Here is a 54,106-nt window from a genome sequence, read left to right as displayed (position 1 = left end):
AAGAGACGGTCAGGAATTCTGCAAAAAACAATCAGTACAAAATTCCAGAGCGTGGCCGCGAAATGAAGATTGATCTCTTCGAAGATCAAAAGGTGTTCTATAACCTAATTGGTGCTCTAAAGCGCACGCTTCTTGCCGATCCCGTGGGTAAAGGTAAAACCTTTTCAGGTCTTTCAGTACTTTCATATGAAGACACCCTACGATGTCTGATTGTGTGTCCTTCGAACATCACTCCCCAATGGGAAGAGAATGTTAAACTCGCATTTCCCGATCTGCGAACACATATCATCCGTGGTTACAAAAACTACGATTTACCTTGGGATACCACAGATGTATTCATAATCTCTTACAACTGCCTCCCATATTGGCAAGATGCTCTCGTTGATATTAACGATCCTCGCTTTAAGTATTTGCTGATAGACGAAGTTCATGAGCTAAGAAACGCAAGCTCATCTAAAAGTCAGGCGTGCCGTGCGATTTCAGAAACAGTTAACTACTGCGTTGGAATGTCAGCGACTCCCATCATGAACTATGGTTCCGAAGTGTGGGATGTAATTGATGCGATTTACCCTACTGCACTTGGAACGAGAAGTAATTTCGTCAGTGAGTGGTGCCAAGGTGGAAAAGAGATTAAGAAGCCTGAAGCCCTCAATGAATTCTTGATTTCAAGTGGCCTTATGATTCGCAGGGAAGGAAAGTCTAGCAATAAAATTTCGACTCAAGTCATCAGCATCCCGCCAGACCTCGGGAAGGTGAATGATGAAAAAGCTATTGCTGCCAAGCTAGCCATATCGCTACTGACTGGTGGTATTAGTGATGAAGGTCACCGCTCATCCACTTTTAACCTAACACTTCGGAAACTTACTGGAGTAGCTAAGGCCCGCCCAGCTATTGAGTTCGTAAAGAATTTGGTGGATCAGGGAGAAAAGGTGGTCCTGGTCGGATGGCACCGTGAAGTCTACGACATTTGGGAAAAGTATCTTAAGCAAAATGGCATTCGATATGTCATGTGCACCGGAAGTGAAGATCCGAAAGAAAAAGAGCGTTCTAAAAAGGAATTCCTTGAAACAAATGCTTCTGTCTTTATCTTGAGTCTTCGCGGCGGAGCGGGCGTTGATGGTTTACAGCATGTCTGCTCAACTATGGTAATTGCTGAGCTTGATTGGTCTCCAAATATGCTTGAGCAGATTGTTGGGCGAATCGACCGTATCGGCCAGTTGAAATATGGAAATGCTTATATCCTCGTAACAAACTATGGCCTTGATCCATTCATGATGAATGTTCTTGGAATTAAGAAAAGCCAACATTTAGGCGTTATTGAAGGCAACGTCAATAAAGCGAAGGTATTTGAAGGTAATTCGCAGTCGCAAACAACGGAAAGAATGAAAGAGGCCGCCAGAGCATTCTTAAAAGAAAATGGATTTGAACTACCTGAGGAAGTGGTAACTAAAGGTGTCACTCGTGCCGTTGCGGAGTTACTAGACAACATGTCAGTACCAACAACCACCGAAACCTCTATGCAGGTTGCAACTCACAATGTGTTTAAAGAGCACCTTTCTCACCTTACGGTGCATCGCGAATATATCCTCGATAAGCGCAATAGGCTCGATTTCTTGGTTGAAGATCCTAACAGTGATGATCGCGTCGTTGTTGAGCTTAAGAAAACTTCCGACAACAAGAAAGGCGTCTATAACCAGGTTCGAAGATATATCGAGGCCTTTAAGGATAAAGGCGGCATTTCTGGCGTTATTTTGTTTGCTCCATGGTCGGGAATTAATTCATTCAATATTGATGGAATTCCAGTGGTTATCATCGACACAAATCGCGGAGCTCTAAAGGTTTAATCATTTTTGACATGGTCCCTATTTACCTGTTCGGCGGGAACAGTATGCAGAGAGCAAAATGGTTTGAGTTAGTAGAACAGCAGACAACACATTGGGACAGGAAGAAAGGCGACACTCTGATTCTCTTTTTCAATGGATGGGAGCCTGCCGAATTCCACGAGGCAATGAGTAATCTTACTAAAGCTGGCGCTCGATATGTGGATCACGGCTTTGATAAGACGAGTGGAAAAACACATCTTCTAATTAGAGAGCCGGAGCTGACGGAGTAGGGGGCATCGTGGATAGAATCGAAAAAGTTACGTCACAGTTTGGTGGATGGGATAGAGTTAAAGGACCATACGGCTTGAAATATGAAATATGTATTTTGAATTCAGCATTCCAGAATTAGGAGGGAAGTAAGAATGGAAAACTTGAAGAAGATGACTGTTATTTTATCGGCATATTTTAAGAACGACGAACAGCTTCAGAATTCGAATGATGTGTCTTTCCTACTTGAAAACCATCGCGTTTGTATCGAAGAACTTCGTGATGTTATCGATAAGCTCGACAAGATTGATAAACCAGACAATCTAGACAGAGCTGCAAGGCTAATTCAAAAATATAATCCATCAAGAGCTGAACTGAAAGAGGCTTATCACAAACTGGCTCGAAAGGAGCTAAAGAAGCTAGCGATGAATCTTGGTTTCGAAAAGATTGAAGTATCTTCTAATCAGGCAGGGATTGCATCAATCGGTGAAACTACCTTAATGGCGATGAATTCAAAGGGGCAGGGTTTCTCCATCGTTTTGGGAGGAACATGGTCTTATGCTCGCGCCATTAAGCATCTCAAGGATCACACTGGTGGAAGAAACCACTCACTTCCTTTTGATTGCTATCGTGTCGAGGACATCACGAAGGTTGTCAATAGAATCATTGAAAACTACACAGAGGAGTTCAGGTAATGAATGGCGTGATAATGAACAAAGCCACGAATTGCAATGTCACGGGCAGAAAAAGCGAGAAGCGCGAAATACTTCTCGCTCGGCTCAATGATTTAAAGAGAGGTGCTGATCACGACTCACCTCTCGCTCTGTCGCCTTGGGAGAGAGATTTTATCAATCAACTTTCTAAAAAGGTTAAAGAACAACCAAAGTGGACACCCAGCACTGTTCAGATCGAGAAAATCAATGAGTTATGGGATCTTCATTTCGAATAAAGGGGAAATTATGAAAAATGACGAAAGAAACCAAGATTTCGATACCAATGGCGAAAAGAATGATGAATTAGTTGATGAACTTATTAGTAATGTCAAGATTGCAGTTCAGAGCTTTAAATTTGATGAATTAATTGAGCGAATAACTGAAGAATCATTACAAAAATCCGGATTGAAAAAGGATGAATTCCTCAGAAGAAGTTTTGATGGAAATAGTGAAGTTTCTTGGTTAGTTCGGAAAATGATTGGCGAGTTTCTTTCCGAAGGAAAGATTAAAAGATAGATGGATTCACTAAGGAATCCTGCATCAACCTGATTGCACTGAGAAATTTTCTTCGGTGCATTTTTTAAGTACCCGGAAACGAACTTAGTTAGGAGTCACAGTGCAAAAGCAACGTCTTATCGATATTGGTCTTAGTCATCACGGATTTCTTGTGTCACGCAATTATAACAGTTCAACCGATCTTGAGGCCCTTGGCCTTGTAAGTTCAGAAACTTCTGAAGCAATTATTGCGTTGATCGAAAACGAAGGTGAAGAGCGCTTTCATGAAGAAATTTCTGACATTGGTCTTAGGGCTATTGGCATCATTTTCCGGTACAAAGCGATTCTGGTAAATCCAATGTGGATTGAAGATGCTGTCGCGCGGGTTAGGTCCAACGAATCTTGGATGTCATATATCACCCCTAAAGATGCTGTGACACATACGCTTTTTCCAATTGCTAAAGCAATGAATGAGGCTAGAAAAATGAAAGTTACCCAGCATTACTGCGAATGCTTGTGTGACATTCTAGCAATGGTTCTCATAGTTGCTTCTGATCTTGGAGTTGACGTTTATCGACATATGGAGATGAAGATCGCAAAGAACCTGGAGAAGCCTCCAAGTGATCGTATTAAATAGGGGGATAAACTCCCCTTTACCTTTTCAAATTGATTGCGTGATACCTCTCTACGTCTGAGATTATCGAATCGAATCTAGAATTCTTTAAGAGATCTTCAAGATACCCGTAAATGCCAGCCAGGCGTACTTCGAGTGAGTTTAGGTTTACGACTCCTTGGTGTCCAATAAGGAAGGCAATATTTCTCATAAAAATATCATCAATTAGCTCATGGATGTAATGAGCAATGAAGGCTCTCTTGCGATCTGGATATTCATGCGTAGATACTTTAGTGGCAGCCTTGGTGGCACAAATTGCAAAATGACTCATGAGCCCTTTTAATGCCAGCATTTTTGTAGCCCTCGTGTAAATCGGGATGTTATGGCTTTTCACGGGAATTGATAAAAGTAGGTTCATGACCTCAATGACGCCAGCGTCGAACACATGAATCATGAAACTGCGTCCGTATAGCGTTCGGTAATATATTTCTACCGCCTTAATTGTGTCCTCCGGAGATACTCGCTTCTTCAGAACTGTCAGAAGTGTTTTTTCCGCTTTCGTCATGACTCCTCCACAGACATTAAATGGGGACGGGCTCAAAATGAGAATCTTTGGAGATGTTAAAAGTGACGGGATTTGTTTTTGTGCCATATTGGTGCGTAATTCTTTCAGTCTACCACCTTCAGTTGTCATTATCTTGGTTAACATGGTAAATATGGTATAAGCAAAGGCGGAGGATAAATGATTAAGCTCGGATCGGCCAAAGCAATTCCTTGGAAGAATCTGTCTCCGGACGGGGAATCTGTAATCCTTCGTCGTCTGCAAGATCCATTATTTGAACCCCCAGCCTACTACAATAAAGAGTGGTTGGATTCAAATGCAGAATCTGTTGCTGAAGCTCTTATTCTCGACTGTGAAACGACCGGAACTGATGCTTTCTATTGCGAGATTATTGAATTGGCAGCAAAAAGAGTTCTTTATAACAAAAAGACTGGTGAATTTCTTGCAATCACTGGTTCATATCAAGCGTTCCAGGAACCAAAGAGTGGTCATATCTCTGAAGAGATTACGGAGTTGACCGGGATTACCATTGACCAAGTTAAAGGTAAGTCTATCGACTGGGGGGCGTTTGAGACGCTTTTGTCTCCTTGTGGAGTAGTAATTGCTCACAATGCGCCATTTGACCGATCATTTGTCGATGTGAAGTCTACGATGTCGAGAGAGAAAGTTTGGGCCTGCTCTATTGATTGTATCAAATGGAAAGCTCAGGGTATGCCAAGTGCAAAGCTTGAGTTATTGTCCGTTTACCACGGCGTATTCTCGAACGCTCACCGCGCAATGGCGGATGTGGATGTTCTGGTTCATATTTTAGCAAAATCTCGTAAAGGTGATCATTCAGAGTTCGAGACAAACTTCCACGAGCTCCTTGAGCGTGCACGAATGCCTAAAGTCCGTGTTATCGCAAAAAACTCCCCGTTTGATATGAAGAACCTTCTAAAGGTGAAGGGATACCTGTGGAATGCGGAGTACAAGTATTGGTTCAAAAATCTTCCGGAGGCCGAGCTCGAAGCAGAGAAGGCTTTCTTGAAAGATCGAATTTACAACGGTGCTGATTTGTCCGTTGTTCAAAGAATTCCAAGAGTTGATGTTTACAAAACCAACATGTCACTTGCTGGTTAAAATAGGGGACAATGATGCGCTATCTTCACGTTTTACTGTTCGTATTCGCGGTGTTGATTACTACTATGGGTTGTTCTTCTGGGGGAGGGGCTGACGATCACACAAATCCCCCTACGACGATTCCGGCAGAAAATCCTGGCGTTCTGCCAGAACAGCCCGTGCTTGTGCCTGAGGCTCCAGGAAATAGCAACCCATCAGTGCCTGGAAGTGGAGAGACGCAAGAGCCAGGTTCTGGAGAAGGTGAGGGTGGAGATGAGATTACTCCAGAGACGCCAGAAAATCCTAATGGGTCGTCTGACGATCCCGAGTCGCTTACAGTCGTCCAATATGTCCCAGAGGGACGTTCACACAGCTATCAGATTCGGGTAACAGTTAAGAATGTATCGAAGGACAATATTACTTACTGGATGGTTTCATTCATCCCTCCAGTCGCAACAGAACACATTACTTGTTGGAGTTCCACGTCTTCAACAATGAATGAGGATGAGGGTGTTTTGACTTGGATTCCCAATACCCTTCAGTTTAGAAGAATGGCTTCAGATGAATCTCGCGATATGCACTGCCAAATCAACCTTAAGTACCGTCACGAGGGATATTCCGAGGAGGAAAAGGTACTCAGAGGACTTTATGCATCTAAGGTTCTTTAGCTTTTAGAAAGCAGAATTTGTTCGATTTTTTACACACAAAAAATGCACCTTGATGGCTAAGAGCTCAGAACAATCAACCCACAGGGGAAGAAAATGTCTGAGAATTTTGCGCTAAAAAGAGTTGAACGAACATCAATTGGAAACGATAAAGTGTCCTTTGCTGGAGTCAAAGTTAAGACTCTAATTTTGTTGGCAATAATGGTGTGTGCTATGTTGCTTTTTCCGTACATGGCACTTGGAAATATCGCTTTGATCGGTATCGCTCTTACCGGGTTTGTAATTGGGCTTGTTGTAATCTTTAAGCAGAGCACGGCCCCATATCTCTCACCAGTTTATGCAGCCCTTCAAGGATTAGTAATCTCATTCATCTCTTCAATGGCTGAACAACAGTATCAAGGAATTGCCGTATCGGCAGCTGTGGTGACTATCATTTTGTTCACAGTGGTTTTGACTCTCTATAAAAAGCGCATTCTTAAAACGAATGAGAATACAGTACTTTATATCTGCGGCGCTCTGCTAAGCATTCTCGTCCTTCGGCTTGTTGATCTTGCTATGGGAGGAGCTTTAATTCCCGCGAGTGGTTTTTTTGGCATCGGAATTCAAGCCGTAGTCGTTGGCGTTGCAACTTACTCTTTTATTCTCGACTTCAAAGAAGTTGAGAAGGCTGTCGAAGAAGGTCTTGAAAAGCGACATGAATGGTATCTCGCATTTGGTCTTCTTGTTGGTATTATCTGGCTGTATCTCGAAGTTTTGCGACTTCTTCGCACGATTAAAGAAAAAGTGTAAAGAAGCTCGCTATCTTAAATCTAAGAAATTGATTGCGCCGCTTCTGCGGCCTTCATTAAATATTCTAGAGAAATTCCGTTCAGCTTGTTATTAAGGATTTTGGAGACAAACATTCTGTTTGCTCCTGTTATCTTTTCGATAGACGAGTTTGAGTGATTCACCTTTAATGATTTAACTTGCGAAGCGTAGTGTGCTTTCAAAGCTTCTATGCCGAATCTAGAGCGGGCCCATGCTTCGTCTTTAATGTCTTTTGGGATGCCTTTATTAAAAGGAAGGTGAGCCTCTACCAAGTTATGGTTGAGGAGTTCTGGAATGGCCTCATGAAGCGTTCTGGTCGCCATCTTCGAGCCAATAGGAATGACTCCTACATATAGGAACTGGGGGGCAGGATCTTTAATTCCAGTGATCGCCTCTTTCATCCATCTAGTAAACTGAACCGCAGCTTGCCCAGATTCAGGTCCACAGTATGAGAGCACGAGAATTGCGGCAGCTTTTATCATAAATGGAAATTGAGATGCCTTCGCTTTTCTATTGAGAAGTTTTGGATCGAGAATGTACCAGAAGTCTCTTATGAATTCTACGCAGACCTCCATCAAGCGGGGATCTAAGCGAGACTCATCAAGGTACGCAACAAGGTCGGACTCACCAATTGAGAAAGGTGAATTCTGAATGAAGCTGTATGTTTCAGCCTTGCTTGCGCTCTTCATTATTACTCCTCAGTTTTGTCGTAAAAAAGTTCCAACGCTCTTGTCGCTTCCTTTGGGAAGATTGCTTCGAGTTCTATTAATCTTTTCTCTATGCTTTCAAGAGAGATTTGCTTCCTTCTAAGAAGGAAGTTGATGTGACTCATGTCTTTTGGTCGTCCGGCCATGAATTTCATGATCAATATGTCTTCTGCGCCGAGTGAGTACGCTGCTATTACTTTGCCAGTAAAAACTTTTTCATAACGATCTTTTGCATCTTCATCCAGGTACAGAGTGAATGATTGAAAGTGTGGATTGAACCAATCTTCGTCAATATTCAATTCCTTTGCTACTTCTGCGATGAATGGCTTCACGGTTTCGAAATCTATTCCAAGTGGAATTGCGTCGATATCGCGGGTTTGGCCGTCATAACCGTGGCAAATCATCATAGAGCCGCCCCCACCAATAATGACCTTGATTTGACTCATGCCCGCAGCGGCGAGCTTTTCATCCAAAAGAGAAAGAGCCTTCATTCCTAAATTTCTGTTTAATTCTTGTCTCATAAGTAAATTATAGGCTTAAATGCCTACAATTTCAATAAAACTTTACTTTTTAGTATTTTAAACGAATTTATGAGGCAATGGGAAGTTTTTCAAAGGGAAATATGACAAAAATCAACGTATACGGGCCCCGCTTTCCAGGGTATCGGGCGAGCCTCGGGGGTGTCCCGCTCTGAGAATTTGACTGCCCAAACTCATCAATCTATCATCGTCTGATGAATCCACTCCTAGATACAACACTTTTAAAACAAATCAGAAAACTCAAAGAGAGAATTTCTGAATGCGAATTACAGAAAGGTGTACGGGATAGTTTTGTTAGGTCTGTTTCTGAGATCGAAGAAGCTGTACTTACAAATGATTCAGACAAAGTTTCTCAGTTGTGGAAGGATTTTCTTATCAGATCTAAAGGAACTGGATTCACAGAATTTCTCAAGCAAGAAAGGGAAGCTTGGATTCAGCTTTCAAAAATAGCAAATTTTGACCATGGATTTGAAGTTAAGCCAATCATTCCAGTCGAATGTCGGCCAGCGCGACCTGAAGAATTCTTTGCTTCATTAAGAACTAAAGTAAACTCGTCATCCCTAAGTTCGGAAAATAAGTCTATGGCTAGAGTCTGTTTGAGTTATCTGATCGTCGAGTGCGAGCGTGTTAGGTACAGAAGAGAATCTCGGACAATGAGAGAAGCGTGGGATATATGCAAGACGTTTCTAGATTTGGCTAAAATCTCTTATGCTTCCGATGATTTTGTTTTAAAGTGTCGTATTGATGATTTGTTTAAGGGTTAATGTCAGTCGCATTGTGTTATCGTTCTTTTTGTTCAATAAATAGGTTTTTGTCTATCAGCACTCGATGCTACTATTTTGTAAACCAAAATGAGAGCTTTTGATGAGTAAAGGTTTCGTTCAAATTGAATCTACCATATGTTTTTCGCAGACAGTAGGGACTGAGCAATTGCCACTTTCACTGGGCCCAGGCAATCCTATTGAGCCGGGTCAGATCCTGAAAAGTGATCGAAGTTTGATTGTTCGTTGGATGACGAGCGCTAACGACAAAGAGCTTCACGGAATTATTCAAACAGCTATGCACCAACATTCTTTAACAAGGATATTGGCCAGTTTTAAAGAATACTCACCGCAGTTAATAACAAAATGCAAAGATCTCGGTGCGGAAAAGATGACTGCTAGATTACTTTACTATCCAGAAGGCGAAGGTACTGAAGAGGTCGTTGAGTTGATAACGTGGACAAAACATTCATACTTCGCGAGGGCTAAGAAGGCTTTTAAGGCAGAGTTCTTTAAATCGGTGTTGCCGTCTTTTTTGATAATTTTGATTGTGGTTGGTTTTGCCGTAGAGGGAGATTTTTTATCGAAAGCTAAATATGCTCTTCTTACGTCATTTCTGGTAACAGTGTCTCTGACGTATATTGCGCCATTATTTGAAAACAACAAGGAGTTCGTCCGTGACTAAGGTTGAAATTCCTACTTATAAGTTAATTGCTGGACTCATCAAAAATATTGCAGCTGATGATTTCCAAGTTTCTTCGCAATTTTTGGGGCAATCTTTAGATCCCAAATGGAAAAGTACTGAAGTGATAATTTCTTATCAACCAAATTATGAAAACGAAGGACTGCTTTCTGTTGTTGTAATCGGATCTGGAAATACAACAACCGATCTAAATATTTGCAAAATGATTGCAAGGAAGAATAGAAATATAGGTTGTAGAGTTATCTTATTGTCGGACTTGCCAGTTGTTCACTCGGAGTATATTCGAGGTTTAGACGGGGAGGATCGCATCATTGCGATAGGTTCAGAGGCGTATCCTCGAGACTCAGCTGAAACTATTATCTGTCTGGCAAAGAAAGAAAATTTTGATCGACAATCGCGTGAAGAGGTATACAGAGAAAGACTTATGCAAATGGGTATTCGAATTGATCCTCGAACGGCAATACTGGCACAAACGTCTCCGTTTCATGATACTGAAAGAAGAGTAGTTTCATTAATCAATGCCTTGGGAGTTCAAGAACCAATGCGTGGTCAGAACATGTAAACGCCGTTAAGTGGCTCGCCATCTTCATCAACGCCGGAGTTATCAGTTTTCTTTGGCACTTGAGGAGGAGGTGTATTCGGAGAAAGGTCGGATTTTACCTCTTCCTTGCATGTTGAACAGTAGTGATATGAAAATGTTCGGAACTCCTTGAGCTCGGTTTCTTTGCCACATTTGCACTTCATAAAACACACCTCTTTTTCATGTTAATCATGATTACCATGTTTTTCCACGTATCGCGGTTTTTGTCTCAATCAAATACACATTGATGAATAGAATGGTCATAGCTAGAGTTGATGAATGTGCAGTGAATACGAAATTACAGTCACGAAAAAGATTTTGGAGGAGAATCTGTCGCACCCTATCGTTTCAGGAAATGACTTATGGAATCTACGGGTAAAAATGAGCATGAAGGCTCCCGTCATTGTCGCAAAGGGAGATAGTCTTCAGGTCGTCGAAAAGACTTTTCCTGTTATGCCATTCCCAAACGCGAGATTGTCTGGCGCTCAATTCCTGCCTAATGGCGAGGCTGTAGTAAGGAGAATTTCAGATTTGCCGACGTGGAGGGATGGATTTCAATCAAATCCCTGTGTCGTACCAATGACCGCCTTTTTTGAGCCAGCCTATTGGGGAAAAGAAAAGGGGAACATAGTAAGATTTTCGGACGATGAAATAATGTTCGTAGCCGGAATTCTTCTTTCGCCGAAAAGGCCACCCGGTCCGAATTTAAGTGCGTTTGCCTTGATTACTGATTTAGCGACCGAGTTCATGCTTGGCTATCATCATCGCCAAGTAAAGGTACTTGGGCGCGAGTCTGTTTTGCCGTATTTAAAGGCCCAGGATGCCCGCCAGCGGTTCGAAATTCTCTCTGGTAGTCCAAACCCTTCTGAATTTATCGTTGGGCGTGAGAGGTCAATGGCGAAAGGGTGGGAGCGTCGCGTTGCCGAGCAGGAAGCAAAACTTCAACAAGAGATTGCTTTCAGAAAAATGATGATTTAGAATTTAGTAATAATATCAAATAGTTAACGTAACATAAGGTCACTTATCGGAATAATTCATGTCAGGAATTTTTCATGTATTCTGCAAGAAATTCTGATTCCAATCTTATTAAATGCGGCTTCTATTGGGAGGTTGATTATTGCTTTCGCTTATGTGGAGAAATTAATATTAAAAACGAGCTTAACTGAGGATATGCAATGACTAACAAATTCAATTCTATTTCACAATTAGCTACTGATGATGCCATTCACTCTGAGGCTGGAAAAATGTATCTTGAGCTAAATGAAATATGGGCAAAGATTAATTCCTTTGAATCGAAGGGCTTATTGGTAGAACCAAACGACCTACTTCAACTTAAAATGTCCAAAGATATAATTTCAAATCTACAGAGCAAAGTCTTAGACTTAATGGCCGTGACACTTGACGTAGATCGGATGGATACCGGAAAGTAAGTTAAGGAGTTTTCGCAATCCAATCAGAAAGTTCGGCTCTGATCGGATTTTCTTCTTTCAAAGTATTGAGATCTATTCCTTTTGAAATTAGTGACTGGATTTCCTTTGAATCTTTCTTGATTTCCTCGTGCAGAGCTTTGCACTTTTCGTAAACTTCAGTGCTTAGGCTTTTAGGATCTTCTTTGAACAAATTCATTCTTTTTGTGAATCTAGCGAATTCTTCATCAGTCCATTCATCTCGTGACATTTTTCACCTCTTAATAGCTGAATTCTACTCAGTATCATCTTCTGGTCAATACTTCTGGTAAAGTCGCGGTCCAGAAGATCTGTTGTTGCGTAAAATGTATCCAAGATTCTGTTATATTTCCAGAATGATAAATGTTCCCGCAAAACCACTTTTAACAGCAAAAAGCCCGCCCAGCGGCTCGGAATGGATCCATGAGCTAAAGTATGATGGATATCGAATGCGTGCGTACAAGGTTGGCAAATGTGTTTATTTGATCAGTCGAGAAGGTCTTGATTGGTCAAAAAAATTTCCCGCAATAGTAAAAGAACTATCGTCAATTAAGGAAAGCTTCTTCGTTGATGGAGAAATAGTTGTTTTTGACCGTGAAGGAAAGCCAGATTTTGAATCTCTTCAAGCGAATGCAAGGTCTGGAAAAGCTGATGCACACTTTATGGTCTTTGATTTACTCAAGTTGAGAAGGAGGTCGTTTCTATCCACTCCCCTTCTACAGAGAAAAAATCACCTGAAACAGTTTCTTTCCGAATGTAATCTAAAAAGAGTTAAGTACGTCGAACATTTTGACGGAGACGATGGGGAGGCTTTATTGAAACTTGCATCTAAGTATAATTTAGAAGGCATTGTTTCCAAGAAAGTCGATTCATTTTATGACTCAGTAAGAAACAACAAATGGCTGAAGATCAAATTACGATCCAGGGCGAAGGCTTTCATATCAGGAGTTAAAGTCGACTCAGACGGAAAAATTGAACACGCCATTGTCGCTCTTGATGGAAGAGTCATTGCAAGAGCTGAATTTGGATTGTCTTCTGAAGTAAGAAAGAAGCTTTATAGAAGAATTCCACGAAATAATTCATCTCAAAAGAATGGCGAAGTGATACTCTTCAGGGAACTTGTTACGGCTGAAATATCATTTCTTGAAATAACTAAGAGCGGAATGCTTCGCGAAGCCGCAGTTATATCAGTCGAAGGCTAATGGCAACTATTGCCCCTTGCTCCAAATCCCATAAATATCGGCACTTGGTGAGTTTAGTGACGATGATTTTGAGTGTCCAGAGTAGTTAGTTGAGATAAACTTTTCTGCTTCATCTTTGTGATCAAAATCAGAGATGATCACTAGCGACTTTGGTTCGATGTACTTGCCCACGTATATTTCACCAACCACAAAAGCTTTCTTCCCTATGTCACTACCCTTCGCTAGCACTATCAGATTTTCACTTTTCATATTCTTCCTGTTTTGCATCAGAACGTGCAAACTTTATCGATTTTGCATACATCCATGCAACTTAAATCAGGCGCCTATTTAAAAAGTAAGCATATTATGAGAAGGAGGTTACTAATGATAAAACTGATACTGGTATTAATTGTGCTTTTGACGCCGATTGATTCCATAGCATCGAATGGGCGTGACAATAACGGCCCAATAAAAATTGGAGTGATCATTGGATTGGCTATAGTTCTGGGAGAAATTGGAAGGAGATGATAACCACCATCTCCTAAAGGGAACTATGAAAATGCGCTATCGAGCTTACGATCAAGTGAATTGACGAAGTCTTTGATCGCTGCCTCTCTGAAGTCACTTTTTAATGAACGGTATGGAATTGTGTAGATTTCAGCTAGCTTTTTAAGAGCATTAATTGGAGGGTGAGAAACTCCCCTTTCCCAATTTGAAATGAACTGCGGCGTCGAGTATCCCATTTTTTCAGCAACATCAGCTTGGGATAGACCTGCGGCTATGCGTTTTTGCTTTAGAAATTCACCGATTACGTTCTTGTTTTTCTTTGCCATACCTTTTAATAACCTCTTCACTTCATATAAACAAGATATGGAATACTGAAACAACAAAATGGACGCATCTTCGTAATAAACTCGACCTTGATCTGGCGTAAACTGAACAAATCTCAAAATAAAGGGGCTTGTTTGCCCCTTTATGTTTTTATTGAACTTGTGTGGCCGAATTAAGACCGTATCCGAACGTAGATCCTGTCGCCATCTGTCCGCTATTATTACCACCACCCCAGCATTTTACAGAAGTATGGGTGTCATTATTTGGACTATAAACTGAGCAGGCAATATTGCCACTTGGAGCAATAACAACCTTTCGCGCATTTGACAAATTTTGAACACGAGCATTCATGAAAAGATACGAGTCGGCTCCGCTTGGAATTCCTAATCCGTTCTGATTGTTGTAACCGTAAGCAACAACCTCACCACTTCCTTGAAGAATCGCGAAGTTTCTATTGTAGCCGCCTTTAAACAAAGCTGCGGCATTGGTAAGCTCAGGAATCAATGAAAGAGCAAACCATCCCGAGTGATCCCAGTCGAGACCTAAGTCTCCAGAGTCGTTCGTGCCGACACAGTAATACTGTGTATCGCTCGAAACAGTTTTAGACACGCAAGTTGAACCCGCGCCAACGTACACCTTATCAGCCCCATCAAACATTGGAATAGACGTTGGATTTTGATATGTGGTTTCCGTAGAGCTATCGTTTCGCATTTTACCCCAACACTTAACGCTTAAATCATTCATCTTCGCGCAGAACGATGATCCTCCACCGAAGATCGCAGTGGCGCCGTTTGTGCCAGCAACAATAGCAGGCGTACCAATGTTTGTTGTATTCCCTTGGCCAGTGAGATAATTTTCGCCAGCTCCCCAACATTTAACAACGTCAGTTCCGGCATTATCAGCAATTGCACAGAAAGTTTTTCCAGATACAGCAAGATCTTTCACTGCATTTAATCCAGCAACAAAGTTGTTGTTGGAAATGGTTTGTTTATTGTTTTCTGGATGAGAACTATAAATGTCACCTACAGTACCAACTCCTACTTCACCACTGCCGTTGTAACCCATACACTTAATCTTAACGACACCTGAATCGAGTACCTTAAAGCAAACTGTTCCGCTGTTCGTTCCGAGCATTCCGGTTACAGTGCCGATATCCACAAATGGAGTTGCAACTGAAACGATTGACGGTTGTGTGGCGCCGTTTGTGCCGTCAAATTGGTTGTATCCAGCATAATCCACCTTTCCATTTGGTTTAAGGAAGAATGTACCACCAGGTACAAGTGCTACGTCAGTGTATTCATTGATGCAGCTTCCGCCATTTGCGATATATCCAGATTTACAAGAGACGATATCATACGAGCATGAGTATTGATCCCCTGCTCCGCCTGGAGAAGTGAATAAAACTTGATCTATCTTCGGATTGTTCACTTCACACGAAGCGATTAAAGAAGGATTGCCATATGGATCCGGATTGTACATCCCTATTGGATTTTGATCGCAAACCATGCCATTTTGATAGTAACCCCAGTCACACATATCTACTGAAACATTCTCGCTGGTGATTTCTGGAGCTCCACCATTACAAGTGATATGAGCCGAAGCTTCTCTTATGTATCCGTTCTGAAAGTTGTTAAGGTCTCCACTAACTCCGTTTGATGCTTGGTCAACAGTGATATCAGTTGATTGTCCGTCTAATAGTGAACTAACCGTATATCCTACACTTGAGTCGTCGCTGTAAAAAGTGCCATCGCAAGATGCCACACATGTTAAAGAATTGGAGTTGGCATAACCGGATCCGCACGTCACTGAATCGTATGAACAATTATCAGCGCCATTACCGGAACTTGTGAAGTTCGCGGAAGATGCTCCAATAGTATTAACAGAGCAAGCAAATCGTTGCGATGGATTGCTCGTTCCAGCTGGGCGATAGAATCCGTTACCAACTGCGATACATGCATTTGTTCCATCATTGTAGAAGTCTGTCTCGCATGAAAACACTGAAACAATTGGATTTGTCAAAACTACGGTGCCGCTCATACAGGTAGCGTCAGATACAGTAATTTGTCTACCATTTGAGATTTCACCGATTTTGGATACGGTGATAGTGTTTCCCTCAATTAGTCCGATCACCATATAACCTTCCTTAACGGTCATAGAACATTCAGAACTTGTTGTACCTGGAAGTAGTGGAGCATCAATCCATTTTTGTTCTGAGGCGCTCCAAACGACAGTTTGGCCGTCATTTGCACCATCCGGGAGAAGGGTTACACCTTTGTTGCTTAGATCAATATCGTGGTAAGTGCCAGTGCGGCACTGTTTGAGTTGAATAACGTCTTTTACGAAGAAAATGTAGTTCTCAGTGGAACTACTGCATGAGGGGAGATTGTTTTCTGTAGCAACAATTGATGCCAGAATAATTTCCGGAGCTGGGGATTTTGCTTCGCCTGAACCCCCGCCCCCTCCGCCTCCGCAGCCTGAAAAAAATAGGCACGTCACAATCGAAACGAACCAGTGTGAAAGTTTAAGCATTTAAAATCCTCCTTGGTTAAGTCGGAACTCCTGTGGTCCCTACTTTCTAAATGGAGGAAGTTAAAAAATGATAAAAATAATCTGAGAATAAAAAGAATTTTATTGATATTTGTTCGATAGTGAATGGGGCAGATTGTCGACTCTGCCCCATAAAAAGTATCATTTTTTGAATTAAGGGATGAGACCTTGAACCGTTGTCGCCGGGGTCAGTCTTTGAGTTGATGATCCATCACCCAGCTGACCTTTATCATTGAGGCCCCAACAGGATACGGTTTTTTCGTCCGTTCGAAGGCCGCAAGAGTGATATCCTCCTGCCACGACTTGGGTATACAATGCTCCACCTTGAACCAATTGTGGTGTAGGCGTGTGAAGCCCAGTAGTTGTGTTATTACCCAACTGTCCAGACTCATTTGCTCCCCAGCACTTTACTTGATTGTTGGACTGAACTGCACATGTATGTTGGAAGCCTGCGTGAATGGAATTTACAGGAGGCACCAAAGCAGTATTGACCGTCGTCGGAGAGCTACGATTGGTTGTTGTAGTATCGCCGAGCTGCCCCATAGTATTCAATCCCCAACATTTTGCCACATTTGAGTTATCAATACCGCATGAATGGCTGGCTCCCAATGCTACGAATTTCGCGTTTGTCATTGCGACAACTGGCGTCGAGCTGGTTGTTGTGGTTCCATTTCCCAGCTGACCGTAGGTGTTCCATCCCCAACATTTAATTGTCGTACCATCAAGAGCGCAGGTATGGTTTTGACCAAGTGAAATCATTGTAGCGTTAGTGATACCAGTCACATAAGTAGATGCCATTGGGTGAGTTTTATCTACCGTGGTGCCGTCTCCAAGTTGACCGTTACTATTTCTTCCCCAGCACTTTACTTTACCTGAATTAATCGCGCATGTGTGTGACCAACCAGCCACGATCTTCATTGTTTCAGTTTGTTCGGTATTAGGTACATAAGTCGTTCTGTTGGTCGTTGATGAATCGCCAAGCTTACCAAAGTTATTTGCTCCGATACAGAAAACTGCTCCTTCGGAAAGGCCACACGAATACCCAGAGCCCGACGAAAACTGACTGAAATTAAAATCAGGCGAAGTGAGTTTCGAAGTAAAGCTGTGAGCTGTTGTCCCATCGCCGATTTGTGAGTTGGTATTGTCGCCCCAACATTTAACCTTGCCTCCACTAAGCCTTGCGCAAGTATGTTGCATAGTCAAAGTGAGTTGTTCGACCTTCATTTCACAATTTTGGCCATTAAGAACGTACCCTGAATCACACGTTCTTGAAACTTCTGATTTTGTCGTGGATCCAGCAAGGCAGTGATATGTAGCGGAACCGTTAGGTATTGGTTCAGTTACATCACCCTCAGGTGAAGAACTTGTTGTTGTACCTCGCTCGGGCAAACTCTCACAATACGAATTTGCTACAGGCTCACTTTGCGTAGAGTAGTGCATTTCGCAAGAATCTACAGTACGAGGGTTATCTTCAGTGCCGGAACAAGAAATAGTTGTTATGTCTGGATTGAAGAAGTCGCTATATTGACCAACATATGATACTGGATGACATGAATAGTTGTGATCTTTATATCCCGAGGTACAAGTTATCGAAGCATAAGAACAAGAGTTAGTGGAAACTCCATACTCCATGGGATCATAGGTTACAGTATCTGAGTTCGCTGGCTTATTATCGCACGATTTGCAAGATGAGGCGTCAGTAATATCAGAATATGTGCCACTTAAACATGCATTTCGATTATTGTCTAGATTGCCAGAATAGTGTCCAAGTCCAACAGGATCAAATTGCGTATCAGTGACTTTATAATAGCCGGATACTGCAAGACAATCTCCGATCAAGGATGATGTCGTCGACGATGTCGAAGAGTTGGTTGGACATTGAAGGCGCTGAGTTCTTGTAATTAGAGTGTCAGAATAATATCCAACACCAACTTCAGAACATGTCGATCCAGTTAGGTAGTGCCCATCTTGGCAAGTTCTTGCAACGCATGTCTCGTATGTCGAAGTTCCGGAATTCCACGTTCTATCGCCAGTGAGAGCTTTAATTGCATCACTTTCTAATCCTGTACAAGCGATAATATCAGAATCGCATGAAAGACCATTAACGTGGTTTCCTGGCAAACAAACAACTGAACTTGGTACAGCCGCAAAAGTAGTTTGACCCTCTTGGCATTCTTCATACGCCGTACCATCTGAATTTGTGATATTCAGAGGACGAGTTCCATATGGGGATTTGTAAGTGACGTTGTCAGTGGTTGTTTTCGTAGGACACTTAGAACCGTCGACAACCACATTGTCATGATCTCTTCTACAATAGTCATAAACTCGATTCAGCGTTTCTGTTCCTGAACAAACTGCCGTTTTACTGTTTACCGGGTCTCTGAAGACAGAAGAGTATGTGTCATTCAAACATGAAAGGCCAGACTTATGCTGATCTGGAAGAGTGCAGGTAACATCAACAACAGTACCAGCCGCTTTTTCTTGACCTGCAATACATTGGACTGTCTGAGTTCCTTCAGCAACATTGAAGATTCTCAATCCAGCAGGAGATTTGTACTCCTGAGTAGGATTTGGATCTGTTTGTCCTGCACAAAGAGTATCGTCAACTTGTTCCAAGGTAATATTGTTCCGACAAGTTTGATAAGTTCTTGTTAAAAGTTCTGTCCCATCACAGGCGAGTATTTTTGTAGGAGAAGAATACGCTGAATATACCGATTCATATCCTGGAATTTTACACGTCACTCCAACAGCCGTGTACCCATTTGAAAAGTCACAAACGATGAACTCCGGCTTAAGGATCCAAACTGCACTTCCAGCTTCGACATATTCGCGAGCTGATGTAGCGCCATCAACGACAACATCTCGGAAGCCAGAAGGTGACTGCTGAGTCGAAGTTGGCTTGTTATCGGTTGGCATTGGACAATGTGATAGATCAACTTCTTGACCGCTTGAAGTATCGACGCACTTAAGAACACCGATTGCCTCAACAACTCTTTCGCCATCTCCGGGCTGCATATCGTTTGCGGGGAATTGATATTCAGCAGAATATGTAGGTACGGTTGGTGTAGAGCTACCTCCACCGCCTCCACCGGAGCATCCGGCGAACAATAATGCTGTTAGTAGAACAATAAAGAGTTTCATTTTACCTCCATAAAAACAGTTCTTTAAACTTTCAAATCTAAGGGGCTCTGATGGCCCCTTTTGCTGATCTATCTTGGACAAGTTGGGCAGTTTACTCGTTTCAGATAGTCTCGGAACGGTTCTGTTATTCCCGTATAAATCTTGAAGTAATCAGTTTGATTGCGAGTTGGGAAAGTCTTTGATTCCGAGTATGAAACAGGCCTCAAATCCCAAGGGAAATACATGACTTTTTCAATGTTCAGAATTGGGACTTTAATTTGTTCAGCAGTCGTGTTCTTGATGTCTGCGCAGAACTTCGGTGAAGATACTGCATTGATATCGATAGCGCCGTTTGTTCCGTTTGACCCGTTAGTAACAGATCCAGTTTGAACGCCAGTGAATGAGTAAACTAAAGCATCGACACGACCACCCATTGAGCCTGTTTCTCCGGCATCTGGACGAAGAATCTCACCACGTTGCTCAGTTGATGTGAAAGAAGTTTGAACGCCAGCGCCGCAGTTTGTTCCGTAAGCACAGTCAATGCTTACTTGGTTTGCAGGGTTCTGATAATCCGCAGGATTGTTTGACCAATCGTCTGATAGACCCATATCGTTCGTGCCAGCTGGGCAAGTTGTGGTTACAGCATCATCAACCCAAGTAACTTCTTTTTGAGTTTTCAAAACGGATTGAGCGATTTCATAGTTGTCATAGGCTGGACGCTCTGCTTTCCATGCTGAACAAGTTTTTGAGATGCTACCTGTGTCGATGATTTGTAATTCAGCATCGCCAACTCGAAAGGGGGCACCAGTTCCACTTATCCATCCACCGCTATATTCCACGTTTCCTGATCCAAAAATAGTATAACCTTCTGACCATGGCCCGTTGCTTTGACATTGGAGTGCCACTTCATAGTGAGTTGGTCGTGATTGTTTCGATTTAAAAGACTTGAATGAACCAAAATATCCAGAAAAGGGACCTTGTAAAGATTCGAAGAATCTGACATTTCCAGTTTTCGCCGGATAGCTTCCTCTGATATCAGAGCCAGTGTTATAGTCGTAAACTGGCCATAGAGATCCTTGATTAGCAAGCGTCGCAGAGTGAATCTTTGCTGCACTTCCAGAACAAACAGAAATGGGCTCACCGTAAGCACCAGTACCCATTGGTGTCGCTACGGATGAGCCACTACAAACTTCATAGAAGTTCGGCCTCGTCGCAGAAGAAAATCTAGGATGAGAAGATGGAGAGGATGGATAAATATTCGATCTCCAAGAAAAACTTACTGTTCCTGCATTGTTAGTAATGAGACCAGTCATGGTGTAAGAGAAGGCTTTTGGAGTAGTTTGAATTCCAGTCATCAAACCTCCCCAAAATCCACACTCGTAGTTATAAGTCTGAAGGTAACATTGATACCCAACCGCAACGTCGCGTTCACACTTTCTTTTCTTCACAGCTTTTTTCACCGTGAAAATTGGAGAGCTTTGACCATTTTTAGAATTGTCGTAGGTGCCAATCGAACAAACTGGTGCTTTTGCATTTGTAACGGACGCTACATCCGTGGCATCACACACACTCAATGACAAAGCACTGTCAGCTTGACGCCGAGCCTCGAACGCCGTTTTTACATCAACTCCGTAATCGCCCGCCATGATGCGGTCAGCACAAATCATTGAAGAGTTTTTTCCTGCAAGGCCTTCATAACCAGAAACGTCAGCTGTGATATTGCCGAGAAAAGAAGTTACCACCAATGCATTAGAAGCGTCTTGCGAAGATACTGGAGCGTATGAAGCAGCTTTATTAAATTTTGCTGAAAGATCGAGATTTACGTTTACTGCACTGCCAAGAGTGTTCTTGTTATCCAGGTACACATTCACAATACTTGTTGGCGTATTGGCTTCAGTTAGAACATCCAACGTGCCAGTGTTCATCGCGGCAGTGGTATTCACGACTGGTTTGCCATTTGATGTTGCAATACTTGACGAAGTGCCGTTGTCGGCTGCGAAGACTCCGCTACCAGTAGGCGAAATGACCACGCCCGTCGCAGATGCGGGATTTGTGTGTGCAATCATGAAAAAGATCGCAACCAGTATTCTTTTGATGACCATAACAGCCTCCCAGTTACAGTTAGCCTCGTGCTATTGGAGACTTAGCTCACAAAAGCACTTTTTCAGCTCTGTTTTGTAAATGGGGTGACATCAAAAATGATGAAGAAATTCTGAGGATTAGATCGGTTTAACTTTGTCACTATAAGTACACCTACGGTATACTTTGAAGGGTAAAATTAAACTAAGCCTGAATATACTGGTTAAGGTGCTGAAAACACGAAGTAAATTAGATGGCAAATACCCTTAAAGCAGTGCTAAAAGACGCCCTATTGGCTTTAGTAATCTTCCGGCCACTTTTCTGAAAGTATCGGTGAGTAAACGGGTCGTAGGTAACTTCGCGAAAGTCCCTTGTCTGCGTAGATTTCTTAGTGAGAATTCCTGTGGCCCATGCATGAGGTAGCCTCTTACCAGTCTTCTTTACATGGGCCCTTTTCTTTTGATCAACATGAAATTCGACATCCTGGAGAGCAAGTGATTTTCTATATCCAAGATGCCTCTTTCCATCTTCACTCCAGATCGTCCATTTACCACTCTTCACTTCAATAAATACGCGCACACGCATAGGACACCTCAAATGTCCGCTGGAATAAGGCTTAGACACTTTTTTCTATCGACATTCTTAAGATGAGAAATGTCTTCAACATTGATGTAGTGGCCCTTTATTTCCCATGTGAACTCAAGCACACACTTCTTTTTTGCGAGCGTTTTTAAAGGATCACCGGATCCAAGAATGAATCTCTTTCCTGTCTTCTTTGAAACAACGAATACGCTCCACGTCCAGTCTCCGGTGACAGGTTTAGCATATGCCCTGGCGAAATGATGATCAGGCGGAATAGTGAGGCCATTCTTCTCAAGATGTTCCTTAAGAATTCGCAGGTTGTTTGAAAAATTCAAGGAATCACCCATTTGTCACATAATCCAGGCGCCAATATGGAGATCCAGAAGAAGGGTTGCAGTACTCGACAACACGAATGATCTTTAGCGACGGTTTCTTTAGATACATCTGCATCACTTTTTCGATGATTTCGGGATCCATGTCCGTTCCAAAAGCCAAGGATTGGTTTCCCATAACAACTTTGGCAGCCTCATTGAAGGCATCTTCTCGCTGAAGGCGATCTGAATAGGCTGTGTGTTGCGCGGCCTGAGTTCCAGATCTCCAAATCACGAAAGGGTCATATGAATAAGGGTACTCCCACTTACTTCTTGGAGGACTCGAGACTTCCAAATCTGGGTCAATCACACTATTTGAATTGATCACAAAACTCCCCTATTATCTTTTAATCTTTATATGAGTTACGGCTGCATTTATGTTTCTATAAATTACAGGCTTTAAACTTCTGAAGATTTCATTCCTAATTTCTGGCAAATCTTCGTACTCCTCTTCGGTTAACTCGCTTCCCAGCGAATCAAAAAAGACGATCTGTTTTTGGAGTCGCATTGATTCCTTAAGAATTAGTTCCGTTCTTACGTTTCTTCCACAATCAACAAGTCCTCGAACATCGATAAGAACAACATATGCATCCTGAAGATATGTTTTGAAGTATTCTAAAGGATCGTACCCATCAATGTACGGATCAAAGAGCTTGGAATACAAAGCCGATTCTATTTCTTCTTTAACATCCAATGAGAACTTGTTGCTATGTAGACTTACGAGCGCTCGCACTACCAAATCCTTTCAAAGCGATAAAGGTGCAATTTTCTATTGCCGTCCAGAAACTCCATAGTTTGCGCAAACATCGGTTCGCCCGTGTAATCAAACCCTTCAGAATTCCAAATTGAACGTCTACCACCTGCTTCATCAACATTCAGTAGGCCAACGTGGGTTACCCTGTATCTTACTCCGCGAATCTGCATAACTCCCGTATGCCCAACCTTTAAATTTATCTTTGCGGCCTGCGCTGGGCTTCTTAGTGTGGTAGTTTTGAGACCGATTGATATAAGATGCAGGTTTCTCGCGGTAAAAGATATTCTCACAAGATCACTCACGCGGCTTCCTCCGTTTGTAAATCAAGGAAGTTGGTGTCGATGTATTCTTGACAGAGTTCAATTGCAATTGCTTTGCGTTTCATTCCGATTGCTTCCCAGAATGCGACAAATGATCCCGCAAATTGATCAAGAACCACTTCCATTTCTAATGTGAAAAGATCAATTAGTTTTCTAATTAGTTGAGGTGGTTTTGCTGATTGATGAGATTTCTCACTTCTTAGAAGTGGTTTTTCCATAAATACAGCTGGAAGAATAGACTTCGCGCCAGATTCAGAGCGAATCACTCCGCCCTGATTTCGCATTCTCAATTTACGAGGAGCACCTTTTGAAAAGATGTAGATATCTTCCATAACACCTTTTCTTCCAACATTTGCCGAGTGATCAATCAACTTCCCATTTCTTACTTCAGCTTTATACCAAGGTACTCTTGCATAGAGACGAAGTCCTGCACCTTTTGCCATTTGGATAATATTTGATATGTAGTCTGCATTCCCATCTTTCATTTCTGGAAGAAATTCAACAAGGAAACACCCTTCGCAAAGCACGCGAGACTTTTCATTAAAGTCGTCTTGCTGGTATTCGAATAGTGATGCCTGATAGCCTTTGGTGAAGTCACGGTTTCGACCAGTTTGAATCTTATATGGGTGGTCGGCAATGATTAAAGAAATAGATGAATCCTGAATTGACGATAGATCTCTGGCATTTCCTTGCACTACGAGACCACTTTGACCATCGTTTCCAGCGAATTCATATAAACCATCAGAAATACGAGTGATAACTCCTCTTCCGATCAGTTCACGATAAATTCTTCCGCGAATGGTAGTCTTCTTTTCATTAGGGAATTTCCTGTAAATATCAGAAAGGCGAAAGGATTCATTTAAGCCAGATACAAAGTCTTCGATTTTTGAAGAAAGTGACATTTTTCCGGACATAATTTACCTCTTACCACATTAAAACATGGTAAACATGGTATTTAAAGATCGTCCGTTATGTTGTTTCGTTATGAGCCACTTGCAATTTATAGGCTAGAAAATAATGCAGACAAACTACCCATAATACTCTCTGTTCTGCTTCCAAGTACTAATAATCTTGCGGGAATTTTTGGTATTTCGAAGGAGAGAGGAATGCTTTTTGAGAATAGTATGAATCCACCAGATTCACTAAGAATCACGCCAGGCCCAACTATGTCCCACCATGAGCATTGTTGTTTGAAATTTGGATAAATGTCGAATGTCCCCTCAGCAACACTCAATATTTTGAGTGAGCACGAGCCCATTGTTTGGTAATTTCCAATATTTGCCAATGTCAGAAATTCTCTTTCTCCAGCGTCAGTTTTAGAAAGCACCGCTTCGATAGGTCTTCTTGGCTCGATTATTATCCTCTTAGTTACTGTTCCGTGCTGGATGAATGCTCCCCCGTTTTGAAAAGCAAAATACAACCTATCCGTCGCGGGATGATAAACCAATCCACCAACAGGCACTTTGTCATGAACAAGCCCAATGACGATTGTCCAATCAGTAGAGCCACGAAGATATTCCTCAGTGCCATCAATTGGGTCGATGATAAATACCTTCGCCTTGGTTGGAATCTCCAAACAATTTTCTTCTGAGAAAACGTCGTAATCTGGAAAGTTTCTTTTTAGATTCTTTGTTAAAAACTCTGATACGACAACATCGCCATTAGTGACGCGACTTCCGTCACTCTTTATACTAACAGCAAGACCACTTTGTGCGGAATTAGCAAGCCTTGCGGCTTCAAAGATGATCTCTTTTAGTTTGTTGAATGAATTTTCATCTATTATCTCGGTAAAATGAAGGACTTCCACGCGCTTTCTCCTATTTTGAAACTTCGACAAACGCTTGGATAATTTCTTCACCTCGAAGATAAGCCGATCGTGTTCGATGTCTACCATCAGCAAGGTCAAATCTTGATGTACAGATTACTGGTTCAGCAGTTAACCCAGTTTTGTATTCTTTCGCATATTTTCTGGCGTAGTATTCGTCGCTATCGATTGGATTTCCATTTTCATCCTGGTATGCATTGGTCTCCCCACATCTTAATGGCTGATCTGGAGTCCAGCTGCCCATATAGTGCAGGCGAGATACAGGAACAGCTTTTAGTACAAAGTGTGTACTCTCAGAAAATAGCATACCAAATCTAGCATCCCTTGGAGATGGATTATGCCCCGTTCTCACGGCACTTTCGCAAACTTCTTTGTAAGTGAATATTCTTTCTTCCATATGCGATAAATGGGTTCGTCGCGGATAATGAGTTAAACTCCGCCGCAAGTACAGCCATCACCATGAAATAGTTGATAGCTTGAACAGTGGCACTTGTGACAACTTGACGAGCAATCATGCTTAATTACTGGAGGTTGATCAATGAGAAGGCTGATACTTGTTTGCATCTTTTGGATTGCATCTACGACTCCATTTTCGAAACAGTTGCGATTGAATGCATTGTAAATTTCTTCGATTTTGTCGAGGTATTTGGATGGATCCGCCACTCTCAGTTTTTCTCGAACGACATAAAGACGGGCCCGATACCATCCTCGCAGGGAGGCGTGAGATTTTTTAATCCTTGTCGGAAAGATCCCTTTTTGAATCTCCGTCAAAATATACTTTATTTCTGGACTTATTTGGTCGCCATTCATCTTAAGTTATCCATTACCTTATTAAAACATGGTTAACATGGTAAAACTATGAAACCTATAAAGATGTGTAGTAATGAGACGGACTAAGTCTCGTTTCCGTCTTCTTCTCCACTGAAGATTTTGTTGATGTCATTCTCCGGAACCCCGGCTTCAACAAGATCTGCTCTGGTATAGTTTCCCTCACTTAGAATCATTTTAGCAGTATCTGGTTCACCCATTCCATTATACGAGCCGAGTACACCTAATGCCCATCCAACCCCTTGTAGGTATGCGCGGTTCAAGTCTTTGTGCGATTGTGGATTCTTTGTTTTCGACAATTTTCGAGGCTTCTTTTCACCTACCCTGGCCGCGAAAGCGATATCTTCAAATCCAGCCGCCCTCAAGTCTTCAAGGACTAATTTTACGACCAAATCTTGTTCTTCAGTTGTTTTAGCTCCCTTTTTGACGAAATGGGTATTAGAAGAGGATTGGTACTGTGCTATCTTCTTTATTTCGGCGTGACGTTTTCCTCGAGCACTCTTTCTTTCCTCCATAGCTTTTTTAAGCTTATTTCGAGCTTCGAGAAACTTTTCACCTGTTGCTTCTAATCCCTTTTGATTGAATACTTTGTCTGGATTTGTGATTAGATCGCCGTACATCTGCGTGCTTAATTCTCGCTCACGCACTTGAGAGATTACAACGCCATCCATACCTGGGCCATTCGCATTTCCTAGAAGGATTTGAGCTTTGATCATCGAGCTTGTGGCCACATAGCAATAACCATTGATGTTATCGTCATCGCCAAAAGGATAAGATGTTCCGAAAATCTTTAGTTTTGCCATAAGAAATCTACCTCCTAAGGTTTGATTGGCTTCTTTTGTTGGCTCTTCTTTTAAGTGAACTATAGCCTTTTAAGGCTTTATATGCTGTTGTTTTGGAGCACCCAATTTCCTTACAGACCTGATCGATGGACATTCCAGATTCATAAACGTCAATGATTTTACTTTTGCTGTAGATCGTTGGTCGACGTGCCTTCATCGCTTCACACTTTTCTTTAAGGATTGATCTCTTAGATCATTTAGGACTCGAAGACCTTTGTTTGAAAGATTGTAATCAGATCTCTCTGGTGTGTTCTTCACGACATTAAACATACCCAATTTTTTCAGTGATTCGAAAACCTTGGCATTAATAAGAGAGGTCATTCCATTCTCTCGCTTATAGTAAGATGAAGAGCCGCTGTGATTTGTGAAGAAAAGAACGTCTCCAGCGTCTAAAATTACATGTGCTTGTGCTCTAGTTAGCTTTACCCTAGTGTTTTTCATGCGTACTCTCCATTTGTGGAATGCAGTAATAAAACCAAGCGCTAGCTGAGTAATACGCCCCTTCTTCTCCATAGAACCGCATATGCACCGATCCCTTAATCGTCGAAATTTCATAGTAGAAGTAATAGTCTTCTGTATATCCTGGATGTGTTTTCTGATCTTCTGGTACAAGAACAGTCTTCTCTTCCGCACGAAGAATTGGTGAGTTAAGCAAATCGTCTAGATTGCCATTAATATCTTCAAGGTGAACGTGTCCGCCGTCAGAACTGAATCCGCCAAGCCAATAGTGCATTCCGTCGTCGCCAACCAAGAGAAGATTTGATTTTTGATCAACTAACTTGTGAGAAATGATTGTTTTTCCTAAAAGGAAGCTAAGATCCACATTGAGATTCTTCTCTTTATTCATTGAGCCTCCGAATAACTACTTGTTAATTTTGTCCAACATTCTCCAGTAAGTATGCTTCATAAAGCCGTCTTTGCCGTCATTGGAACACATATCCAGAGCTAGAGTTTCTTCGTCGTTGAGATATTCTGTGGCGTAGAGTTCTTTCATCACATAAAGAGTCTTTTTCATAGATAACCCATATTTGTCAGAGATCTCGCGAGTGTGCATACCGTCTATTTTCATGTCGATCAGATCCACCATGATTTGCACAACAATCTCCCAGTCGCTCGAAGTAAGTCTCATACGGTTATTCTCAAGTGCTTTGGCAACTTCTTCGTAAGTTGTAGTGGTTTCAGTTTCGTTTTCTTCGTCATTCCAACCGAACATAAAGAACCTCTATTGATAAAACGCAATATGCATTAAATAGTCACTCAAATACCTATTAAAAGCAATAAATATATAAATAATATACATTATTAGCTATAATGGATACTTTTTGAGACATTCATTGAAATTTCAATTATATAACTTCATTTTATACTGCATTTCCGTTATATTGAACTTGAGGCTGTAGCTTAACGGTCAGAGCGCTCGTTGGCAGGGTCATGTCCGTCAGCGGGAATGGTGGGGGTTCAACTCCCTTCAGTCTCTTCACTCAAGCCAGGAGGTATTTTTGGAGTCGGTTTTTGCAAATTTCGGGAACATCTATTTTATTTCAGTTTTTGTTCTGGGAGCAATTTCCTTTAGTATCGCGGCGGCTAGAAGAAAAGACGAAGAAAAGCTCTCTCAGTTTCGAACCATTCAGAATATTACCCCTTCATCGCCCTGCTGCTTTGCTCGATATGATGAGTTGATTCGCACTGATAAAATGCCTGAATAGTTTATTAAGAGGAGTCAATCATGATTGAATTATGCGTGGCCTTAGCACTATTTTTCTCTATAGTTCATATTGAAATAAAGGTCGGTTCAGATCTCTTCAGAGATCTCGACATTAAGGTCATACTGTTTCCTCAGATTGTAATCAGTAAGAAGAATAACCAATGCAATGATCAATTCTCTTCTTCAAATAACAAGAAGTAGGAGATAGTTTTTATGAAAATTGATTCGCTAAGATTCGGTGAAATTGAAATAGATGATTCTTCCGTGATTCATTTTCAAAATGGAATGATTGGGTTTCCAGAGTGTCAGAAATTCGCAATTGTAAAACCTGATGGTGAGAAGACCTTTCACTGGCTAGTAAGTTGTGAGAAGTCGGCTATTGCTTTCCCTCTTATTAATCTCCGAACTCATTTTCCAGATCTCATAATTGGCGCTTATGGAGATGATGCAAAAGCATTAGGTTTCTCCCCTTCCACACCGCCGAAAATAAGCGAAGATATGCCTACATGGGGAGTTGTGACTCTGCCAAACGATCTCACTCAGATGACTGTTAATTTGAAAGCTCCTGTGGTTATTCATGGGCAAATCGGATGTCAGTGTGTTCAGAAAGATCAATCATATAAGATCAGGGAACCAATTTTCCAAAAGCTTTTGGATTATGAGAATTTCATGAAAAATTTGTCTAAAACTTTAAAATGATCTTAGTTTCTTTCCTTTCGAAATATGAGAAACGGCATTGTGAGGATGTAAACTTTCTACGTGGCTGAATTCAGCCACGTAGTCTATGATTTCCAAATTCCCGTCCAGTGATTTCTTTACACGACGAGCGGCATCCTCACAAAACATCAGATTCTGTCCGTTGCGAAGGGCGAACTCTTGTTCATCTTCTCTTTTTACAGCTCCTTGAACGGCAGTTTGCAAAGCTTCTTCGACCATATCAATCAAATCTGAGTAGTTGAATTTAGAACTTACTTCTACTTTTACACGAGCGAAACTTCTTTGAGCATGAGGTGTCGCAACAATTCCCCTTGTTGTTCCTAACCAAGAGTGAATAACATCATAATCTAAAGAGTGATTTTCAAACTGTTGTTTAAACCCATCCTGAATCAGTTGGCGAGATAAAGCTGCTGAAGCAGGGCAAGTGCTTGAATACGTCACTACTGCTTCTACGAAATAACTCTTCTCCCTTTCTTTATTAAATGAGGAAAGGATTACTGGATATGAACGCCATGCTTGGTTTGAACTCTTTAAAGCCTTTCGTAAGAGCGGAGACTCGAACTGAACTTGAACTAAGGCTTGTGTGGACAAGTCTTCATGAGTACTTAGAAAATCGTCAGTTACTTTACCAAGAAGACTTAATGAAATTTCATTCTTCGATAAAATTTCTTGGGTAATCAAATAGAGACGAGACATATGAATTCCGCGCGACGGAGTTTTATCTAAGCTTACTTTGGCGTCTACGCGAGCTGGAATTCTGTAGATCCCATCGGATTGACGAAGCATTATTGGGAGCTCAATTGAGCCCATTCCTACCCAGTCAATAGGGGCGTAATTTTCATGGTGAGTTTCATTGGCTACATCGGGCAAATGTCTCTTGTTCATAGGTATCACAGTGCTTTCATGTTCGATTCAACCGATCAATACCGCAAAATTTTGATCTTGGCTGTGGTTTTTTGAACAAAGTGGGTACGCATTTGACGCAGCGAGCACCGCTAAGATCGCAAAGTCAGGAAAATCACGAAATTTCATCATTTTACGCCACTTCCCTATTTATCTCTTGGGTCGAACCGGAGGTTATTCATGAAAGATGGTGTGGATGGTTACGAAAAGATTCTCAACTCTTTACAGGGTGATGGTCTAAAACCTGAACAAAGTATCTTTCTGGCAGAACATCTTAACAATGTCCTGGAGTATGCGCGCTCGAAGGATCAAGTAGATAAAGAGCCGTGGCGAAAGCGAGCCGTGGAATCTTGGATTTCATCTCCCAAAAAAGCAAAGCTTCTAAAAATTCTTAAAAAACAAAATCATGAAGCTTTTGAAATCGCCAAATCGAATTCTCAAGAAGTTTTGGAAGTAGTGAAGGTTATCCCAACAAACGAAGGTGTTTTTGGAATAAATCGCTTTGATGAAATCATCCTTTTGTGGCCACATGGATACTTTAAACAACTTCTTGATCGTACCTTTGAAAGTGAGCTCATCGAAAGGAAGGATATCAATCTCATTAAAATTGCCGAGAGTTGTTTAGATAGAACGGAATTCGACCCTTCAAGAGGAAACGCCTCGTTCGTTAATGAAAGTGCTATCAGACTTGATAGGCGAATCGCTGGTAAAGAGATTTGTTACGCGACTGGAGTAGCTGAGAAACTGAAAGTTCACATGTCTGGAACAAAGCTACGATACAGAATCGTAAAAAAAGATGAAGGATACTCTGTCGATACGGGCAAATTGACACTGATTGATGTTGTTAAACCAATCGCTGCCACAGCGGCTGTTGTCGCTGTTATGGGAGTTGTTGCAAAGCAAGGACCAAACCTGGTAGCGAACTTTGACTCAGCAATGGCAAGTGGATCCGTAGAACAATCTTCCGAGGTTTCATTTGATGCTCTTCAAATTTCAGCAGATGAAAGAACTTCAGTGGTCGCGGCCATTCGAGATTTTTCCTTTACGTTGGATCTTATTGGAGGTGAACCAGGAAAGGAAACAACTGCAACTCCAGTGAAAACTGACGTGAGAAGAGCGCTTAACGATGCTGTCGGAAATGCCATACTTGCGAATTTCGATATGGAAGGAGAGATCAACACCGGATATAAACGCAACATTCACGCACTAGAGGATTTCCTGAAACTATCCCCTCAAGTGGAGCTTGCCATCAAGGGCTCCCTGATGTCTGACTCAGAACAGACGGAGGCGATCAAGATGCTAAAATCAGCAGAAAAGAGAGCAAAGTATGCCTACGAAAAACTTTCGTTGAAGTTCTCCAAATTTGTAAAAGCATCAGAATAACAATTTGAAGTCGAGAAAGAGGGAATGAATAGTATGAAGATAACCGAGGCCGAAAATCTGATCAGAACATCAAAGAATGCACACGAGTTTGAAGCAAACATGGCTGTCGTAGCTGACATTTTAACGAGGGATAATGCAAAGGTTGGCATGAGAATTCTTAATCGCACTGGACTTCTTGGAAAGATCCAAAAAATGTCTGATGCTACTGCAAACATCAAGATCATAACCAAGAACGATGGCAAATACATCGTGGAAGGCGAAAGAATTGTTGCACCCCTTGTGGTTATGCCATTGGAGTACTATATGGCGACCCTACTGAACTTGAAAGACTCAAGATTCTACAATGTCTATCGTTGCCTGCTTGATTCCGCAGATATTTACGCAACTCTGGCGATCACAGACTCACTTCAATCTTAAAAGCCCTTAAATTTGGCTGGGAAACACTTTTCCAGCCATTCTTTTGATTCGGGCCTCGTCCACATCGTTCTCTCCATATCTAATTCCCTTGATCGACAATTCGTGTAAGAACTACCTATATTACCGTATTTACCATGTATCAATGTGGGAAATATGGTATTTGGCCTCGCGGTTAATCAATAATAAATGATATACTAACGAAGGCTATTTAATCAAAAGGCTGGAGTTTGATGATGAATTCTCTTAAAGGGTATGAAATCAAAAAGATTGGAAGTCACCGTGGTTCCCCAAGAATTTGGCTTGAAGGGGCTCAGCCTCGCCGAGCTGGCTTTACTCCGCAAGTTAAATACGATGTGACTGTCGATGAGGAAAAATGCCTTTTGCGATTGGTAATTTCAAAGGACGGCGCTCGCGTCGTATCCAAAAAAACTTCAAAGTCAAATCAGGAAATTCCCGTCATTGATCTGAACTCAAAAGAGATTTTGAAGGTCTTCAAAGGCCTCCAATCAGTTCGCGTTATAATTGAAGATAGTGTTATCACTATTTTGCCAGTCGCTTCCCAAATACGCGCTATGAAGCGCATGTCGCGCATGATTAGTCGTATTCGCGGTGGCGAAAGTTTGATGATCGGATCTGTCGCATCCGGTATTGGCGTACTTGATCTAGCCACCCATCAAGGCTTAAAAGAGGCCGGGATTCGCACAAAAACAGCCTTTGTGAATGAAATCCGCTCTGACTGTATGGAACATGCAGCTGAGAGAAACTATTCCTATGGGCCTGAAACGATCCTTATCACGTCCCCTTTGCAGGAATTCGTATTTGATTCAGACATTATGTCCAGAATTCCAGAAGTAGAGGTGCTAGTTGCTGGCATTCCTTGCTCGGGCGCTAGTGTTGCTGGTCGCGCGAAGAATAAGATTGTTCACCCTGAGGCGCATCCAGACGTTGGGCATTTGGTTGTTTCTTGGCTCGCAGTGATTGCCAAGACAAACCCTGCGGTAATCGTTCTTGAGAATGTCATTCCTTATCAAAGCTCCGCTTCAATGAGTATCATCCGGACCCAATTGAAAGATCTTGGATACGAAGTTCACGAGGAAATTCTTAATGCTGCTGATTGGGGCATGATCGAACATCGAAAAAGACTTTGTATGGTTGCAGTGACTCAGGGGATGTCTTTCTCCTTTGAAGGAATCACACCTAAGAATGTGCAACAAATGTGTGTCGGCGACATCATGGAGAGTGTACCGAATGAAAGCTCAATGTGGAGTGAAATGTCCTACCTGAAGGCGAAAGAAATTACTGACAAAGCTGCTGGTAAGGGTTTCAAAATGAATATCGTTGATGCTGATTCAACGAAGTTTAACACTTTGACGAAATCTCTTACCAAAAGACAAAGCACAGGCACATTTATTAAACATCCGGATAAACCAGATCTTCTGAGAATTCCAACAGTCCTTGAACACGCGCGAGCAAAAGGTGTTGATGAATCATTGGTTGTGGGTCTTGGACTTACATTTGGACATGAAGTTCTTGGACAGGCCATCATTGTTCCTCCATTTGTGTCAGTTTTCCAAAGAATTGGACAGTCGATTTTAAGCGCAGCAAGTGTCCCATTTGAAGCGTCATTCGAAGCTATTCCTCAAAGAAAGGTGGGGTAGTATGTACGGAAACTGCAAAGTCTGTGGGCAAAGATTTGGAAGGATGGGCGACGGGCGCGAACTTGAAGCTTGCGAACACATAATTCAAGCGTATCGTATCCACCAACCTTTAGAAGTCACATATGATCATCTTGATAAGATTGGAACAGCATTCTATCAGGAAGGAAATTTTATTTCTGAGCCTGAAGCTCTGGAAAGAATTAGAAGCTGTTATCCTGGGAATGTTATTACCATCATAGGACACTCTCCCCCATCAAAATTTTGCGGACTCTCTAATGATGGCCACTATACCTTTACAATGGTAGCCGAAAGGACCTCAGAGTGAAAGGCTTCATAGTTCGCCAACCTTGGGCAGATCTAATTCTCTCAGGAAAGAAGACGTGGGAAATTAGGTCTTCAAATACCAACATTCGCGGCACGGTAGGTGTCGTTTGTGAAGGGAAATGGATTGGGACCGTTGTGATTGATGACTCCCGAATCCTAACACCGCAGGATTTTGAAGAAAATCGCGACAAGCACTGCGTTCCAGCTAGTAGAGAAATGAAATACAAACAACCACACGCTTGGATCCTGTCAAACCCGGTGAATTTCCGTGAACCTAAAGATTATCACCATAAGCAAGGTTGTGTGATTTGGGTGAATCTTCCCGACATTGAAAGAGGGTGAATCATGAGTAAAGAACGATTTCTTATCTATCATGCTGAGAGCGAATGTTGGTTCGAGATTTATGGTGAGGAAGAGCTAAGGGAAACACTTGATTCTGAGCCACTTTGTTCAGAAGTTACTGGAATTCCCGAACACGAAGCAAAGTTTCTCGAATACCAGTCCCAAAAACAGACAAAAGAGCCAGTAGTAGATTCACAAATGGCAACAGATCTTAAAGAAGCTTTGGATTTACTTTCATGTGCCGGACCAAATCCCATGCTCGTGAACGAGTCTGAGTACTGGGATAGATATGAAAAACTAACGTCGAGATACACAGAAAAAGAGAATGATGATGGAGAATGATATTTCCAAGAAGTATTCCGGCTTCTTCACTCTCGTCAATCGCTTAAATAGCGATAAGAAGATTTCCATTCTGATTGGGGAGAAATTCGAAGAATTCATGAAGATGTGGATTGCAGAATCAACCTTAGATCGACAGTTCCGAGTCCTGATTGTGGTTATGATTTGTGGCGGCCTTAGAATTTCAGAGGCATTATTGCTTACAAAGAAAGACTTTTTTACCGAAGACGGACATCTTTTCGCTGAATCTGACGTTCTCAAGAAGCGCAGAAAAGATGGAAGAATGATTCTCATTCACCCGATAGCTCAGCAGTTCGTTCTGGATTACATCAATTCCAAAGTTGGGCCATTATTTGACTATACAAGAGATGGAATTTTCAAAAAATTAAAACGCACATTTAATATTATTGGTATCTGCAATCACTCTTGGCGCCATTCCATGATTTCTTACTATCTTTTCGTGGCTGAACTATCTCGAGAAAAGATCGCCAAGATCATGCACATTTCAGTGAAAATTATCGATCACTATGCACATCTTGATGAGAAAAGAACACTCAAGAATGTATGGCCGTCGAATAAGGAGGCATCATGAATGCAAAATCTATCTCTCCATATTATCTTGAAATTTATAAAGAAATCCAAAGATCATCAAAAGGTCAATCGATTAATGAGAAGAAGAGAATTCGCTTTGAGCGATTCCTTAAGATGGCTCGTAATGGCGATTCTCGTCCGAGATCAAATTGCTCTGATGTCAACGAGCGTAAGCTCGGGAATATCTTAGTAGGGATACTGAAATATCCAGAATTTAGAGATAAAATTGAAGAAGCTAATCCATATTGGTTTGCAGAAAACATCAGCCAAGCAGCGAAAGACTCTCTCGTATACTTAGCTATGGATGGTAAGGATTTGACTACCGATCTTGATCGACGGTCATTCCGAAGATATACCACACCAGGTAAACACTACGATGAATATCTCACAAATCACCTAATGACCTTAGCTCCGAAATGGTTCGAGTCCGTAAAAAAACAAGACAATAGAACCATTCTCCTTGAAATGGCTAGATCCGGTGCATCGACACCTAAAAGGAAATCATCACTTCATGCCTCTCTTACGCGATACCTAAATCCTCGCAGCCCCTTTTACGATAAAGAATTTGCCAAACAGATCAAGAAGATCAATCCCCAATTTGTCGGCAGAATCGGGCAAAAGAGTTCTCCGGATAGAAAGCTTCAGAACCAAACCGAATTGTTATCTATGGCCAGCGAGGGAAAGCCAAAACCTCACTTTAAGTCACCGCTTGGTATTGCTCTCAATAACTATATGAGCAAAGGCTCAAGAGTATTTGACAAAGACTTCAGAGAAAAGATTCAATCACTCAGGCCTGATTGGATTGGGGTTTGCTATAGGTATTCTAAAGAGCACAGACAAGAAGAGCTGTTAAAGTTGGCGGCATCAGGGGCGCCGAAACCAAAAAATTCTAAGTCTGATGTGGAAGAAAATAAAATGGCAAAAAGACTTTACCAATATCTGAGAGCTAAAAGCTTTGACCAAGAGTTCTGTGATCGTTTGCGTGCGATTAGGCCTGATTGGCTTCCAGATAGCTTGAAAGAGACGAAACAGGAAGAGAAAATTCCGGCATAGTAACGAGGGACAAATGGCTACTTGTAAAGCTTGTTATGGGAGTAAAAAGTATTGCAGAAGTTGCAAAGGTGTTCACTGTGGATGTGATTTCTCTTTCGCTAATTGCAATAAACCCGAATCAGTCGCTATCTACGATAGATATCTGTCATATTCAAAAGAAGGAGTTAAAGGAGTTATGGAAAATAGTTCCGTGAAACAATCAACTTCAACTCGTAAAGGAACTCAAAAGAGTAAAGACAGAGAAAAGAAGCTCCGAGACAAATCCTGGGTTCAGGGTTATTTTGCTGCTGTGGCAAGCATGGATCGAGGTCATGATATCGGAATCGCAGCGGAAGAGGCCATTGAAGCCATGGGCGTATATACAGTTTCGGATTTAAAAGATTATGGCGTATCGGAGTACGACATCGAAATTCTTAAAAAACACCTTCCGTATGTCCGGGACAGAAGAGATAGAAATAAGAAAAAGTAGGTCCTTGAGATGAAAAGAAAATTCTTGGTTAAAATAACTGAAACGGTTGAGTATTCCTATCATATAGATGCAGAAAGCGAAAATGAGGCAAAAGAAATTGCAGAGCATGGGGATGTTAGCCCAATCGATAGAAATGCAACTTCCGAAAGGATTGAGGCGATTCCACTGGATGAGTCAAATCAATAAAAAAGGGGAGAGTATTTCTACCCTCCCCTTTACCATCTAAAAAACTTACGCTTTCTTAGCGGCTTTCTTTTTTGCTACTTTCTTTGTAGCTTTCTTAGCGACCTTTTTCGTAGCTTTTTTCGCAGCTTTCTTTGCCATGGATTCCTCCTTGTTCACAAATAAAGCTACTTTTAGCAAAAGTGATCGTCAACAAAAAATATCACATGTTTCTGACGGTCCAATCAGCAACCAACTTTCCGAGTGCATATTGATGATTGTTCTTCTCTCGTTCGAAAAGGACACGAGCTTCTGGTGTGATCTTTTCTTTAAGATGGTTGTGATTAACGATCTCAACTTCCTCATCGGTGGCACAACGGTGTTCGATAAAATCGTCACGTTCCGAATCGTCTGTTGAATAAGTGGCGAGATCTAGAATATCTTTTTGAGCTGTCAACATAGGTTCTCCTTGTTAATTTATTAGAACAGAATTGCTTAACTGACTGCGGATTCCACTTGCGTCCAAATAATGCATTACCTGAACTGCACTTGCAGGATCGTATCCTCCAGGAGGAAATGAAATAGCCATAACACCATCAGGTGAGCAATTCACTCTCATGCTCGTTTTTGTTCCACCTCCTGGTTCAGTAACCAATAATTCCACCGGAGTGTTTGGTTTACATTGCCCAGTTACATCTAAGTTTCCGGGCCCGCCAAGAGAAGCTGTCGTAAGTACTGGTGGCGCGAGTACTTCTGGCATACTTCTGCTCATTGCACGATGAGGAAAAGGGCTATCATTTCTGTCGAGCGGGATAAAATCAAAAATCGCAGTATCAGTAAGAGAAATAGATGAAGGAGGAACTGTCCAAACAATGATATTAGAAGCTGGGCAGACCTTCGGTTCCGGATCTTCACCTAGGAACATGAGGCTGCTATCTAAAACGTACTTTTCACCTTCTTTACAGCCTATTGTAATATTGATTCCGCCATTTGGCTCAGCAAGGTTAGGAACAATAGAAATCACAGTTGGAAGTGGCAGTGATGAGATCATGGTTATTGAAGTTTCATATGGGGAAATATCTTCTGAACCTGATGATCTCTCCTGAGTCACCTTAAGAAGAAGTTCACCAAACTCCCCATGATTCATGTTAATGATCTGATTAACTGAGCCAGAAGTGTCGCATGGGGCTGATTGAACGGATAATTTCACGGGATCCGGAGCGCCCGGCGACTTTAACATTGTAACCACAAAAACGGCACCGCCAGTTGCAGTACAGTTCGCATCAACAACAAACCCTCCCGTCTCATTGTGATCCCCAGCGCTTAAAGGAGTACCAGTAAGGTTGCGAATATTGGTAATTGATGGGCTCGACAGGTCATTCCGTACCACCTTATTTGGAAGAAGATTGTCGAACACTTTCGGATCCGGCTCCTTGTCGGGTCGTAATTTACTGATTTCCAGATTGTAAACACCGCAAGCTGACAGGAAGAATGAAAACAATAACATGATCATTTTAAGCATACGAGCTCCTCTTTTACTTTGACGATAGGTCGCACAAAGCGAGTAGTTTATCTGAACAGTGTTTTAGTTCATCAATAGTGTGGCCAACCACTTCAATATCGTACTTAATCATTAGTTGAATAGCTGTGACTACATTCTCGATTGAACTGGCGTCTCCAATACCTTGAGATACTTCGAGCATTGACTGACTCACTTTTGGTGCCGCTTCAGCATTTACCTTATGAAACGAATCTACTGCTTTTCTTAGAACCATTAATTCCTCATGATTCTTCTCAGAGAATTCCTTCACTCGAGCCATAAACTTTTTGATGAAATGAAGATCTGCCATACCTTGCGCATCGGAGGTGGTCGCACCTTCCCGTTCGAGTTTTCGAACTTGTCGCGCGTAGGCCGTTGACGGGACATTGATTGTTGAACCAGATCTAAGGAAAATCTTTTCTGTCTTCATGATACGTGCCTCCTGTATGGTTTGGGGTTTGTGATTGAGCTTTTTCTAGATCTTCTATGGCCCTGTAAATCATTTCTGGATCGTCAGAGCCCACATATACTGGCTGGCAGCCAAGATGCGATTCTTGACTCGACCTTAACTGAATGTAGTCAGATAATTCAGATGGTGTGAATACACTCAAAAGATTGAAGAATTCAGGCTCCCCAAAACGAACAAGTTTGCTTTTTTCAGCGTCAATACATTGATCTCTGAATGTCACACAGATTACGGCTGATCGCCGCTTGAGAAATAAGTATTCATCTTGCTCTTCCTCTTCAGCGATCTTTTGACCACGCATTAGATTGTCGCTAATCAATTGAAGAGACTCATACTTTTCTCTGTCTGGATAAATTTCTGAATGAGGGTAAAGATCATTTAAGCTAAACGAATCACTTTCAAGAAGACATGTTGTAGCTAAGCGATTGTCCACTAGACATGTGACGATATCATCAGGCATCAAGCAGGCAGGATTCTCCTGGTACGATGGAGCTTCAGCAACATGCCGTTTTTCAACTTTCTTTTCCTGAATTGTAGATTTAGAGATGGCTCCTATTCGTCTCTCATTAGTAATCTTAGCGACGATGTGTTCTTCAACCTGATTAATGGAGGCAGTGGTTTGTTGAGGAAACAAAAACATTTCATTCATATCTCGCATAAAGAGATACAACATTGAAAAGAACGTCAAAGTTATCGCCAACAGACTCTTTGTTTGAATGTCCACAGGGTCGAATTACCTCCTTACAATAAATTGTATTTAACGAATGTTTCCCAATCCTGTTCTGATAGATCCTTGATTTCGTTTGCAACGTCGTCGAAGCTTTGATTTCTCATTTCAATGATTGCGGCGTCTTGTTTCAGGAGACCTTTAGAGTCATTGAGGTTGCCGCGCTCTTGTAATCTCTTAAGCGCTTTTCTTGCGTCGTCACCATTTGCCATAGTTGGAATGCTGTTCATAAAAACCTCCTGTTTTCAGCTGACAGAATTGCTCCCCTTCATGGGGAGCTTTAGATATTAGGATTAGTAGATGTGTTTTACTTGGTCGCCGTTTAGGACTTCACCATTGAACTTGATGGCTGAGTCATTAACGGGGTATGCAACGCGGAGCTTATCCAGAAGATTCTTAAGCTCCGGATCGTTACCGTACTTCTCAAGATCATTCGTGAGTGAGTATGTTTTGCTGTAGTTCACATAAACCCAGTCAGATGAACTTGTACTGTCGCCACAATTGGATCCACCTGAAGAGACACTTGCCCAGCTGAATTCAGAGTTGTCATTGTCGGCACGAGTTTGAACCTTAAAGCAGGCTTGCACCTTGAAAGTGATCTTCTTTACACCGTACATCGATCCAATAGCATTCTTGTTAGAACGAAGGGGAATGTAATCAAATGCATTGTACCAACTATCCTTCAAAAGAACGGTATTAGAAGAGGAATTCGGCTCGTCAACCACGACGGTTCTGTTTTGGTCGATCTGACATGTACCCTGCCATTTACCGAGATTTGCATTCTTAACCTTGTCTTCATCCTCTTTTACCGGATCAAAAGCTAAGTTCTTTTCAAGAACGCAGCTTGGCTTCAGAGGCTGGAGAAGAGTTGTTGAATGAGGATTTGTGTAAAGTGCATTCTGGGTCAAATTTGCCACTACACGAACGTCCAATGGGACCGCTGATGGGAAGCTTTCACGTTTCCACTCTAAGCCGCTGTTAACCAAGTCATATCCGCCAACTGTGATTTTGTGCATGAAATCTACTTGAGAGTTCACTGAGATCAAGTGCTGACGGAACTCAAATCCACGAAGAGGTGAAATCTCTTTAGAGGAAGCGTACTTGTTCATATCGATAGGAACTTCCATGAACACTTCCTGCTCGATTGTGATGCGTGGACTTTCTTTAAAGATTACACGCAGGTCGATATTTGGATTTGAAACAGCACCCTTCTTATCTGAAAGTTTGAAAAGATCCAGGTTGTCATTGGTTACGTTATTGTTTGATACCTTTTTGTGGTATTTAGCCCAACGATTTTCAATTGAGAAATCAAGCATTGCCTCACTCATAGCGATCACATAAGCAGTGTTTGAAGCTGAAATTATTGAATTGAACTTGATTGTTTTAGATGAGGAGCGTGTTGCTGAGTACTGAGCGACAATCGTAATTTCATTTACGAACGTGTCACCAAGGCGGTCGCCTGCGTCGTAAACTTTTCCGTTAAATTTGTTGTTGATGAAGGGGAGATACGCGTAATTGCCCATCTTACTGAATGTACAATCAGTTGTCGCTACGACAGTGCCATTCTTAGTTTTTTTGTAAGAGCACAAATAAGAAACACCATCTTTCGCTTCAAGCTTGATATAGAAAGCGCGATTTTTTTGGTCATCGTTAGCCGCCCCTTCTTCGGTCAGCTTGATGTTGGCCAAAGTCGTATCGAGAGTTGCGGTTGCTACTGGCGGATAAATCTGAATGTCTTTGTAAAGGATGGTTTCTTCGAGATCTGTTTTGCGAATCGAAGACCACTCGTTCGTATTTTCATCAAAATACTTCGACTCAGCGTAGTTGATGTTTAGAATGTTTGGATCAACGATGTCTTTTCCACCGCAAACTGGGTCAAAACTGTTCACGCCGGAGCATTTATCTTCATCTCCGGCAGTGCAAGATGTAAGCACAAACGCTGTAGCAAGCATCACCACGGAAAGCTTTAAAATCGAATGCCAACGTGTATTTGCAGGTTTCATGGGTTACCTCCAGGGTCCTCACCTCTTTAAATGGGGAGAGTTCAAAAACCAGCAACACTTTTTGTTATGAGGTGAAGATTCTCATTCTGGGGCAAAAACAAGGGTTTAGAACGATTCTTGTACAATGAAAAGGTGGCTGAAAGTGACTTCTTCAGCCAGACCGATTGGGTTCTATAGATCATTTGAAGCTAGATTATGATGGTCTGGAGCTATTCTTCAGCAGGATGGTCGCTTTTCTTTGCGTATTCCTTCTCTGCACGACGAAGAGATAAAATCGCGCCGAATAGATGAATTGGCCAGAACAGAAGATACAGAACCCTCAAAGTCAAGTATCCGGCCCCAATGATCACCCCAAGGACCCCTCTTATGATAGCCTCCCCATGTTCAAGAAAGATTCTTTTTGTGATCTTGAAGAACTCTTTAATTGGAGAGAATTTCTCTACTAGGTGATGGAGTCTTTTCTTGATGTGATCGGGCGCATTCATTCTAAGAAGTTTTTTCAACAAAACTTTTTTACAAACGATCTCGCCGGATATGAAATATGCGACTGTAAGAATGATGATGGAAACAGTTGTTATGGTCATAGTAATCCTTTATTAAAATGGAGAATCGCTGCGCTACTAATTGAAGATCGTCGGAGTGGTTTACTTTTCTAATTCGACAGTGATTCCATTTGGAGTTCGTTCCAACGAACTAATTTTCGAATTCAGAACATAAAACGATGCAGCGTCGCTTTGATCACTGAGTGAATGCCTTGTGATTCGATTGAACATGGCAGCTGCGTTCAATTTCTCATTCATCTTAATAAGAAAGCCGTAAGAATTTAAGACATCTTGAGTATTCAGCTGGCTTGCGCTCCAAATTAGACTATCCATTCCATTTCCGACAACAAGTATTGTTTTTGCGATATCAGAGATCGTTCTGCAATATTGTTCAATCTCTTTCTTAGGCAGCTCCTCATCATGAACTTGTAGTGGATAACACCTTACCTCTAGGGACAAGCACTCACCGAGGACGTTGAAATTGATATATGCTTTCACTTCGCCATTCTCAATCACGCCAACGAGACTCCTGTCTGAGTTGGCTACCGGAAGTTTCAGGGCGAGTTTTAGATTTCTCATGAAGAAATAGCGATAGTGGGGCTTTACTAAATCAGGATTTGTGATTCTGTAATTGGAGATAATTGTGTGGCCGCGCTCATCTTCAATGACATCAGAGACAATCAGAACCAAATTCTCTTTTATCAATTCAGTATTCACTAAAGACAGTATAGCCATAGACACAGCTTTCATTTTTCCTCCGTTTTTCTACTAACAAATAAATAGGGACTAGAGCAGAAATGATCATAATTCTGTATTGTTAGTCCGCCGCTTTCGTCCAGAATGTTTTTCGATGATTCGTTTTAGTTGGTTTGCACTTTCTCTAAAACGATCCTTAAAGTACTGATTTTCGACAACTATAACCCTCCCAGAAAGGGTAGGAGTTATTAGAATTAGTTTGTAGTCTGATGCATTACTCACGATCTAATCTTCCAAATCTTTACAGGGACCTCGATGTTCACTCGATTTTCAGCCTTCACATCGAAGTCTTTAAAAGTCCAAAATTCAGCAAGTGCCATTTTCCCGGTATCGATCAACACCGACCGCTTTTCATAGTCTGGAACGCCTGCTGAGAGTGTAACTGATGGCTCTCGCTCTTCTTCATCTGTTGGGCAAAAGTGGAACGAACCAACGACCAACTGAAGTGTGCCATCTGTATAATGCCTTAACCTCTTCATTTTGCGATCTTCATCGATCACCCAGTCGCCAATAAGAGGTTGTTCGCGATCTATCGAATAGAGGTCTCTCAAAATAGAAAGTGTGATATTCATTTTTTCCAGAGGGGAAGTGTATAGGTATCCACCTACAACTCCAGTGTCCAAATTCTTTGAATCGGCGTAAAGAATTACTCCCGGCTGCAATTTATAGATGGTCGACTGAGTGCGATCACCGTCTTGAATTTTGTATTGGCTAAAGGTAACTAAACGACCATCTTCAGTTGTCCCTTCGCACATGCCGGAATTTTTATCGATCTTGGCAACTTTGATTTGAATCACAAATGCTCCTTTATTCCAAACAAACGATGATGAAGTCTATTATAGATCCCTTCTCGTCCCGTCGTAATGCTCAAGGAAATTTATTGATTCGGCCATGACGTGACCATCTGGAATTTTATTCAGCTTGCTGATGATTTCCTTCAGATCCATTTTTGAATCAAATGTAACTTCAACGTCTGGGAATTCTCTTCCATCAATTGTAATAGGCTTAATATTTAGATCGGAGAATTGGACAACACTCATCATTCTACTAACGTCAGTACGACACTCAGCTCTCATTTTGTAAGTTGTACTTTTGCTCATGGTTTTCTCCTTCATAAATCAGGGCAAATTCTTCTACTCCCGGTAAATAGGGGTGATGCCAATAATGAGGTAGTCAATAATGGTCTGATGTGCGTTTGGTCCAAGATAAGTGAAACCGCTCAATCACCGGAGATTCATCTGCACGGCAACCATCCGGAGATTCCGGAATGTTCACCACAAGTCCAACAGGATGTAGGTAATCACTGCCCGATGAAAGGATACGAGCCTTCCCAAATTTCTCATCTATTGCACGGTGTGTATGGCCGTAGAAAATGAAGTCATACAATTCACTTAGTGCCTGAAGGTGTCGATTATCCCCACGGCGCGGATCATAACCATCCAATCCATGAGAAAGTTGCTCCGTCGTTGTAGAATCAAAGTGCGAAACGCACACGTTAACCATTACCGGAGAGGCCTCATTTAATACTCTCTCACACTCCTTGTGTGCTCTAGCATTCAAATACAAATGAGTTGGGACACCTTCGATTGTCCTTCTCATGTAAGCGTGAGTTGGGGAGTCGACATCGTTTGTTACAGGATTGATTGATCGATACCATCCATCATAGCCACTGAACTGGATATTTCGCAGCTTAAATGGGCCATTTTCCAGGTAGTGAAGATCGAATTCTCGGCATAGTTCATCATGAAGTTCCCTGAGTTGATGGTATGTTCGAGGTGCTTTCAATGGATGTGGAGGATTTTCGTCCCAATAACAATGGTTTCCAAACACTATAAGTACGGGAATGGAGACCTTTGATCTAAGGAGCTTAAAGAACTTCTCCAAGTCATCTTGCTTGGTTGTTCCGGTATCCCCTGCAACCAAAATCAACTCAACACCGTGGAACACAATTTTATCCGCGAGAAGACTAATGAATTGTTCGTGGATTTTCACGCTTCGAGTACCAGAGCAGCCGTAATGTTGGTCATTTAACAGAATGATTTTCATTCGATATAAATGGGAGGAGTCTAGAAAACAGTAATTACAGGAAGTCCCAATGCTTCACAAAAAGTTATAATTCATATCTGTTTTCACCCTTAGCGAGAATGATTGCACTGGAGCACATATCAAAGAAGCTTGGATTTGGTCCAATCACACCGAATGCATTATTTTTCATGGTGATCCTTTTTTAATTTCTTTACTGTCAAGGGAGACAGCTCTTCATCAATAAGTTGATAAAGGAACCTACAACCAAACCCAGTAACCGCCGTATTAACAAGGCCAAGTCCGTCCGCCGCGAACTCCGTGCCACCAATATCCAGGTGGATGAATGTCTTTTCCTCATTAACCGCCGAAGCTAAGAAGGCAGCTGCGTAACAGTGCTCAGCTGAGTGTCCGGTATTCTGTGTACTATCAGCGATGAGACTTGTTTTAAGTTCGTCCTCGAATTCATCATCAATAGGAACTGGAACTACACGCTCAGCACTCTTCTTTCCGACGGCATAAAGGACTTCCCAAAGTTTTTCGCGATTCGTGGCCACAACCGCCCGCCTCGGCCCCGCCACATCCACGCACGATCCCGTAAGGGTAGCCACGGTGATTACAACCGCTTTCTTGGATAAGATTTCGCGTTCCGCAAGTAAAAGTGTGTCGTAAAGAACGAGTCTTCCCTCCGCGTCCGTATCGTCAATCTCAATGGTTTTGCCATTCATGGCCTCCACGACATCTCCGGGGAGGAAGGATTTTTCACTGATCATGTTCTCCCCGATGGCTAAATATAGGGAAAGATCGAGATCGGGACGTGCGTAACATAACTCTTTGAATAAACCGAGTGTTACCGCTGCGCCCGTCATATCTCGGTGCATTCCGGTAAGTCCTCCGTCCGTCTTTAAGTTAAGGCCACCAGTATCGAAGGTGATGCCCTTCCCTACCAACACAATGGGTTTAGTTTTGTTCGTGCGGCGTTTGACCACAACAATCCCACCTTGAGGATCTTTCGTTCCTTGTACGACCGCGCAGAAAGCCCCAGCACCCAGATCTTTGAGCATGTCGACCGTGTAGTGGGTAACTTCACAACCAGGGATGTCGGAGGTGGCTTTGATCGCTTCGTTTACCAGGTCCGCTGAATTCAAGTGACTGTATGGGAGACTTGAAAGTCTTCTGGCATAATTTTGAGCCACGGCCTTGTGCGATGCTTTTGCCATAATCGAATTTATGACATCAGCGGGGAGGTCCGCGTTGAATGAATAAGAAGCGGAAGCCGGGACAACTCCGGATGACTTGATCTTTTTGAATTCTGGTTGGGTCCACCTGGATAGATCGACGAGACTTGCCAGAAGGTCCACCAACTGTTCTTGGGTCCAAGGCATGTCTTCAATATGGGAGATTGAGAACTCTGTGTTCTTGGAAGTACGAAGCTTAGGACCCCAACTAATCCGTAAGTCTTCTGCTAGGGAGAACAGGGAGTGTTCTTCCGGAACGAAAAGGTAGTTGATTGATGCCCCATTATCCATGGTCACTTCAACAGCCACGGACACCTTTTCTTGGTAGTCTTCGCTCAACATGGCAAGCTTGATTTTACTGTCGAACTGTTTAAGTGAGGTCGCTGTCCACTTCATGAACGACAGGCTTGCCAGTTCCTTGGTGGTCATATTGGTTAGGTGACTCCATGCCGTAGGAATGAATTCGTGGGTAAGTTCTTTGATTTTTTTGAGGGTCTTTTTGTTTGCCATGATCTATAAATGGGTCGACCACGGTAAATGAGAAGGGGCCAGATGGTTCTAATTTCAAGCTCACGAAAAACATTTTTACCTTACTGAAGCACATTCATTTATTAAATGGGACGCGTGAATTTCACGGAAGAATATTAAGCCAGCTTGAATGACAAACCGATATCGAATTGATATCGATCATTATCGATTATTTGTGGTTATTAAGTGCGTTTTAAGCGACTTAAAAATCACCCAGAACGTGCAATATCAACAACCCATAAAATCAGCCAAAACTACAACATTTTATCAAAAATCTACCAAAACATATACATAATCACCATCAAACACCCACAGTGACCTTAAAAAATTGAATACCAAAATTAACCAATCCCGCTACATATTGATCGAATACAAGATACCAAAATCTAATAATTTTCACCCCTATCCGCCACTCAAGGCGGCTCTCCTGCGCACCCATTTTCGATCCCAAAATTCTTACAAAAAATCCGCGAAATTTCCGCGAAAAATCGCCGGACATATTATTGGCAAACGTCGCCAATATATGAGCAGTAATCTCACTATACACATAGGCACTTCATATTCCAAAAAGGTACTTTGAGGGTGGAATTGGGTATGGGGACTTTCCTAATTTTCCGCCCTAATTCAAAAAGCAGGATATAAACTCGAGATGTTTTTTCGGAAACTCTGTTTCCGCCAGGTATAATCAAACATGTAATTCGAGTTGAAGATGAAGAAATGTAACTTATTTTGAAGCCTAAGTATCGTTTTTTCGAACCACAAAATGCGCCTCTTTCAGCGAAACGACCCCTTTATTTTTATCGAATCTTGTCACTTTTTGTTGATCAAAATCTTCAACTTTTCGGATAGTCCTTAAGGTTCTCGGCCTTCTTCGGCCACACTTTTGGAAGCTGAAGCTACCGTTTCCGATATAGCGACATTGCTTTTAACGACCTGATTTAGTTGGTTCATGACTGAGAAATCTCCCCCACTTCAATGAGTTTCGCGATTTCTTTTGAGAGGTCTGCCCGTAAATCAAATCCTTTTATTCAGCCGCCATTAACTGAATGGTCATTTCCCAGAAATCGGGATTCTCCACTTTTGCGATAGCTTCGAGAATTGATGGGTGCCTAAATGTGGAGGGATTTGATACCCACTGTTGATACTCTGACTCGGTCAGATCAACGTGGCCCCATTGAGTGTCTCGATACATGGCTCTCTGTCGTTCCGTCTCTTTGTAAACAAGGAACGCCCGCATAGCGCCGGAGATAAATCTCTCTTTAACCATTTCTGCAAAAGGGCCACTGGCATGGTTACCGAAAGAATCTCTGATCTCCAATGGTGATTCTTGGAGTGTTTCCACTCCAAGCTTTGAACAAATAATGGTGATCAGTTCTGATTTATTCATTAAGTCCTTACCAGTGATTCCAATCAATTCTCTTATCGATTGAATTCTTCAGGCTCTTTGCGGATTGGAACCGGAGATACCATCTCGCGGGGATCTTCATCGCTTTTTTAGTCTTCGGATTCACCACAGTGCGAGCTCCGCGCTTCACCTTGGTGAATCTTCCAAAGTTAGTGATGGTAGGATCATCCCCCTTGCGAACTGCCGTGGTGATAATCTGTAGTGTCTTATCAAGCATCTTTGTCACGTCCTTTACCGACAGGCCAGTTTCCTCAGATACTTTTTTGATCAGCTGCTTTTTGTTCATTCTTCCTCACTTCGCTTTTCCTTGTGAACAGTGCTAATATACTTTTTCATATCAAATGATATGATTCTTTATATTGAACCCTACTTGCTGAGCTCTTCGTTGAACCTTTGACTTTGTCGTTTTAAGAGAGTTCTTAGGCCAACCGCAGCCAAGCAAATTGCCACCGAAGCCTGCGTGGAAGTTCCAGTCTTCGTTACCTTTCCTCCCCTTTGATTCTTCAGAAACGAAGCCGTGTAAATTAACCCACGCTTCTCACATGTCCCGGTGATGAGCATGAATTCAAACCCGCTTGATTTCATTGCTGCTACCACCTGCATCGCCATATTCATATCCTTAGAATATTCCTGAGTGACAAAGAACGAATATGGGACCACTCCGCGATTTGGCCATTGATACGTTTCTTCATCGAATCCTGGCGGCACAAGAACTTTTCCTTGTTCTGGGAGTGGACCATCAAAATCATATTGAGGAGCTTGAATTTCTTTCCAACCCATCAACTCTTTTGCAATCAGGACGTTGAGATCTTTGTAAATCTTGTTTTTAATGGTGGCTTTCTTTAAGGTCATACAACCCTCCATACTTGAGTTTTTCGATTTCGAAACGAGGCTTTGATTAGGCTACGAAGAACCCAATCAGTCTTGTGCTTTGTCGGCCATCCTCTGCCGTTCACGTTGTAGACAAAACCTTTGTGAACAAGGATCATATGCCCGCCAATTTTGCCTTTACCTTTGATGGGCACGCTGATGAAGTATGTGTTCTTTGTGTCTTCAGTAAATTTAGTTTCTTTTAAAAGAATGTTGTTCTTTTCAGCGGCCTCAAAGAAATAGTTTCTGAATGTACCAAAGCGTTTACTGAGTCGGCACTGGCGTTTTAAAACTTTTAGCGGAACAGGCCTCCCAAGGAGAATCAATAGATTGTAGAGAGCGACGGGAACACAACTCCATCCATCTTGCTGGGAAATTGGTTTTAGACTATTTTTTCTAGATTCTTTCATATCTAATACACCTTTCCTTTTACGGTTTGGTGATAGTGCTTTTTAAAATTCTCCATTGCCCAGGAATACTCTTTTGCCAGCCCACCAAAATTCTTGAAGGCTTGTATTGAGTGGCTACCAAAATCAATAGGCCAAGGCCGCCCATTGCTGTCCACGATTACATTCTGCTCATGCAGATCACTGAGATGGAAACCGATCTCAAATGCCCGCATATTTATAGCCGTGGCCAGTGGAACGCGCCCTCTGCCACTTCGCAGATAGCACTTATCCTTCCTTGAGCAATAAAATGTTCCCAACATGTTCTGAGGGTGTTTACCAGAGAAGTGAGGCATAACAATTCCAAGATACTTATCTTGGGTAGACGTATCGATACAAAATCGAACAACTGCCACTCTCTTCTTATAGAAGCAATTAATCAAAGCAGCTTCCCAAACTATGTCTTCATGGGCGCCCTGAGCTCGGAGATAGAGATTTCTGGCATCCTGCTCTTTAGTCAGTTTTGTATCTGCGAATACCTTCACTCCGATCTTGCGATTGTATGGGTGCTTAAAATAATGGCCGGAAGATCCATTCGGAGAATTTTTGTCAAAAAGGAAATAGAAAGGGTATTTCCCAATGGTGACTGATTCTAGTTTTTGACTTCTAGAATCGACGTTAATCATTATTTATCACCTTCGGTAGAGTTCACAATTTCAGAATCATCAACTGTTACCTTAAAAACTCCGGACCTAGAAAAAATATATGAAGCCAGGGCACTGCCGAGGTAAAATGAAGTTAAACCCAACGAAAAGAGAGTAACTACTAAGGAAGGTTCGGGCATCTCAAAATAGATAGCCAACGAACAGAACACAAGGCCAATAAAAAATGCAACAAATGCAGCTTTCGTAATCTGAGAGCGTTCCACATAAATTCTTTTAGGAATAAGCGCCACTCGTCCTCCGTAGCAATGAAATATGACGTTAGTACCATAATAAATTGATTTTACCATGTTTACCATGTTAACTGGGAATTTGTTTCACTATGAGGCGCTGAATACGATCATTTTTCTCCCCAGCCCCATTTAAACCAATGGGGAGAGGTAATTCCGATAGTTTTTTCTTGCAATGTAATACATTTTGTAATACATTATTAGCATGAACTACGATCAATCAAAAACCTCAGAGTTAAATAAAGTGCTCCTGATGATTATTGAGATCTTTGATCCAGAAAAAATCATCCTCTTTGGCTCTCAAGCCAGGGGCGACTACAGAGAAGACTCTGACTTCGACTTGTTGATTGTCGATTCTGCAAAGCCAAATCACATTGGCGACCTTAAAATCGCCACAGTGAAAGCAAGAATAAAACTGATCTACGAAGCCATTAAAACGACTTCAGCAGAGATCGAAAAGTACCAAAACTCCTCCAATCACCTCTTGGCGAAAGCTAAGAAAGAAGGAGTAGTACTTTATGAAAGAGCAAGCAAAAACCCTGATAACTAAGGCTATGGATGATCTAGCTCTGGTGGAAAAGCTCGTTTCGGATGAGCGCCAGCATGACAACTGTGGAAATCACTTAGCGCAAACCACGGAGAAGTTCCTTAAAGCTCTGTGTGAACTTGAAGATCTCACATATCCGAAGAATGGCAAGAACGGCCACATGCTCGATCTATTATTCAGTATTGTTCGCGACTCCAATAAGTTTGGCTTTATTGATGACTATCTGGAGTTGATCAGACTTGATGTTTACGATTCTGGGAGCCGATACGACTACGTGATGGATTCTGAGCGTGTGAATTTAAATAAGTATTACGGCCTTAATCAAGGTTTCATGAAAGAAGTACTGAAAGTGTACAAGGATAAGAAGTAGGTTGGTGAGAAAATGGCTAAGAAAGAAAAAGCGTCCGTTTTTGAAAAGGATTTGAAAGGGAAAGTACAGCCTGTAAGATTGAGCGCAAAGGAACTTCAGCACATTGAAGCTCAGGCCAAGAAATATTGTAATGGGAACATATCACAATGGATTCGCACAGCGGCCCTCAATTTTGATCCCAACCTCTCGACAAAAAAGATCAAGGAATAGGCTGCTGAACCTTCTTCTTAAATACTCCTCAGGACATTCACTTCAAAAGAGTTAAAAATAGCAACCTTGTGTTTTCTTATATATTTGAAATACCTAGTGAAATTCTGGTGAGAGCCTGCTATTACAGGTGGTTCCGGAAATTTTCCGGAACCTTTGAAATACCACCCTTGAAAAGATTAAGTGAAATCCAGGCTCCCCTTAGTTTCATTGCCTTTTGAATCAATAAAGACGTAGTGAACAACTTCCCCACCGCACTCATCTTCATTCATGCCTTTTGAGGAAAGTACCTGCTCCACTTTGTCTTTTGATGGGCAATTAGTCACCTGGAGGCCTGAACAGTGTGGGTCGATATAGATCAACTTCATTTTGTCTCCTTCTCTTTCTCTGCGCGTTTTATGCACACCTTACACATATTTGAAGCTTTGAGATCATTCGCATTATGAGTGGTTCGAAGAATGCAATCGCTTTCGCCGCGACCTAGCTTATGATGAACGAGGTATTTGCAATCCAAGTAGCGGTGGAATTTCACAGTTCCGATATAGCGACGAAATCCGTCGACATAGTAAGCCCACACTTCGCCTTCATTCAGGTCTGCTCGCCCGATAGTCTGAACGCTTGGATTATACTCACTCATAAATGCCTGGTCATATTGAAGGCACAATCGAATCTCGTATGAATTTTATTGCGAGGCGGAAGTTCTATTTCAAGTGCGCTCGCAAGTCTTTGCACATACAGGCAATATTCACTCGAATCAACGGATGGATTAAATAGACTTTCGAGCTCTCCAAGAATAATTTCGAAATTGATCGACGCGCCAGACGACAAGAGACCAGGAATATTTTCAATAATATCGGCCCATCTCTTTACCGATCTGATGCTCGGAAGAATCACTGAGAAGTTTCTGTTGTACGGCCCAAGATCGACCAGGAAATCGTCTTCAGATATCTGTTGGCCTATCCTCATCAAGCGAACGGCTAAAATGTGATCTGTTACAATTCGTTGAAGAACGTCACTGTGTTTCTTTTGTGGGACAAATGTTAAAGTACTCATAATTCTATTTCTTTCTTGGATCGTGATAATCAATACGATAGGTAATGTACTGGGTGGACATATTGCAGTATTCAATTACGCGAGTAAGGATAAGATCATTTCTTCCATAATAGGCGTTTAGGAATTGTTGAACTTTTTTGCCATTTAAACCTTCTCCAAACCATCGACCATCGCCAAAAACTTCTTTACCCGCGCTGGAATACTTTTGTGAATCAAAACTGTGAAGACAGTCCGTCCAGTCAGTAGCATTGCATTTTGGCGAAGGGCCTCCCCAAATTGTGAACGGATCAAAACTGTATGGGAATTCCTGCTTTGTACGTGGAGGGTTTGATCTCACTAAATCCTTGTCGATATCAAAGAATTCCATGAATCTAGGATTACCCGAACCGTTACATTCGATAAAACGATCACTAAAGTACATCATTCCTTTCATTAAAACTCCCCCTTAGCATCGTTCCAGTGTTGCCCTTTTAGAACTTTAATCTTTCCGTCAATACGAATTTCGAATCTCAATGCAACTCTAACAGAACCTATACCACCCTTGAGATCACTAACCTCCAACATATCGATAGCTTTTGTCCGCGAGTCGTATTTCAGGTCATTCATATCGGCAAATACGAGGAGGCTTTTACCCTCCAATTTTGCTTGAAAAGCATAAAGATCTGGATCTGCAACAACGTCCAAATGTCGAGCTTCCAGGTATTTTACAGGTAAATTTATCGCCTTTTGAATTTCATGAAATGTAATAGGATCTGGATTTTCAGTCGTAACCATAGCGTTTGATTTAATCATATTATCCTTCTCTAACAACCGCTACATTTGCAGTCGAATGAATCGCACATAGGACAGTAAGCGCTTCCTGAACGGGTAGGAACATCTTTTTTCCCTCTCAGAAATGCTTTCGGGTAATTATCATTTAAGTACTTCAGAAGTTCCGGAAAATAATACTCTTTGTTTCTTTCGTTCTGAATAAATGCGGACAGATAATCAACCACCTCATCAAATGATGAGTATCTGCGATCACTGATGTCTTGTTCATTTACGATATGACTCCCCTCCATAAGAAACACTTTGTGCTTCTTTGATAAGGAGTTTCTGCGACCCATGAAAGCCGCCCATAAAAATGTGTCGTCTTCTTGATAGCGCTTTTCGATCCAAAGTCCTTGGAAGGATAAATATTCATTTGGTGGAATCACCATGTAAGAGTTCGCAAAATCAGAAAACTTTGATTCTACTGCTTCCGTCAAATTTTCGTGAACCCACTTCTCAAGCTTCTCCTGTCGCCCGTTTAGAATAAGTTCAAGAGGTGTTGCTCCACCTAGATTAGAATTTGCAGTGTTAAAGAAAGACGCTGTCTTCTCACTCCCCTTAAA

At 41.9% G+C, this 54,106-nt stretch carries 72 protein-coding genes and 1 tRNA gene (2 of these 73 running past the window's edge); 29 read left to right on the top strand and 44 right to left on the bottom strand.

From position 1 onward, the window contains the following. The 5 genes from AAAA78_RS19155 to AAAA78_RS19135 form a co-directional block, all read left to right on the top strand. Positions 1–1,844, top strand: the 3' portion of a protein-coding gene (locus AAAA78_RS19155; RefSeq protein WP_340593843.1) for an SNF2-related protein. The gene continues 307 nt to the left of window position 1, outside the view; the window shows 1,844 of its 2,151 coding nt (coding positions 308–2,151); the start codon falls outside the window, past its left edge; it ends in the stop codon at positions 1,842–1,844. A 401-nt stretch (positions 1,845–2,245) separates the two neighbouring features. Further along, on the top strand, positions 2,246–2,785 hold the full coding sequence (locus AAAA78_RS19150) for a hypothetical protein (RefSeq protein ID WP_340593841.1): 540 nt from the start codon (positions 2,246–2,248) through the stop codon (positions 2,783–2,785). Then, on the top strand, positions 2,785–3,039 hold the full coding sequence (locus AAAA78_RS19145; protein WP_340593840.1) for a hypothetical protein: 255 nt from the start codon (positions 2,785–2,787) through the stop codon (positions 3,037–3,039). Before AAAA78_RS19150 ends, AAAA78_RS19145 begins: the two co-directional genes overlap by 1 nt. Before the next feature lie 10 nt (positions 3,040–3,049). Continuing rightward, positions 3,050–3,319, top strand: coding sequence for a hypothetical protein (locus AAAA78_RS19140; RefSeq protein WP_340593838.1), 270 nt, complete (start codon positions 3,050–3,052; stop codon positions 3,317–3,319). A 100-nt stretch (positions 3,320–3,419) separates the two neighbouring features. Further along, positions 3,420–3,935 (top strand): hypothetical protein, encoded by a 516-nt coding sequence (locus AAAA78_RS19135; RefSeq protein WP_340593836.1) that lies wholly within the window; start codon positions 3,420–3,422, stop codon positions 3,933–3,935. Positions 3,936–3,951: 16 nt separating this feature from the next. Here the strand turns inward: AAAA78_RS19135 and AAAA78_RS19130 are convergent, their stop codons facing one another. Continuing rightward, positions 3,952–4,476 (bottom strand): hypothetical protein, encoded by a 525-nt coding sequence (locus AAAA78_RS19130; RefSeq protein WP_340593835.1) that lies wholly within the window; start codon positions 4,474–4,476, stop codon positions 3,952–3,954. A gap of 177 nt (positions 4,477–4,653) precedes the next feature. On the opposite strand from AAAA78_RS19130, the gene AAAA78_RS19125 reads away from it, so the two are divergent. From AAAA78_RS19125 to AAAA78_RS19115, 3 genes are all read left to right on the top strand, one after another. After that, entirely contained in the window at positions 4,654–5,592 is a 939-nt protein-coding gene (locus AAAA78_RS19125) for a 3'-5' exonuclease (RefSeq protein WP_340593833.1), read from the top strand. A gap of 11 nt (positions 5,593–5,603) precedes the next feature. Next, positions 5,604–6,239 (top strand): hypothetical protein, encoded by a 636-nt coding sequence (locus tag AAAA78_RS19120; protein WP_340593830.1) that lies wholly within the window; start codon positions 5,604–5,606, stop codon positions 6,237–6,239. A gap of 93 nt (positions 6,240–6,332) precedes the next feature. Then, complete coding sequence (locus tag AAAA78_RS19115; protein ID WP_340593828.1) at positions 6,333–7,025, top strand: Bax inhibitor-1/YccA family protein; 693 nt, start codon at positions 6,333–6,335, stop codon at positions 7,023–7,025. 20 nt (positions 7,026–7,045) lie between these two features. Here the strand turns inward: AAAA78_RS19115 and AAAA78_RS19110 are convergent, their stop codons facing one another. Next, entirely contained in the window at positions 7,046–7,732 is a 687-nt protein-coding gene (locus AAAA78_RS19110; protein WP_340593826.1) for a hypothetical protein, read from the bottom strand. Between the two features lie 2 nt (positions 7,733–7,734). Continuing rightward, on the bottom strand, positions 7,735–8,271 hold the full coding sequence (locus AAAA78_RS19105; RefSeq protein ID WP_340593824.1) for a DUF6036 family nucleotidyltransferase: 537 nt from the start codon (positions 8,269–8,271) through the stop codon (positions 7,735–7,737). Between the two features lie 212 nt (positions 8,272–8,483). On the opposite strand from AAAA78_RS19105, the gene AAAA78_RS19100 reads away from it, so the two are divergent. From AAAA78_RS19100 to AAAA78_RS19080, 5 genes are all read left to right on the top strand, one after another. Beyond that, on the top strand, positions 8,484–9,053 hold the full coding sequence (locus AAAA78_RS19100; RefSeq protein WP_340593823.1) for a hypothetical protein: 570 nt from the start codon (positions 8,484–8,486) through the stop codon (positions 9,051–9,053). A 100-nt stretch (positions 9,054–9,153) separates the two neighbouring features. After that, positions 9,154–9,735 carry a hypothetical protein gene (locus AAAA78_RS19095; protein ID WP_340593821.1) on the top strand — a complete coding sequence of 194 codons (582 nt, stop codon included), beginning with the start codon at positions 9,154–9,156 and terminating at the stop codon, positions 9,733–9,735. Beyond that, positions 9,728–10,315 carry a hypothetical protein gene (locus AAAA78_RS19090; RefSeq protein ID WP_340593819.1) on the top strand — a complete coding sequence of 196 codons (588 nt, stop codon included), beginning with the start codon at positions 9,728–9,730 and terminating at the stop codon, positions 10,313–10,315. The genes AAAA78_RS19095 and AAAA78_RS19090 overlap by 8 nt, the downstream gene beginning before the upstream one ends. A gap of 297 nt (positions 10,316–10,612) precedes the next feature. Beyond that, positions 10,613–11,311: an SOS response-associated peptidase family protein gene (locus AAAA78_RS19085; protein WP_340593817.1), complete on the top strand. Its 699-nt coding sequence runs from the start codon at positions 10,613–10,615 to the stop codon at positions 11,309–11,311. A gap of 197 nt (positions 11,312–11,508) precedes the next feature. Continuing rightward, entirely contained in the window at positions 11,509–11,763 is a 255-nt protein-coding gene (locus AAAA78_RS19080; protein ID WP_340593815.1) for a hypothetical protein, read from the top strand. A gap of 1 nt (position 11,764) precedes the next feature. On the opposite strand, the gene AAAA78_RS19075 is transcribed toward AAAA78_RS19080, so the two are convergent. Continuing rightward, the gene (locus AAAA78_RS19075; protein ID WP_340593814.1) at positions 11,765–12,010 is read right to left on the bottom strand and encodes a hypothetical protein; all 246 of its coding nucleotides are present in this window, start codon (positions 12,008–12,010) and stop codon (positions 11,765–11,767) included. Between the two features lie 124 nt (positions 12,011–12,134). Here AAAA78_RS19075 and AAAA78_RS19070 point away from each other — a divergent pair, with 124 nt between their 5' ends. Continuing rightward, the gene (locus AAAA78_RS19070; RefSeq protein ID WP_340593812.1) at positions 12,135–12,980 is read left to right on the top strand and encodes an ATP-dependent DNA ligase; all 846 of its coding nucleotides are present in this window, start codon (positions 12,135–12,137) and stop codon (positions 12,978–12,980) included. Between the two features lie 6 nt (positions 12,981–12,986). Here AAAA78_RS19070 and AAAA78_RS19065 read toward each other — a convergent pair whose 3' ends face one another. The 16 genes from AAAA78_RS19065 to AAAA78_RS19000 all read right to left on the bottom strand — a co-directional run bounded on the left by AAAA78_RS19065 (position 12,987) and on the right by AAAA78_RS19000 (position 28,271). After that, positions 12,987–13,229: a hypothetical protein gene (locus AAAA78_RS19065; protein WP_340593810.1), complete on the bottom strand. Its 243-nt coding sequence runs from the start codon at positions 13,227–13,229 to the stop codon at positions 12,987–12,989. Positions 13,230–13,510: 281 nt separating this feature from the next. Further along, the gene (locus AAAA78_RS19060) at positions 13,511–13,792 is read right to left on the bottom strand and encodes a helix-turn-helix domain-containing protein (protein ID WP_340593809.1); all 282 of its coding nucleotides are present in this window, start codon (positions 13,790–13,792) and stop codon (positions 13,511–13,513) included. A gap of 148 nt (positions 13,793–13,940) precedes the next feature. Further along, positions 13,941–16,319 carry an RCC1 domain-containing protein gene (locus AAAA78_RS19055; RefSeq protein WP_340593808.1) on the bottom strand — a complete coding sequence of 793 codons (2,379 nt, stop codon included), beginning with the start codon at positions 16,317–16,319 and terminating at the stop codon, positions 13,941–13,943. Positions 16,320–16,490: 171 nt separating this feature from the next. Then, a complete protein-coding gene (locus AAAA78_RS19050) occupies positions 16,491–19,478 on the bottom strand; it encodes an RCC1 domain-containing protein (protein WP_340593807.1) in 2,988 nt (995 codons plus the stop codon). A gap of 68 nt (positions 19,479–19,546) precedes the next feature. Continuing rightward, positions 19,547–21,559: a hypothetical protein gene (locus AAAA78_RS19045; RefSeq protein WP_340593805.1), complete on the bottom strand. Its 2,013-nt coding sequence runs from the start codon at positions 21,557–21,559 to the stop codon at positions 19,547–19,549. Between the two features lie 226 nt (positions 21,560–21,785). After that, a complete protein-coding gene (locus tag AAAA78_RS19725; RefSeq protein WP_445292010.1) occupies positions 21,786–22,121 on the bottom strand; it encodes a hypothetical protein in 336 nt (111 codons plus the stop codon). A gap of 8 nt (positions 22,122–22,129) precedes the next feature. Further along, the gene (locus AAAA78_RS19040) at positions 22,130–22,465 is read right to left on the bottom strand and encodes a hypothetical protein (protein WP_340593803.1); all 336 of its coding nucleotides are present in this window, start codon (positions 22,463–22,465) and stop codon (positions 22,130–22,132) included. Then, complete coding sequence (locus tag AAAA78_RS19035) at positions 22,458–22,817, bottom strand: hypothetical protein (RefSeq protein ID WP_340593802.1); 360 nt, start codon at positions 22,815–22,817, stop codon at positions 22,458–22,460. Before AAAA78_RS19035 ends, AAAA78_RS19040 begins: the two co-directional genes overlap by 8 nt. Positions 22,818–22,829: 12 nt before the next feature. Further along, positions 22,830–23,183, bottom strand: a complete 354-nt coding sequence (locus AAAA78_RS19030) for a hypothetical protein (protein ID WP_340593801.1) — start codon at positions 23,181–23,183, stop codon at positions 22,830–22,832. Positions 23,184–23,541: 358 nt separating this feature from the next. After that, entirely contained in the window at positions 23,542–24,477 is a 936-nt protein-coding gene (locus AAAA78_RS19025; protein ID WP_340593800.1) for a DNA methyltransferase, read from the bottom strand. An 86-nt stretch (positions 24,478–24,563) separates the two neighbouring features. Then, positions 24,564–25,370, bottom strand: a complete 807-nt coding sequence (locus tag AAAA78_RS19020) for a 3'(2'),5'-bisphosphate nucleotidase CysQ family protein (protein WP_340593799.1) — start codon at positions 25,368–25,370, stop codon at positions 24,564–24,566. A gap of 10 nt (positions 25,371–25,380) precedes the next feature. Further along, on the bottom strand, positions 25,381–25,785 hold the full coding sequence (locus AAAA78_RS19015; RefSeq protein ID WP_340593798.1) for a hypothetical protein: 405 nt from the start codon (positions 25,783–25,785) through the stop codon (positions 25,381–25,383). 496 nt (positions 25,786–26,281) lie between these two features. Continuing rightward, entirely contained in the window at positions 26,282–27,019 is a 738-nt protein-coding gene (locus tag AAAA78_RS19010) for a hypothetical protein (protein ID WP_340593796.1), read from the bottom strand. Positions 27,020–27,026: 7 nt separating this feature from the next. Further along, the gene (locus AAAA78_RS19720; RefSeq protein WP_445292009.1) at positions 27,027–27,215 is read right to left on the bottom strand and encodes a helix-turn-helix domain-containing protein; all 189 of its coding nucleotides are present in this window, start codon (positions 27,213–27,215) and stop codon (positions 27,027–27,029) included. Between the two features lie 270 nt (positions 27,216–27,485). Next, positions 27,486–27,905: a DUF7448 domain-containing protein gene (locus AAAA78_RS19005; protein WP_340593795.1), complete on the bottom strand. Its 420-nt coding sequence runs from the start codon at positions 27,903–27,905 to the stop codon at positions 27,486–27,488. A 15-nt stretch (positions 27,906–27,920) separates the two neighbouring features. Continuing rightward, on the bottom strand, positions 27,921–28,271 hold the full coding sequence (locus AAAA78_RS19000; protein ID WP_340593793.1) for a hypothetical protein: 351 nt from the start codon (positions 28,269–28,271) through the stop codon (positions 27,921–27,923). Between the two features lie 177 nt (positions 28,272–28,448). Here AAAA78_RS19000 and AAAA78_RS18995 point away from each other — a divergent pair. From AAAA78_RS18995 to fliW, 3 genes are all read left to right on the top strand, one after another. Further along, a tRNA-OTHER gene (locus AAAA78_RS18995) sits at positions 28,449–28,535 on the top strand. Between the two features lie 22 nt (positions 28,536–28,557). After that, positions 28,558–28,764: a hypothetical protein gene (locus tag AAAA78_RS18990; RefSeq protein ID WP_340593792.1), complete on the top strand. Its 207-nt coding sequence runs from the start codon at positions 28,558–28,560 to the stop codon at positions 28,762–28,764. A 212-nt stretch (positions 28,765–28,976) separates the two neighbouring features. After that, on the top strand, positions 28,977–29,462 hold the full coding sequence (gene fliW, locus AAAA78_RS18985) for a flagellar assembly protein FliW (protein WP_340593791.1): 486 nt from the start codon (positions 28,977–28,979) through the stop codon (positions 29,460–29,462). Here fliW and folE2 read toward each other — a convergent pair. Beyond that, positions 29,454–30,365, bottom strand: a complete 912-nt coding sequence (gene folE2 / locus AAAA78_RS18980; protein ID WP_340593790.1) for a GTP cyclohydrolase FolE2 — start codon at positions 30,363–30,365, stop codon at positions 29,454–29,456. The genes fliW and folE2 overlap by 9 nt on opposite strands. A gap of 210 nt (positions 30,366–30,575) precedes the next feature. On the opposite strand from folE2, the gene AAAA78_RS18975 reads away from it, so the two are divergent. From AAAA78_RS18975 to AAAA78_RS18935, 9 genes are all read left to right on the top strand, one after another. Then, the gene (locus tag AAAA78_RS18975) at positions 30,576–31,766 is read left to right on the top strand and encodes a hypothetical protein (protein WP_340593788.1); all 1,191 of its coding nucleotides are present in this window, start codon (positions 30,576–30,578) and stop codon (positions 31,764–31,766) included. Positions 31,767–31,799: 33 nt separating this feature from the next. After that, positions 31,800–32,183, top strand: a complete 384-nt coding sequence (locus AAAA78_RS18970; RefSeq protein WP_340593787.1) for a hypothetical protein — start codon at positions 31,800–31,802, stop codon at positions 32,181–32,183. 233 nt (positions 32,184–32,416) lie between these two features. Then, positions 32,417–33,841, top strand: a complete 1,425-nt coding sequence (locus AAAA78_RS18965; protein WP_340593785.1) for a DNA cytosine methyltransferase — start codon at positions 32,417–32,419, stop codon at positions 33,839–33,841. 321 nt (positions 33,842–34,162) lie between these two features. Then, positions 34,163–34,507: an ASCH domain-containing protein gene (locus AAAA78_RS18960; protein ID WP_340593784.1), complete on the top strand. Its 345-nt coding sequence runs from the start codon at positions 34,163–34,165 to the stop codon at positions 34,505–34,507. 3 nt (positions 34,508–34,510) lie between these two features. Continuing rightward, positions 34,511–34,849, top strand: coding sequence for a hypothetical protein (locus AAAA78_RS18955; protein WP_340593783.1), 339 nt, complete (start codon positions 34,511–34,513; stop codon positions 34,847–34,849). Next, entirely contained in the window at positions 34,839–35,438 is a 600-nt protein-coding gene (locus AAAA78_RS18950; RefSeq protein WP_340593782.1) for a site-specific integrase, read from the top strand. Before AAAA78_RS18955 ends, AAAA78_RS18950 begins: the two co-directional genes overlap by 11 nt. Continuing rightward, a complete protein-coding gene (locus tag AAAA78_RS18945) occupies positions 35,435–36,490 on the top strand; it encodes a hypothetical protein (RefSeq protein ID WP_340593780.1) in 1,056 nt (351 codons plus the stop codon). Before AAAA78_RS18950 ends, AAAA78_RS18945 begins: the two co-directional genes overlap by 4 nt. A gap of 175 nt (positions 36,491–36,665) precedes the next feature. Continuing rightward, the gene (locus AAAA78_RS18940) at positions 36,666–36,959 is read left to right on the top strand and encodes a hypothetical protein (protein WP_340593779.1); all 294 of its coding nucleotides are present in this window, start codon (positions 36,666–36,668) and stop codon (positions 36,957–36,959) included. Between the two features lie 9 nt (positions 36,960–36,968). Next, complete coding sequence (locus AAAA78_RS18935) at positions 36,969–37,145, top strand: hypothetical protein (protein WP_340593778.1); 177 nt, start codon at positions 36,969–36,971, stop codon at positions 37,143–37,145. A gap of 199 nt (positions 37,146–37,344) precedes the next feature. Here AAAA78_RS18935 and AAAA78_RS18930 read toward each other — a convergent pair whose 3' ends face one another. The 18 genes from AAAA78_RS18930 to AAAA78_RS18845 all read right to left on the bottom strand — a co-directional run bounded on the left by AAAA78_RS18930 (position 37,345) and on the right by AAAA78_RS18845 (position 50,559). Beyond that, on the bottom strand, positions 37,345–37,581 hold the full coding sequence (locus AAAA78_RS18930) for a hypothetical protein (protein ID WP_340593777.1): 237 nt from the start codon (positions 37,579–37,581) through the stop codon (positions 37,345–37,347). 12 nt (positions 37,582–37,593) lie between these two features. Further along, entirely contained in the window at positions 37,594–38,643 is a 1,050-nt protein-coding gene (locus AAAA78_RS18925; RefSeq protein WP_340593776.1) for a hypothetical protein, read from the bottom strand. Between the two features lie 13 nt (positions 38,644–38,656). Then, positions 38,657–39,091, bottom strand: coding sequence for a hypothetical protein (locus AAAA78_RS18920; RefSeq protein WP_340593775.1), 435 nt, complete (start codon positions 39,089–39,091; stop codon positions 38,657–38,659). Further along, positions 39,066–39,851 (bottom strand): hypothetical protein, encoded by a 786-nt coding sequence (locus tag AAAA78_RS18915; protein WP_340593774.1) that lies wholly within the window; start codon positions 39,849–39,851, stop codon positions 39,066–39,068. The genes AAAA78_RS18920 and AAAA78_RS18915 overlap by 26 nt, the downstream gene beginning before the upstream one ends. Positions 39,852–39,868: 17 nt before the next feature. Then, entirely contained in the window at positions 39,869–40,084 is a 216-nt protein-coding gene (locus AAAA78_RS18910; RefSeq protein WP_340593773.1) for a hypothetical protein, read from the bottom strand. 63 nt (positions 40,085–40,147) lie between these two features. After that, positions 40,148–41,857, bottom strand: coding sequence for a hypothetical protein (locus AAAA78_RS18905; protein ID WP_340593772.1), 1,710 nt, complete (start codon positions 41,855–41,857; stop codon positions 40,148–40,150). Positions 41,858–42,066: 209 nt separating this feature from the next. After that, on the bottom strand, positions 42,067–42,360 hold the full coding sequence (locus tag AAAA78_RS18900) for a hypothetical protein (protein ID WP_340593771.1): 294 nt from the start codon (positions 42,358–42,360) through the stop codon (positions 42,067–42,069). A 141-nt stretch (positions 42,361–42,501) separates the two neighbouring features. Next, positions 42,502–43,149, bottom strand: coding sequence for a hypothetical protein (locus AAAA78_RS18895; RefSeq protein ID WP_340593769.1), 648 nt, complete (start codon positions 43,147–43,149; stop codon positions 42,502–42,504). Between the two features lie 224 nt (positions 43,150–43,373). Next, on the bottom strand, positions 43,374–43,952 hold the full coding sequence (locus tag AAAA78_RS18890) for a hypothetical protein (protein WP_340593768.1): 579 nt from the start codon (positions 43,950–43,952) through the stop codon (positions 43,374–43,376). A 39-nt stretch (positions 43,953–43,991) separates the two neighbouring features. Further along, positions 43,992–44,255 (bottom strand): hypothetical protein, encoded by a 264-nt coding sequence (locus tag AAAA78_RS18885; RefSeq protein WP_340593766.1) that lies wholly within the window; start codon positions 44,253–44,255, stop codon positions 43,992–43,994. Positions 44,256–44,328: 73 nt separating this feature from the next. Further along, positions 44,329–45,201: a metallophosphoesterase gene (locus AAAA78_RS18880; protein ID WP_340593765.1), complete on the bottom strand. Its 873-nt coding sequence runs from the start codon at positions 45,199–45,201 to the stop codon at positions 44,329–44,331. A 158-nt stretch (positions 45,202–45,359) separates the two neighbouring features. Continuing rightward, positions 45,360–46,925, bottom strand: a complete 1,566-nt coding sequence (locus tag AAAA78_RS18875) for a hypothetical protein (RefSeq protein WP_340593763.1) — start codon at positions 46,923–46,925, stop codon at positions 45,360–45,362. Between the two features lie 1,042 nt (positions 46,926–47,967). After that, on the bottom strand, positions 47,968–48,330 hold the full coding sequence (locus tag AAAA78_RS18870; protein ID WP_340593762.1) for a hypothetical protein: 363 nt from the start codon (positions 48,328–48,330) through the stop codon (positions 47,968–47,970). Positions 48,331–48,337: 7 nt separating this feature from the next. Continuing rightward, a complete protein-coding gene (locus AAAA78_RS18865) occupies positions 48,338–48,634 on the bottom strand; it encodes an HU family DNA-binding protein (protein ID WP_340593761.1) in 297 nt (98 codons plus the stop codon). Positions 48,635–48,714: 80 nt separating this feature from the next. Then, on the bottom strand, positions 48,715–49,200 hold the full coding sequence (locus tag AAAA78_RS18860; RefSeq protein WP_340593760.1) for a BC1872 family protein: 486 nt from the start codon (positions 49,198–49,200) through the stop codon (positions 48,715–48,717). Next, positions 49,197–49,628 (bottom strand): hypothetical protein, encoded by a 432-nt coding sequence (locus AAAA78_RS18855; protein WP_340593759.1) that lies wholly within the window; start codon positions 49,626–49,628, stop codon positions 49,197–49,199. The genes AAAA78_RS18860 and AAAA78_RS18855 overlap by 4 nt, the downstream gene beginning before the upstream one ends. A gap of 2 nt (positions 49,629–49,630) precedes the next feature. Then, positions 49,631–50,290, bottom strand: a complete 660-nt coding sequence (locus AAAA78_RS18850; protein ID WP_340593757.1) for a hypothetical protein — start codon at positions 50,288–50,290, stop codon at positions 49,631–49,633. Further along, positions 50,290–50,559, bottom strand: coding sequence for a hypothetical protein (locus AAAA78_RS18845; RefSeq protein ID WP_340593754.1), 270 nt, complete (start codon positions 50,557–50,559; stop codon positions 50,290–50,292). The genes AAAA78_RS18850 and AAAA78_RS18845 overlap by 1 nt, the downstream gene beginning before the upstream one ends. Before the next feature lie 202 nt (positions 50,560–50,761). On the opposite strand from AAAA78_RS18845, the gene AAAA78_RS18840 reads away from it, so the two are divergent. The 3 genes from AAAA78_RS18840 to AAAA78_RS18830 are packed head-to-tail and all read left to right on the top strand — an operon-like array spanning position 50,762 to position 51,683. Then, positions 50,762–51,106 carry a nucleotidyltransferase domain-containing protein gene (locus tag AAAA78_RS18840; protein WP_340593752.1) on the top strand — a complete coding sequence of 115 codons (345 nt, stop codon included), beginning with the start codon at positions 50,762–50,764 and terminating at the stop codon, positions 51,104–51,106. Beyond that, positions 51,075–51,473, top strand: a complete 399-nt coding sequence (locus AAAA78_RS18835) for a HEPN domain-containing protein (RefSeq protein WP_340593751.1) — start codon at positions 51,075–51,077, stop codon at positions 51,471–51,473. Before AAAA78_RS18840 ends, AAAA78_RS18835 begins: the two co-directional genes overlap by 32 nt. A gap of 12 nt (positions 51,474–51,485) precedes the next feature. After that, complete coding sequence (locus tag AAAA78_RS18830) at positions 51,486–51,683, top strand: hypothetical protein (protein ID WP_340593748.1); 198 nt, start codon at positions 51,486–51,488, stop codon at positions 51,681–51,683. 176 nt (positions 51,684–51,859) lie between these two features. On the opposite strand, the gene AAAA78_RS18825 is transcribed toward AAAA78_RS18830, so the two are convergent. The 5 genes from AAAA78_RS18825 to AAAA78_RS18805 all read right to left on the bottom strand — a co-directional run. Beyond that, positions 51,860–52,048, bottom strand: a complete 189-nt coding sequence (locus AAAA78_RS18825) for a hypothetical protein (RefSeq protein ID WP_340593744.1) — start codon at positions 52,046–52,048, stop codon at positions 51,860–51,862. Continuing rightward, a complete protein-coding gene (locus tag AAAA78_RS18820; RefSeq protein WP_340593743.1) occupies positions 52,045–52,317 on the bottom strand; it encodes a hypothetical protein in 273 nt (90 codons plus the stop codon). The genes AAAA78_RS18825 and AAAA78_RS18820 overlap by 4 nt, the downstream gene beginning before the upstream one ends. A gap of 420 nt (positions 52,318–52,737) precedes the next feature. After that, positions 52,738–53,166, bottom strand: a complete 429-nt coding sequence (locus AAAA78_RS18815; protein WP_340593742.1) for a hypothetical protein — start codon at positions 53,164–53,166, stop codon at positions 52,738–52,740. Beyond that, positions 53,166–53,525, bottom strand: coding sequence for a hypothetical protein (locus AAAA78_RS18810; protein ID WP_340593740.1), 360 nt, complete (start codon positions 53,523–53,525; stop codon positions 53,166–53,168). Before AAAA78_RS18810 ends, AAAA78_RS18815 begins: the two co-directional genes overlap by 1 nt. A gap of 11 nt (positions 53,526–53,536) precedes the next feature. Continuing rightward, positions 53,537–54,106: the 3' portion of a hypothetical protein gene (locus AAAA78_RS18805; RefSeq protein WP_340593738.1), read on the bottom strand. The gene runs 51 nt beyond the window's last position; 570 of the gene's 621 nt are visible here — the last part of the coding sequence; the start codon falls outside the window, past its right edge — the gene reads right to left on this strand; the stop codon is at positions 53,537–53,539.

Source organism: Bdellovibrio sp. BCCA, assembly GCF_037996825.1.
Lineage (GTDB): Bacteria > Bdellovibrionota > Bdellovibrionia > Bdellovibrionales > Bdellovibrionaceae > Bdellovibrio.
The sequence above is the reverse complement of the archived record's forward strand: the minus strand, read 5'-3'. Positions and strand labels throughout refer to the sequence as shown.

What these genes read in the sequence shown, in the direction of transcription:
- AAAA78_RS18970 (WP_340593787.1), top strand. Translation starts at nt 31,800, where the DNA reads ATGAAGATAACCGAGGCCGAAAATCTGATCAGAACATCAAAGAATGCA.
- AAAA78_RS18870 (WP_340593762.1), bottom strand. Translation starts at nt 48,330, where the DNA reads ATGAATAAATCAGAACTGATCACCATTATTTGTTCAAAGCTTGGAGTG.
- AAAA78_RS19065 (WP_340593810.1), bottom strand. Translation starts at nt 13,229, where the DNA reads ATGAAAAGTGAAAATCTGATAGTGCTAGCGAAGGGTAGTGACATAGGG.
- AAAA78_RS18875 (WP_340593763.1), bottom strand. Translation starts at nt 46,925, where the DNA reads ATGGCAAACAAAAAGACCCTCAAAAAAATCAAAGAACTTACCCACGAA.
- AAAA78_RS18935 (WP_340593778.1), top strand. Translation starts at nt 36,969, where the DNA reads ATGAAAAGAAAATTCTTGGTTAAAATAACTGAAACGGTTGAGTATTCC.
- AAAA78_RS18950 (WP_340593782.1), top strand. Translation starts at nt 34,839, where the DNA reads ATGGAGAATGATATTTCCAAGAAGTATTCCGGCTTCTTCACTCTCGTC.
- AAAA78_RS19095 (WP_340593821.1), top strand. Translation starts at nt 9,154, where the DNA reads ATGAGTAAAGGTTTCGTTCAAATTGAATCTACCATATGTTTTTCGCAG.
- AAAA78_RS18885 (WP_340593766.1), bottom strand. Translation starts at nt 44,255, where the DNA reads ATGAGCAAAAGTACAACTTACAAAATGAGAGCTGAGTGTCGTACTGAC.
- AAAA78_RS18820 (WP_340593743.1), bottom strand. Translation starts at nt 52,317, where the DNA reads ATGAGTGAGTATAATCCAAGCGTTCAGACTATCGGGCGAGCAGACCTG.
- AAAA78_RS18840 (WP_340593752.1), top strand. Translation starts at nt 50,762, where the DNA reads ATGAACTACGATCAATCAAAAACCTCAGAGTTAAATAAAGTGCTCCTG.
- AAAA78_RS19010 (WP_340593796.1), bottom strand. Translation starts at nt 27,019, where the DNA reads ATGGCAAAACTAAAGATTTTCGGAACATCTTATCCTTTTGGCGATGAC.
- AAAA78_RS19060 (WP_340593809.1), bottom strand. Translation starts at nt 13,792, where the DNA reads ATGGCAAAGAAAAACAAGAACGTAATCGGTGAATTTCTAAAGCAAAAA.
- AAAA78_RS19145 (WP_340593840.1), top strand. Translation starts at nt 2,785, where the DNA reads ATGAATGGCGTGATAATGAACAAAGCCACGAATTGCAATGTCACGGGC.
- AAAA78_RS19115 (WP_340593828.1), top strand. Translation starts at nt 6,333, where the DNA reads ATGTCTGAGAATTTTGCGCTAAAAAGAGTTGAACGAACATCAATTGGA.
- AAAA78_RS19110 (WP_340593826.1), bottom strand. Translation starts at nt 7,732, where the DNA reads ATGAAGAGCGCAAGCAAGGCTGAAACATACAGCTTCATTCAGAATTCA.
- AAAA78_RS19000 (WP_340593793.1), bottom strand. Translation starts at nt 28,271, where the DNA reads ATGTTCGGTTGGAATGACGAAGAAAACGAAACTGAAACCACTACAACT.
- AAAA78_RS19725 (WP_445292010.1), bottom strand. Translation starts at nt 22,121, where the DNA reads ATGCGTGTGCGCGTATTTATTGAAGTGAAGAGTGGTAAATGGACGATC.
- fliW (WP_340593791.1), top strand. Translation starts at nt 28,977, where the DNA reads ATGAAAATTGATTCGCTAAGATTCGGTGAAATTGAAATAGATGATTCT.
- AAAA78_RS19720 (WP_445292009.1), bottom strand. Translation starts at nt 27,215, where the DNA reads ATGAAGGCACGTCGACCAACGATCTACAGCAAAAGTAAAATCATTGAC.
- AAAA78_RS18895 (WP_340593769.1), bottom strand. Translation starts at nt 43,149, where the DNA reads ATGAAAGCTGTGTCTATGGCTATACTGTCTTTAGTGAATACTGAATTG.
- AAAA78_RS19050 (WP_340593807.1), bottom strand. Translation starts at nt 19,478, where the DNA reads ATGAAACTCTTTATTGTTCTACTAACAGCATTATTGTTCGCCGGATGC.
- AAAA78_RS19075 (WP_340593814.1), bottom strand. Translation starts at nt 12,010, where the DNA reads ATGTCACGAGATGAATGGACTGATGAAGAATTCGCTAGATTCACAAAA.
- AAAA78_RS18955 (WP_340593783.1), top strand. Translation starts at nt 34,511, where the DNA reads ATGAGTAAAGAACGATTTCTTATCTATCATGCTGAGAGCGAATGTTGG.
- AAAA78_RS19005 (WP_340593795.1), bottom strand. Translation starts at nt 27,905, where the DNA reads ATGAATAAAGAGAAGAATCTCAATGTGGATCTTAGCTTCCTTTTAGGA.
- AAAA78_RS18905 (WP_340593772.1), bottom strand. Translation starts at nt 41,857, where the DNA reads ATGAAACCTGCAAATACACGTTGGCATTCGATTTTAAAGCTTTCCGTG.
- AAAA78_RS18860 (WP_340593760.1), bottom strand. Translation starts at nt 49,200, where the DNA reads ATGACCTTAAAGAAAGCCACCATTAAAAACAAGATTTACAAAGATCTC.
- AAAA78_RS19100 (WP_340593823.1), top strand. Translation starts at nt 8,484, where the DNA reads ATGAATCCACTCCTAGATACAACACTTTTAAAACAAATCAGAAAACTC.
- AAAA78_RS19150 (WP_340593841.1), top strand. Translation starts at nt 2,246, where the DNA reads ATGGAAAACTTGAAGAAGATGACTGTTATTTTATCGGCATATTTTAAG.
- AAAA78_RS19080 (WP_340593815.1), top strand. Translation starts at nt 11,509, where the DNA reads ATGACTAACAAATTCAATTCTATTTCACAATTAGCTACTGATGATGCC.
- AAAA78_RS18855 (WP_340593759.1), bottom strand. Translation starts at nt 49,628, where the DNA reads ATGAAAGAATCTAGAAAAAATAGTCTAAAACCAATTTCCCAGCAAGAT.
- AAAA78_RS18930 (WP_340593777.1), bottom strand. Translation starts at nt 37,581, where the DNA reads ATGTTGACAGCTCAAAAAGATATTCTAGATCTCGCCACTTATTCAACA.
- AAAA78_RS18825 (WP_340593744.1), bottom strand. Translation starts at nt 52,048, where the DNA reads ATGAAGTTGATCTATATCGACCCACACTGTTCAGGCCTCCAGGTGACT.
- AAAA78_RS18815 (WP_340593742.1), bottom strand. Translation starts at nt 53,166, where the DNA reads ATGAAAGGAATGATGTACTTTAGTGATCGTTTTATCGAATGTAACGGT.
- AAAA78_RS18920 (WP_340593775.1), bottom strand. Translation starts at nt 39,091, where the DNA reads ATGAAGACAGAAAAGATTTTCCTTAGATCTGGTTCAACAATCAATGTC.
- AAAA78_RS19025 (WP_340593800.1), bottom strand. Translation starts at nt 24,477, where the DNA reads ATGTCCGGAAAAATGTCACTTTCTTCAAAAATCGAAGACTTTGTATCT.
- AAAA78_RS19055 (WP_340593808.1), bottom strand. Translation starts at nt 16,319, where the DNA reads ATGCTTAAACTTTCACACTGGTTCGTTTCGATTGTGACGTGCCTATTT.
- AAAA78_RS19040 (WP_340593803.1), bottom strand. Translation starts at nt 22,465, where the DNA reads ATGGGTGATTCCTTGAATTTTTCAAACAACCTGCGAATTCTTAAGGAA.
- AAAA78_RS19070 (WP_340593812.1), top strand. Translation starts at nt 12,135, where the DNA reads ATGATAAATGTTCCCGCAAAACCACTTTTAACAGCAAAAAGCCCGCCC.
- AAAA78_RS19140 (WP_340593838.1), top strand. Translation starts at nt 3,050, where the DNA reads ATGAAAAATGACGAAAGAAACCAAGATTTCGATACCAATGGCGAAAAG.
- AAAA78_RS19125 (WP_340593833.1), top strand. Translation starts at nt 4,654, where the DNA reads ATGATTAAGCTCGGATCGGCCAAAGCAATTCCTTGGAAGAATCTGTCT.
- AAAA78_RS18830 (WP_340593748.1), top strand. Translation starts at nt 51,486, where the DNA reads ATGGCTAAGAAAGAAAAAGCGTCCGTTTTTGAAAAGGATTTGAAAGGG.
- AAAA78_RS18910 (WP_340593773.1), bottom strand. Translation starts at nt 40,084, where the DNA reads ATGAACAGCATTCCAACTATGGCAAATGGTGACGACGCAAGAAAAGCG.
- AAAA78_RS18925 (WP_340593776.1), bottom strand. Translation starts at nt 38,643, where the DNA reads ATGCTTAAAATGATCATGTTATTGTTTTCATTCTTCCTGTCAGCTTGC.
- AAAA78_RS18965 (WP_340593785.1), top strand. Translation starts at nt 32,417, where the DNA reads ATGAATTCTCTTAAAGGGTATGAAATCAAAAAGATTGGAAGTCACCGT.
- AAAA78_RS18945 (WP_340593780.1), top strand. Translation starts at nt 35,435, where the DNA reads ATGAATGCAAAATCTATCTCTCCATATTATCTTGAAATTTATAAAGAA.
- AAAA78_RS18850 (WP_340593757.1), bottom strand. Translation starts at nt 50,290, where the DNA reads ATGATTAACGTCGATTCTAGAAGTCAAAAACTAGAATCAGTCACCATT.
- AAAA78_RS19130 (WP_340593835.1), bottom strand. Translation starts at nt 4,476, where the DNA reads ATGACGAAAGCGGAAAAAACACTTCTGACAGTTCTGAAGAAGCGAGTA.
- AAAA78_RS19120 (WP_340593830.1), top strand. Translation starts at nt 5,604, where the DNA reads ATGATGCGCTATCTTCACGTTTTACTGTTCGTATTCGCGGTGTTGATT.
- AAAA78_RS19015 (WP_340593798.1), bottom strand. Translation starts at nt 25,785, where the DNA reads ATGGAAGAAAGAATATTCACTTACAAAGAAGTTTGCGAAAGTGCCGTG.
- AAAA78_RS18835 (WP_340593751.1), top strand. Translation starts at nt 51,075, where the DNA reads ATGAAAGAGCAAGCAAAAACCCTGATAACTAAGGCTATGGATGATCTA.
- AAAA78_RS18865 (WP_340593761.1), bottom strand. Translation starts at nt 48,634, where the DNA reads ATGAACAAAAAGCAGCTGATCAAAAAAGTATCTGAGGAAACTGGCCTG.
- AAAA78_RS19105 (WP_340593824.1), bottom strand. Translation starts at nt 8,271, where the DNA reads ATGAGACAAGAATTAAACAGAAATTTAGGAATGAAGGCTCTTTCTCTT.
- folE2 (WP_340593790.1), bottom strand. Translation starts at nt 30,365, where the DNA reads ATGAACAAGAGACATTTGCCCGATGTAGCCAATGAAACTCACCATGAA.
- AAAA78_RS18810 (WP_340593740.1), bottom strand. Translation starts at nt 53,525, where the DNA reads ATGATTAAATCAAACGCTATGGTTACGACTGAAAATCCAGATCCTATT.
- AAAA78_RS18940 (WP_340593779.1), top strand. Translation starts at nt 36,666, where the DNA reads ATGGAAAATAGTTCCGTGAAACAATCAACTTCAACTCGTAAAGGAACT.
- AAAA78_RS19045 (WP_340593805.1), bottom strand. Translation starts at nt 21,559, where the DNA reads ATGGTCATCAAAAGAATACTGGTTGCGATCTTTTTCATGATTGCACAC.
- AAAA78_RS19085 (WP_340593817.1), top strand. Translation starts at nt 10,613, where the DNA reads ATGTGCAGTGAATACGAAATTACAGTCACGAAAAAGATTTTGGAGGAG.
- AAAA78_RS18880 (WP_340593765.1), bottom strand. Translation starts at nt 45,201, where the DNA reads ATGAAAATCATTCTGTTAAATGACCAACATTACGGCTGCTCTGGTACT.